Genomic DNA, 56,537 nt, shown 5'->3' on the forward strand with positions numbered 1-56,537 from the left:
CTCGCACCCCTGGCCGCGTTCCCCGCCCCCACCTGGGACGGCTTCGAGATCGGCCCGGTGAAGATCCACGCGTACGCGCTGAGCATCATCCTGGGCATCGTCCTGGCGCTGTGGCTGGCCGAGCGCCGCTGGAAGGCCCGGGGCGGCCCCGAGGGGCGCGTCCTGGACGTGGCCCTGTGGGCCATCCCGTTCGGCTTCGTCGGCGGGCGGCTCTACCACGTGTTCTCCTCGCCGGACCGGTACTTCGGCCCCGGCTTCGACGGCACGGGCGACCCGATCCAGATCCTGTACGTGTGGAACGGCGGCCTGGGCATCTGGGGCGCCATCGCGCTGGGCGCCGTGGGCGCCTGGATCGCGTGCCGCCGGTACGGGCTGCGCCTGAGCGCCTTCGGCGACGTCGTCGCCCCGGGCATCCTGCTGGCCCAGGCCGTGGGCCGCTGGGGCAACTGGTTCAACCAGGAGCTGTTCGGCGGCCCGACGACCCTGCCCTGGGGGCTCGAGGTCGACCCGGCCAGCCCGAACTTCCCGGCCGGCTACGCCCCGGACACGCTGTTCCACCCCACGTTCCTCTACGAGTGCCTGTGGAACCTGGCCGGGGTCGCGCTGCTGCTCCTCGTGGACCGCGCGCTGCACCTGCGCCACGGCCTCATGCTGTGGTCCTACGTCGCCTGGTACACCGCGGGCCGCACGTGGATCGAGATGCTGCGCATCGACGACGCCGAGATGGTCACGCTCTTCGGCGTCACCCAGCGGCTCAACGTGTGGACGTCCCTGCTGGTGTTCGTCATCGCCCTCGCGTTCATCGTCGGGATCCTGCTGCGCCATCGCGGCGCGGCCGCCGGCCCCCACGCCCACCAGAGCGTGTGGCGCGCCGGGCACGCCCCCGAGGGCGACGACGGCGTCGCCGTCGCCGCGGGCCGCTCCGGGTCCCACGCCGTGGGCGCGGCGGAGGACGACGCCGTCCGGCGCTGACCCGCTCCCCGGCGCGCCCGCGAGGGGCGCCCGGGGCCCCGGTGTCCCACATGGTGGACATTCGGCGTGTCACAGAACGTCCGGTTCCGCACAGTGGGACGTCGCGCCCGGTAGCGTCTCTTCCACCTCGGGGCCGTCGGCCCCGAGCGTCGGGGCCAGCGCCGTCCCCGTCCGAGCCCCTGCTCTCCGGAAAGGACGGCACCATGCCCGTGGCATCCTCGCCCGCCTCGGCCCCCCGCGCGGGGGGACCGGTGGATCCCTTCGTCCGCTATGCGGACGTCCCCGCCGCCCAGGGCCTCTACGACCCGTCCCGGGAGACCGAGAACTGCGGCCTCGCCGTCATCGCCACCCTGCGGGGCACCCCGGGCCACGACATCGTCCAGCACGCGCTGACCGCCCTGCGCGCGCTCGAGCACCGCGGGGCGGTGGGCGCCGACGAGGGCACCGGCGACGGCGCCGGCCTGCTGACCCAGATCCCCGACGAGCTGTTCCGTGCCGTCGTCGACGCCGAGCTGCCCCCCGTGGGCGAGTACGTCGCCGGCACCGCCTTCCTGCCGCCCGTCGACGGCGAGCGCGCCGAGGCGAAGGAGGCCGTCGAGCGGCTGGCCGAGGAGGAGGGGCTGCAGGTCCTGGCGTGGCGCGAGGTGCCCACCGACCCCTCGGCCCTGGGCGTCGGCTCCCGGGCGGCCATGCCCGCGTTCGAGCAGCTGTTCCTGTCCCTGGCGGACGGTCAGGACGGCACCGAGCCGGGGCAGTCGCTGGACGTGCGGGCGTGGCGGGTGCGCCGCCGCGCCCAGTCCCGCGCCGGCGTCTATTTCCCCTCGCTCTCGTCCCAGACGATCGTCTACAAGGGCATGCTGACGACGGCCCAGCTGGAGCCGTTCTACCCGGACCTCTCCGACGAGCGGTTCACCACCCGGCTGGGCGTGGTCCACTCGCGGTTCTCCACCAACACCTTCCCCTCGTGGCCGCTGGCCCAGCCGTTCCGCACCATCGCGCACAACGGCGAGATCAACACGGTCAAGGGCAACCGCAACTGGATGCGCGCCCGTCAGGGCCAGCTCAAGCACCCGATGCTCGGCGAGGTCCCCGAGGACCTGTTCCCGCTGATCAGCCCCATCGGCTCGGACTCGGCCTCCTTCGACGAGGTCGCGGAGCTGCTCATGCTCTCCGGGCGCCCGCTCACCCAGGCGATCATGATGATGATCCCGGAGGCGTGGGAGAACCACGCGACCATGGACCCGGCCCGCCGCGCCTTCTACCAGTACCACTCCATGCTCATGGAGCCCTGGGACGGACCGGCCGCCGTCGCCTTCTCCGACGGCACCCAGGTGGGCGCCGTGCTGGACCGCAACGGCCTGCGCCCCGCCCGCTGGTGGGTCACCGACGACGGCCTCGTCGTCCTGGCCTCCGAGGTCGGCGTCGTGCCGATCGAGCCCTCGGCGGTGGTGCGCAAGGGGCGCGTGGCCCCGGGGCGCATGTTCCTCGTGGACACCGAGCAGGGCCGGATCATCGGCGACGACGAGATCAAGGCCGAGGTCGCCTCCGCCCAGCCGTGGGAGGACTGGGTGCGCCAGAACCTCCTGGACCTGGAGTCGCTCCCCGAGCGCGAGCACGTCCGCCACACCTCCGAGTCGATCCTGCAGCGTCAGCGCATCTTCGGGTACACCTCGGAGGAGCTGCGCATCCTCGTAGGGCCGATGGCCCAGACGGGCGCCGAGCCGCTCGGTGCGATGGGCACGGACACGCCCATCGCCGTCCTCGCCAAGCGGCCCCGGCTGCTCTTCGACTACTTCGTGCAGTCCTTCGCCCAGGTGACGAACCCGCCGCTCGACGCGATCCGCGAGGAGCAGGTGACCTCGATGCGCACCGCGATCGGCCCGCAGGGCAACGTGCTCTCCCTCGAGCAGGTGCGCACCCGCCAGGTCGACGTCCCGTTCCCCGTGATCGACAACGACCAGCTGGCCCGCATCCAGCACCTGCGCGACGCCGACGGCACCCGCCTGACCCTCAAGGTGAACGGCGTGTACCGGGTGGCCGGAGGCGTCGAGGAGCTCCGCGCCCAGCTGAAGGCGATCTGCGAGCAGGTCTCGGCCGCCGTCAACCGCGGCGTGGAGTACGTGGTGCTGTCCGACCGCGGCGCCACCGCCCAGTGGGCGCCGATCCCGTCCCTGCTGCTGACCTCCGCCGTGCACCACCACCTGCTGGCCTCGGCCAACCGCACCAAGAGCTCGCTGATCGTCGAGGCGGGCGACGTGCGCGAGGTCCACCATGTGGCCGTCCTGCTCGGCTACGGGGCCTCCGCGGTCAACCCGTACCTGGCCATGGAGTCCGCCGAGGAGCTCGTGCGCACGGGAGAGGTCTCGGGCGTCACCGCCGAGCAGGCCGTGGCGAACCTGATCAAGGCGCTCGGCAAGGGCGTCCAGAAGATCATGTCCAAAATGGGCATCTCCACGGTCGCCTCCTACACCGGCGCCCAGACGTTCGAGGCGCTCGGCCTGTCCCGGCGCTTCGTGGACCGCTACTTCGTGGGCACCACGAGCCCGCTCGACGGCGTGGGCATCGACGTCGTCGCCGCCGAGATCCAGGCGCGCCACGAGTTCGCGTATCCGCCGGACGGCAACGACATCAACCCGTACCGCGAGCTCGAGGTGGGCGGCGAGTACCAGTGGCGGCGCGAGGGCGCGCCGCACCTGTTCAACCCCGAGACCGTGTTCCGCCTCCAGCACTCCACGCGGGAGCGGCGCTACGACGTCTTCAAGGACTACACGCGTCGCGTGGACGACCAGGCGGAGGAGCTCATGACCCTGCGCGGGCTCATGCGCCTGCGCACGGGCGAGCGGCCGCCGGTGCCCGTCTCCGAGGTGGAGCCCGTCGAGTCGATCGTGCGCCGCTTCTCCACCGGCGCGATGTCCTACGGCTCCATCTCGCAGGAGGCGCACGAGACCCTCGCGATCGCCATGAACCGCCTCGGCGCCCGCTCGAACTCGGGCGAGGGCGGCGAGGACCCCGAGCGCCTGCTGGACCCGGAGCGCCGCTCGAAGATCAAGCAGATCGCCTCGGGCCGGTTCGGCGTCACCAGCCTGTACCTGGCCACCGCGACCGACCTGCAGATCAAGATGGCCCAGGGCGCCAAACCCGGCGAGGGCGGCCAGCTGATGGGGACCAAGGTGTACCCGTGGGTCGCCCGCACGCGGCACTCGACCCCGGGCGTCTCCCTGGTGTCGCCGCCGCCGCACCACGACATCTACTCGATCGAGGACCTGGCGCAGCTGATCCACGACCTCAAGCGGGCCAACCCGACCGCGCGGGTCCACGTCAAGCTCGTCTCCGAGTCCGGCGTGGGCACGGTGGCCGCGGGCGTCGCCAAGGCGCGCGCCGACGTCGTGCTCATCTCCGGCCACGACGGCGGAACGGGCGCCTCCCCGCTGAACTCCCTCAAGCACGCGGGCACCCCGTGGGAGATCGGCCTGGCCGAGGCGCAGCAGACGCTCATGCTCAACGGCCTGCGCGAGCGCGTCACCGTCCAGGTGGACGGGCAGCTCAAGACCGGCCGGGACGTCGTGATCGCCGCACTGCTCGGGGCCGAGGAGTTCGGCTTCGCGACCGCCCCGCTCGTGGTCTCCGGCTGCATCATGATGCGCGTGTGCCACCTGGACACGTGCCCCGTGGGCGTGGCCACCCAGAACCCCGAGCTGCGCGCGCGCTTCACGGGCAAGCCCGAGTTCGTCGTCAACTTCTTCGAGTTCATCGCGCAGGAGGTCCGCGAGCTGCTCTCGCAGCTGGGCTTCCGCACGCTCGACGAGGCGATCGGCCACCGCGAGCTGCTCGACGTGGACGCGGCCCTGCACCACTGGAAGTCCGAGGGCCTGGACCTCTCGGGCATCCTCGCGGACCCCTCCGTCGGCCGGCGTCCGGGCCACGAGGACGCGCCCATGCGCCGCACCACCGAGCAGGACCACGACCTCGCCTCCCACATCGACCACCGGTTCATCGCCCGGCTGGGGGACACGCTCACGACGGGCACGCCCGTCGTGATGGACGAGGCCGTCGTGAACACGGACCGGTCCGTGGGCACGCTGCTGGGCTACCACGTCACGAGCACGCGGCTCGCCGACGAGCTGGACGACGACACGATCACCGTGCGCCTGACGGGCGAGGCCGGCCAGTCCCTCGGCGCCTTCCTGCCCGCCGGCGTCACCCTGCGGCTCTCGGGCGACGCCAACGACTACGTCGGCAAGGGCCTGTCGGGGGGACGCGTGATCGTCCGCCCCGACGCCGAGGCCCCGTTCGTGGCCGAGGAGAACACCGTGGCCGGCAACGTGATCGGCTACGGCGCCACCTCGGGCCAGCTGTTCCTGCGCGGCCGCGTGGGGGAGCGGTTCCTCGTGCGCAACTCCGGCGCCACCGCGGTGGCCGAGGGCATCGGCGACCACGGCTTGGAGTACATGACCGGCGGTGAGGCGCTGATCCTCGGCGAGACCGGCCGCAACCTCGCCGCCGGCATGTCCGGCGGGCGGGCCTGGGTGCTGGACCTGGACCGGGAGGACCTGAACCCACTCGCCGTCCGCGAGGACGCCCTGATCCTCGAGGCGCCGTCCGCGCAGGACCGGCTGCGGATCGCCGAGCTGCTGGAGCTGCACCGCGCGGAGACGGGCTCCGCCGTCGCCGCCGCGCTGCTCGCCGACCTGCGGGCCGGCGGGGACGCCGCCGACGCCGCGTGGGACCGCTTCACGACCGTCCTGCCCCGGCAGTACGACCTCGTGCTGCGCACCCGTCAGGCCGCGACGGCCGAGGGACTCGACCCGGACGGGGAGGCCGTCTGGGACCGACTGCTGGAGGTGACCCGTGGCTGATCCGCGCGGATTCCTGAAGAACCGGGAGCGCGTCGAGCGCCCCACGCGTCCGGTGCCGGTGCGCATCATGGACTTCAAGGACGTGTACGTCCGCCAGGACGAGGCGATCGTGCGCACCCAGGCCGGCCGGTGCATGGACTGCGGCATCCCGTTCTGCCACTCCGGGTGCCCGCTGGGCAACCTCATCCCGGAGTGGAACGACCTGGTCCGGCGGAGACGCTGGGACGAGGCCGCCGCGCGACTGCACTCGACCAACAACTTCCCCGAGGTCACCGGGCGGATCTGCCCCGCCCCGTGCGAGGACTCCTGCACCCTGGGCATCAACCAGCCCGCGGTCACCATCAAGCAGACCGAGGTGGCGATCGCGGAGCAGATCTTCGACAACGACTGGCTCGAGCCGGTCGTGCCGGCCCGCCTGAACGGCCACACCGTGGCCGTCGTCGGCTCGGGCCCGGCGGGACTGGCCGCGGCGCAGCAGCTCACCCGCGCCGGCTTCACCGTGGTGGTCTACGAGCGCGACGAGCGCCTCGGCGGCCTGCTGCGGCTGGGCATCCCGGACTTCAAGCTGGAGAAGGACGTCCTGGACCGGCGCCTGGCGCAGATGGAGGCCGAGGGCACCCGGTTCCGCACCGGCGTGGAGATCGGCGTCGACCTGCCCTGGGACCAGCTCAAGGCCCGCTTCGACGCCGTGATCGTGGCGACCGGCGCCCCCGTGGCCCGCGAGCTGCCCGTCCCCGGCCGCGGCCTCGACGGGATCCACCTCGCCATGGACTACCTCGTGCAGTCCAACCGCGCGGTCGCCGGCGACGAGGTCCCGGACCAGATCTCCGCCGAGGGGCGCCACGTGGTGATCCTCGGCGGCGGCGACACTGGCGCGGACTGCATCGGCACCGCGCACCGCCAGGGGGCGGCGTCCGTGACGACGCTGGCGATCGGCCAGCAGCTGCCGGTCGAGCGCCCCGTCCACCAGCCGTGGCCCACGATCCCCAAGGTCCACCAGCAGACCACGGCCGACGCCGAGGGCGGCGCCCGCGCGCACCTTGCCTCCACGGTCGAGTTCCTCGGCGACGAGCACGGCCGCGTGCGCGCCCTGCGCGTGGCGGAGACCGAGTACCGCGAGGACGGCACGCGCGGGCCCAAGGCGGGCACCGAGCGCGAGGTCCAGGCGGACCTGGTGCTGCTGGCGCTGGGCTTCACCGGCATCGAGGAGGGGCTGCTCACGCAGCAGCTCGGCGTGCACGTGACACGCGGGCTCGTGGCCCGGAAGGACGGGTACGAGACCGACGAGCCGGGCGTGTTCGCGTGCGGCGACGCCGGGCGCGGCGCCTCCCTGGTGGTCTGGGCCATCGCCGAGGGGCGTGCGTGCGCGCAGGAGGTCGACGAGTCGCTCGAGCGCTGGTCCCGACTGCCGCACCCCGTGGACCCGGACGACCGCGGCCTCGTCCTCGGCTGAGTCCTCCGTCTCATCTTCCGACGCCACGCGGGCCCGCCCTCCACCGAGGGCGGGCCCGCCCCCTATCGTGGGTCGCATGCGACACGCGAAGATCATCGCCACCTTTGGGCCCGCCACCGACTCCGACGAGACCACCCGCGCCATCATCCGCGCGGGGGCGGACGTCGTCCGCCTCAACATGAGCCACGGCGACCACGCGGTGCATGAGACGTCCTACGAGCGGGTGCGTCGGCTGAGCGTGGAGGAGCGGCGCCCCGTCGCGATCTTCGCCGACCTCCAGGGTCCCAAGATCCGCCTCGGCCGCTTCACCGACGGCCCGCATCTGCTCGAGAGGGGCGATCGGATCACCATCACCACCCGGGACGTACCCGGGACCCGGGAGCTGGTGGGCACCACCCACAAGGGGCTGCCCGGGGACGTCGCCCCCGGTGACGTGCTGCTGGTGGACGACGGCAAGGTGCGCCTGCGCGCCGTCGAGGTCACGGACACGGACGTGCTGGCCGAGGTCGAGGTGCCGGGCATGGTCTCGAACAACAAGGGGATCAACCTGCCCGGCGTGGCGGTGAACGTGCCGGCCCTGTCCGAGAAGGACGAGCGGGACCTGCGCTGGGCGCTGCGCACCGGCGTGGACATGGTGGCGCTGTCCTTCGTGCGGGACGCCGCGGACGTGGACCGGGTGCACGAGATCATGGACGAGGAGGAGCGCCGGGTCCCGGTCATCGCGAAGATCGAGAAGCCCCAGGCGGTGGAGAACCTCGAGGCCATCGTGGACGCGTTCGACGCCGTCATGGTGGCCCGCGGCGACCTCGGCGTGGAGCTGCCGCTCGAGGACGTGCCCGTGGTGCAGAAGCGCGCGGTGGACCTCGCCCGCCGCTGGGCGAAGCCGGTCATCGTGGCCACGCAGGTGCTCGAGTCGATGATCGACAGCCCGCGCCCGACGCGCGCCGAGGCCTCGGACTGCGCCAACGCCGTGCTCGACGGCGCGGACGCCGTCATGCTCTCGGGCGAGACCTCAGTGGGCGCGTATCCGGTCGAGACGGTCCAGACGATGGCCCGGATCATCGAGTCCACCGAGACCCACGGCCTCGAGCTCATCCACCCGCTCGGCTCGCGTCCGCGCACGCGTGGCGGCGCGATCACCCGGGCCGCCGTCGAGGTCGCGAACCAGCTCGAGATCCCGTTCCTCGCCACGTTCACCGAGTCCGGCGACTCGGCCCGTCGGCTCAGCCGCCTGCGGCCGCGTCAGCCGATCTACGCGTTCACCCACCACGAGCACACGCACAACATCCTGTGCCTGACCTGGGGCGTCTACCCGAAGATGGTCCCGTTCCAGGACTCCACGGACAAGATGACCCTCCAGGTGGAGCAGTCGCTCACATCGGAGGGCATCGCCCAGCACGGCGACCTCGTGGTCATCGCCGCCGGGTCCCCTCCCGGGGCCGTGGGCTCCACGAACACGCTGCGCGTGCACCGCGTGGGCGACGACGCCGCGGGCGGCTCGTCCGCCGCCTCGCCGCAGACGCGCGAGCCGGTCGGCTTCTGGCCGGCCCGCTCCCCGCTCTGACGAGCGCGCGGGCGCCGCTCAGCCGACCTGGTCGATGACGGCCTGCGCGACCTCCCGCATGGTCAGGCGCCGGTCCATGGAGGTCTTCTGGATCCAGCGGAAGGACTCGGCCTCGGTCAGGCGCATCCGCTCCTGGAGCAGCGCCTTGGCCCGGTCCACGATCTTGCGGGTCTCCAGGCGGTCGCCCAGGTCCCGCACCTCGGCCTCGAGGCTGCGCAGCTCGTCGAAGCGGGCCACGGCCAGTTCGATGGCGGGGACCAGGTCGGCCTCGGTGAAGGGCTTGACCACGTAGGCCATGGCCCCGGCGGTCCGGGCGCGCTCCACCAGCTCGCGCTGGCTGAAGGCGGTCAGCATGACCACGGGGGCGAGCCGTTCCCCGGCGATCTCGCCCGCGGCCGCGATGCCGTCCATCACGGGCATCTTCACGTCCATCACCACGATGTCCGGGCGGTGCTCGCGCACGGCCTCGACGGCGGCGCGGCCGTCGCCGGCCTCGGCGACCACCCGGTATCCCGCCCCGGTGAGCACCTCCACCAGGTCGAGGCGGATCAGGGTCTCGTCCTCGGCGACGACGGCCCGCAGGCCGGTCTCCTCGGGAGGCGTCAGCGTGGACACGGCAGCTCCTTCGTGCGGGCCGGGACGGCGTCGGTGTGGCGCCGCTGGTGGTCCACCAGGCTACCGTGCGCCATGGGCGCGGCGCGGGCGCGGCGGCGGGGACCCCCCGCCGGAAGGCCGGGGACGCCGGGTCGGGGCGCTGATAGGGTGATCGAGTCCCGCCTCCGGGCGGCACTGCCCGAATGGTGGAATCGGTAGACACGCCGCACTCAAAATGCGGTGCCGAGAGGCGTGTGGGTTCGAGTCCCACTTCGGGCACCGTCGGCGCGCGGCCACCCGCCGTGGGCGCCGTGTCCGTGACCGATCGACCCGAGATGAGTGGTGTCCTGTGCTCCTGACCAGCCTCCTGCTGACCCTCCTCTCGGTGGTGGCGGCCGTCCCGGCCTCCCGGGCGCTGGGCAGGGACGCGGGCTGGGTCCTGGCCGCACCCCTGCTGGCCGCGGCCGGCGTGCTGATCGCGGCGTGGACGGGCGGCGTCCGGACGGAGCACCATCCGTGGATCCCCGCGGTCGGGGTGGACCTCGACCTCCGGCTGAACGGCCTGGCCCTCGTGTTCGCCATGATCGTCCTCGTCATCGGCGCGGCGATCCTCGCCTACTCCAGCCGGTACCTCAGCCGGGACCGCGCGGAGAGCCGCCCCGGCTCCTTCTACCTGCTGATGACCGCGTTCGCGGCGTCGATGCTGCTGCTGGTGCTCGCCGACAACATCGTGGTCCTCTTCGTCGCGTGGGAGTTCACCTCCTTCACCTCCTTCTTCCTCATCGGGCGCTCGGGGGACCACGCCCGCGACCCCGCGATCCGGACCCTGCTCGTGACCGTGGGCGGCGGCCTCGCGCTGCTGGCCGCCGTCGCCCTCATGGCCGTGCGGACCGGCACTGCCTCGCTGTCCGGGGTGTTGGCCTCGGACGTGTGGTCCGAGGCGGGCTTCACCACCACGGTCGCCGTCCTGCTGGCGGTGGCCGCGTTCACCAAGTCCGCCCAGTTCCCGTTCCAGGCGTGGCTGCCGGACTCCATGGTGGCCATCTCCCCGGTCTCCGCCTACCTGCACGCCGCGGCGATGGTCAAGGCCGGCATCTTCCTGCTGCTGGTGTTCAGCCCGGTCCTGGCCGGGAACCCGGTGTGGTCCGCGCTGTTGATCGGCTCGGGCCTCATTACGGCCCTGCTGGGCGCCGTCTCCGCGATCCGTCGCCACGACCTCAAGGGTCTGCTGGCCTACTCCACGATGAGCCAGTTGGGCCTGCTGGTGACCGCCATCGGCATCGGCACCCCCGTCGCGCTTACCGCGGCGATCGTGCACACCGTGGCGCACGCGCTGTTCAAGTCGGCGCTGTTCATGCTGATCGGCGTGGTCGACCACGAGGCCGGCACCCGCGACCTGCGAGAGCTCGCGGCCCGCCACGTGCGCATGCCGGTCACCGGCACGGCGATCGCCGTCGCCGCCCTGTCGATGGCGGGCATCCCGCCGCTGTTCGGCTTCATCTCCAAGGAGGGCCTGGTCGAGGCCGCTCTCGGGACCCCCGGTCCCGCATGGCTCCCCGTCCTCGTCACCGCCGGCATCGCCCTGACCTCCGTGTTCACCGTGGCCTACTCCGGCCGTCTCGTGCTCGGCGCCCTGGGCCTCTGGGGTCCAAGCCCGGACGGGGCCGCCCATTCGTGGCCGACCGGCCGGGAGGACGAGGTCCACGAGGCTCCTGCCACCTTCTGGGGCGTGCCCGTGCTGGCCGCGGCCGCGGGCGTGGCCCTGGGCCTGCTGCCCGGTGTGCTGGACACCCCCGTCTCCTACGCGGCCGAGGCCGCCTCCGGCGCGGAGGTGCACGCGCACCTGGCGCTGTGGCACGGCGTGAACACGGCCCTGCTCGTCTCCGCCGCCATCATCGTGCTCGGTCTGCTGCTGGTGGCCTTGCGCCGCCCGGTGGAGCGCGTGGCCTCCCACGCCGCCCTGCCGTTCTCCGCCCTGGATGCGGTGGACGAGGTTCGGCACCGGCTGATCGGCGTCGGCGCGGTCGTCTCGCGCGCCTCCGGCACCCTGGCTCCCCGCCCCCACCTCCTCATCCCCGCCCTGGTCCTGGGGCTCCTCGCCGTGGCCGGTGTCGCCACGATCGAGGATTTGCCCGCCGTCGTCGGCCAGCCCTCGCGCTGGCACGACTGGGTGCTGGTCGTCTTGGTGGGTGCCGGCGTGATCGCCACCATCCGCGCCAAGACGCGCATCGCCGCCATGGTGGTGGTCGGCGTCGTAGGGTTCGGCATGACCCTGTGGTTCCTCACCCTCGGCGCCGTGGACGTGGCCCTGACCCAGCTGATGGTCGAGGTGCTCACGGTGTGCGTCATGGTGCTGCTGCTGCGCCGCCTGCCCGCCCGCTTCAGCGACGAGCCGACCCCGCGCAGGATGCAGGCGGTCCTCGCCGCCTCCGTCGCCGGCGTCGCCGCGACCCTGGGCGTGCTCGCGTTCACCGGCCGCTCCAGCATGTCGGAGATCGCCCACTTCTACCTGACCCAGAGCTATGCCCAGGCTGGGGGGACCAACGTGGTGAACGTGATCCTCGTGGACTTCCGCGCCGTGGACACGTGGGGCGAGATGACCGTGCTCGGGGCGACGGCGCTGACCATCGCGGCCCTGTTGCTCAACCGTCGGCCGACGCCTCCACAGCCCTCCGCCGTGGACATGCGCTCCCCACTCGCCCACGTGCGCGAGAACCTCGTCCACATCCGGGTGTTCGGCCGTGTCTTCGGCGTGCTGATCATCCTGCTGTCCGCGTTCCTGCTGCTGCGCGGGCACTACGAGCCCGGCGGCGGCTTCATCGCCGCACTGGTCGCCGGTGCCGGCTACGCCCTGCTCTACCTGGCCGCCGACTCGGACACGGCCCCGGAGTTGCGGTGGCCGTACCTGGCCTTCATCGGCTCGGGCATCGCCGTCGGCACCGCGACGGGGATCGTCGGTTACCTCACCGGCAAGGGCTTCCTCGGAGCCGCGGGAGTGAAGGTCCTGGACTACGGGCTCTCCACCACGCTCGCGTTCGACATGGGCGTGTACCTGGCCGTGATCGGCCTGATCGTGGCCGCGTTCTCCCTGCTCGGCCCCGAGCGGCCGGGTGAGGACCCGCTCCGCGCCTCGAGCCGTGACCCCGGCGTCGCGCCGGCGGCCCCGTCCTCCGATCCCTCGGCCCCGACCACCACGACTGCACGAGAGGAGGTCACCCGATGACCGTCGCCCTTACCGTGGGACTTCTGACCTTCGGCGCGTTCTACCTGTTCTCCAAGCGCGAGCTGCTGCGCGTGATCCTCGGCATGGTCCTGCTGGGCCACGCCGCCAACCTGGCCATCATCGCCGCGGGCGGCACCGACCGCCGCGGGCTGCCCTTCGCGGGGACCTCAGACGTCGAGGTGCAGGCCGATGCCCTGCCGCAGGCCTTCGTCCTGACCGCTATCGTGATCGCCTTCGCGATCACCGTGCTGCTGCTCGCGCTGGCCGTCACCGGGCGCGCGGACGACGCGGTGGCCTCGCCGGGGGAGACCCGCGACTCCCTGGAGCAGGCCGCCGCCGACGCACGCTTCCCGCGCGAGGAGCGGCACGCCGCGGCCGGCCGGATCGCGCAGCACTACGCCGGCCAGGGCCCGGAGGTGCGTCGATGAGCGCCGTCCCGCTGGGCCAGCTGCTGCCCCTCTTCGCCGCCGTCCCGCTGCTGTCCGCCGGTCTGCTCGTGCTGGCGGGGGAGCGTCCCCGCCTCCACCGGGCAGTCCTGTTCGCGGTGCTCGGACTCGTCACCACCGGCGGGCTGGCCCTGGGCGTCCACGCCCTCGACGGGTCCGTGCTCGCCACCTCGCTGGGCGGCTGGCCCGGGGGCATCGGGATCGGCTTCGCAGCGGACATGCTGTCCGCCCTGATGCTCGTGCTCACGAGCGCCCTCACGATCGTGGGCGCGGCGTTCGCCTACGGCTCCCGCGTCGCTAACTCCCAGTTCTTCGCCCCGCTGCTCCTGATCCTCATCGGCGGAGTCAACGGCGCCCTGCTGACGGCGGACCTGTTCAACCTGTTCGTGTTCATCGAGGTCATGTTGGTGCCCAGCTACGGCCTCTACGTCCTCTCCGCCAACCGCCGTGAGCCCCTGCGCCGAGTGGACGGGGCGCGGCTGTACGTCACCCTCAACCTGCTAACCTCCACGATCCTCCTGGTCGGCGTCGGCTTCGTCTACGGGCTGACCGGCTCGGTGAACCTCGCGATGCTCGCCGGGTCCGCCGCGGCGGACCCACGCATCGCGATCGCCGCGGGCATGGTGCTGTTCGCACTGTCCATCAAGGCCTCGGTGGCCCCGCTGCACGGCTGGCTGGCCTGGGCGTACTCCTCGACCTCCCCGGCGGTGACGGCCCTCTTCGCCGCCCTGCACACCAAGGTCGCCGTGTACGGGCTCTACCGGATCTACTCCGTCATGTACGACGGCGATGCGCGTCTGCTGCCGCTCATCCTGGTCCTGTCCCTCGCCACCCTCGTGGTGGGTGCGCTCGCCTCGGTCGGTGAGCACGGTGTGCGCGCCGTGTTGTCGTGGCAGATGGTGAGCGGCATCGGCGGCATCCTCGTCGGACTCGGGCTCTCCACGCGCCTGGGTCTCGCGGCGGGCCTGTTCTACCTCGTGCACCACATGGTGGCGATGGGCTGCCTCCTGATGGCGGCCGGCGCGATCGAGGTGCGCTACGGCACCGGCCGTCTCGCGGACCTGCAGGGCCTGGCCCGGCGCGAGCCGCTGATCGCCGTCGCCTTCTTCGTGGGCCTGCTCTCCCTGGTCGGCATCCCGCCCTTCTCCGGGTTCGTGGGCAAGCTCATGCTCGTCAGCGCCGGCCTGGACGCCGGCCGCGGTGTCACCGCTGCGCTGGTGCTGGGCGCCTCCCTGGTGAGCCTGTGGGCTCTGCTGCGGGTGTGGGACGCCTGGTTCTGGGGCGCTCCGACGGCCCCACACGGGCACCGCGAGCGCCTGGCCACCGCGGCCATGCCCATCGTGGGCCGGGCGGGCTCCGTGCCGTCGCCCTCCGGCCGCGGCTCGAGCACCGACCACGAGCGCACCGAGTCGTGGGCCTCGCAGGAAACCCTCGATCCGCCCACGGGCGTGCTGCCGGTGACCGTGGATCCGGACGAGGACGTCACGCGCTCCCGCATCCCAGGCCGGCTGGCCGCCCCCGCCGTCGTCCTAGCTATGGCCACCCTCGCCCTCGGGCTCGGCGGTCAGGCCCTGTGGACCGTCACCGACCTCGCGGCTCAGGGCCTGATGGACCCCAGCAGGTACATCGAGGCGGTGCTCAACCCATGAGCACCGCACTCCCGCAGCCTCCGGAAGGAGACGCCCCCATGCACACCGTCGCCCCCGCCGACGGGACCGTCGACCTGGCGCCCGGCACGGCCTCCGCCGTGTCCTGGCCTTGGCGGTGGCTCGTGTTCTGGTGCTGGTACGCGTGGGCCCTGGTGACCTCTTCGAAGGCGGTCATCAAGGACCTCGTCACCCCCGGCGTCCAGGCGCGCTCGGGCATCGCCCGCGTGCGCAGCAACTGCCGCACGGACGCCGAGGTCACCCTGCTCTCGGCGCTGATCACCCTGACGCCCGGCACGTTGACGCTGGGCACCCGGCGTGCCGGCGCCGTCGGTGACGAGGACGGTGACCCGGACGCGCGGCGCCTGCTCTACGTGCACGGCCTGTACGCTGACGACGCCGACGCCCTGCGCGCGGAGATCCACGACATGGAGGCGCGCATGCTCCACGCGATGCGGAAGACGGGGGTGGCATGATGCCCTTCGCCTACGACTGGTCCCTGGTGGGGATCGACCTGGCCATCGCGCTGCTGACCGTGTCGGCGCTCGTGTCCGCGTACCGGATCGTGGTGGGCCCGCTCGACGCGGACCGCGCGGTCTCGGGCGACCTGCTCACGTTCAGCGTGCTCGGGATGCTCGTGCTGTTCGGCGTCCGGGCGGACAACCCGTGGACGTTCGACTTGGTCCTGATCGCCGCGGTCGTGGCCTTCCTGTCCGGCATGTCCCTGGCCCGCGCGCTCACGCGCGGCAAGCGTTGAGGAGGTCGCACCCGTGGACGTCGTCCTGACCGCCGCCGGCTCCGTGCTCGTGGTGATCGGAGCCCTTGCGTTCGTCACCGCGGGACTCGGTCTGATCCGGTTCCCCGACCCCTACACCCGCGTCTCCGCCGTGGGCACCGCCGGCGGCGTCGGGATGATCCTGATCGTGGTGGGCGCCCTGCTACTGGCCCCGGGGGTGGCCGCGTTCGTGAAGGTGGCCCTGATCGTGGTGCTGCAGCTGGGCTCGGCCTCGGTGGCCACGATGGCCCTGGCCCGTTCGGCCTATCTCACGGGGGTGCCCATGAACCCCGGGCACTACGACGAGCTCGCCGAGGACACCCCGGGGCGCGAGCACGGCGAGCCCGCTCCCCGCGCGCCGGACGAGGTCTGAGACCGCCCGCACGCGGCGTCGGCCCGGCCCGTCCCGTCTCCCGGGGCGGGCCGTGCCGCCTCAGGGGCGCGGCGCCAGGACCAGGTTGGTGATGCGGGCGGTCGAGAGCCGCCGGCCCTGCTCGTCCGTCATCACCACCTCATGGGTGACGAGGGTGCCGCCCAGGTGGACGGCGGTCGCGGTGCCGGTCACGAGGCCCGAGCGGACGGCCCGGTGGTGCGTGGCGCTGATCTCGACCCCGACGACGTTGCGGTCCGGCCCGGCGTGGATCTTCGCGGCCATCGAGCCCAGGGACTCGGCGAGCACGAGGTGGGCGCCGCCGTGCAGCAGCCCGACGGGCTGCTCGTTGCCCGCCACGGGCAGGGTGGCGACGGCTCGCTCGGCCGTGAGCTCGAGGAAGCGCAGACCCATCTTCTGGGCGAGGGGGCTGATCGCCGCGCCGCCGAGGGCGGTGACAAGCTCGGGCGTCAGACCGGCCTCGGCGCAGGCCGCCTCCAGCTCGGCGGGGCTCAGCTCGGGGGTGACGCCGGGGCGGTACACGCGCTCGGAGGCGGCGGGGGTGGTCTCGGTGTGCTCACTCATGAGCACTAGGCTGGCACACGCGACCGGCGCGCCCCGCGCCGCGCGCCGAGAGGAGACGTGAGCACCCATGGCGGCAGATCCGACCCCAGAGGCCCCGCAGCGGCTGCTGGTCCTGGACGGGCACTCGATGGCGTTCCGCGCGTTCTACGCGCTGCCCGCCGAGAACTTCGCCACGGACACGGGCCAGCACACGAACGCCGTGTACGGCTTCACCGCCATGCTCCTGACCATGATCCGGCAGCAGCGGCCCACGCACGTGGCCGTGGCGTTCGACCTCTCCGGGCCCACGTTCCGCTCCGAGGAGTACGGTGAGTACAAGGCCGGCCGCTCCGAGACGCCCGCGGAGTTCGCGGGCCAGATCGAGCTGACCGTGAAGGTCATGGAGGCCCTGGGCATCCCCACGCTCACGCTGGAGGGCTACGAGGCCGACGACATCGTGGCCACTCTGTCCGCGCGCGCCGAGGAGGCGGGGTGGGAGGCCGTCGTCGTCTCCGGTGACCGGGACGCGTTCCAGCTCATCTCCGAGCGCACCACCGTGCTCTACCCCAAGAAGGGCGTCTCCGACATCCCGCCGATGGATGCGGACGCCGTCATGGCCAAGTACGGGGTCGCCCCCGCCCAGTACCCCGAGCTCGCGGCCCTCGTCGGCGAGGCCGCGGACAACCTGCCCGGCGTGCCCGGCGTCGGTCCCGGGTTCGCCGCGAAATGGCTGAAGCAGTACGGGGACCTCGACGGCGTGCTCGCACACGCGCACGAGATCACGGGCAAGAAGGGGGAGGCGCTGCGCGAGCATCTCGAGGACGTGCGCCGCAACCGCCGCCTCAACGCCCTCGTGCGCGACCTCGACCTGCCGATCGGGCTCGAGGCAATGCGGCTCGAGATGCCCGAGCGCGAGCCCGTGGAGGAGCTGTTCGACGCGCTGCAGTTCAACCGCATCCGGGAGCGCGTGTTCGAGGTGTTCGGCGAGCGGGTGGGCGAGGACGCGCCGCCCCCCGAGGTCGAGGCCGCCCCGGAGTTCACCGAGGCGACGACGGCCGAGGACGTGCGATCCTTCCTCGCCGCCGAGGCCGGCAACCTGCTCGGCGTCCACGTGGACGTCGAGGGCCCGGCCCTGCTGCCCCGCCGCAAGGTGCCCGTGCCCGGCACGTTCGGCACGCCCGTCGGCGTCGCGCTGGTGGGCGAGCACGCGGGCCTGCACGTCACCCTCGACGGCGACGCCCCGGACCCGGCGCTGGTGGCCGCCGTGCGCGAGGCCCTGGGCGAGGGCGGACTGGCCAAGGCCGTGCACGACCTCAAGCGCACGCTCAAGGCGCTGGCCGCGCCCACCGAGGGCGACGGGCTCGGCCCGGACGCGGCCCTGGACGGCGTGGTGGACGACGTGCTGCTCTCGGCCTACCTGATCCAGCCGGACCGGCGGGACACCTCGCTCGAGGCGCTGGCGGAGGCGCATCTGCACACCCCCCTCACCGCCCCGCGCGAGTCCGCTCAGCAGCGGGCGCAGGGGTCGTTCGACCTCGACGGAGGTCAAGCCGCCGCCGAACGGGCGGACCGCGCCGCGGACGCCGTGCGGGCCGCCTGGGTGGTGCGCCGTCTCTCGACCCAGTTCACGCCCCAGGTGCTCGACCGCGGGGCCCAGCGGCTGCTGCAGGAGCTCGAGATCCCGCTCTCGCGGCTGCTCGCCCGGATGGAGCTGACCGGCATCGCCGTCGACGTCGACGCCCTGACCGGCCTGCGCGAGGACTTCACCGACGCCGCCGACGCCGCCAAGGAGTCCGCGTGGGCGTCCGTCGCGGAGGAGACCGGCGGGATGCAGGTCAACCTCGGCTCGCCCAAGCAGCTGCAGGAGGTGCTGTTCGAGCGGCTCAACATGCCGCGCACGCGCAAGACGAAGACCGGCTACTCCACGGACGTGGACTCGCTGCAGGACCTGCTCGAGCAGACCCGGCACCCGTTCCTCGAGAACCTGATGGCCCACCGTGACGCCACGAAGCTCCGGCAGACCGTGGAGGGGCTGCTCGAGACCGTCGCCCCGGACGGCCGCATCCACACCACCTACTCGCAGACCGCCGCCGCCACGGGCCGGCTGTCTTCGCTGCACCCGAACCTCCAGAACATCCCGGTGCGCACCGAGGCGGGCCGCCGCATCCGTGAGGTGTTCGTGGCGGACGAGGTGGCCGGCGAGCAGGCCGTGCTGCTCTCGGCCGACTACTCCCAGATCGAGATGCGCATCATGGCGCACCTGTCCGAGGACGAGGGGCTGATCCAGGCCTTCCGCGAGGGCGAGGACCTGCACTCGTTCGTCGGCTCGCAGGTGTTCGGCGTGGACCCGGACGACGTCACCGCCGAGCAGCGCGCCAAGGTGAAGGCGATGAGCTACGGCCTGGCCTACGGGCTGTCCTCCTTCGGGCTGTCCAAGCAGCTGAAGATCTCGGTGGACGAGGCGCGCGGCCTCATGAAGGGCTACTTCGACCGCTTCGGCGGCGTGCGCGACTACCTGCGCGACGTCGTCGCGCAGGCCCGACAGGACGGGTACACCTCGACGATCGAGGGGCGCCGCCGCTACCTCCCGGACCTCAGCTCGGACAACCGTCAGCTGCGGGACATGGCCGAGCGCGCCGCGCTCAACGCCCCCATCCAGGGCTCGGCCGCGGACATCATCAAGCGCGCGATGCTCGACGTGCAGGCCGGCCTCGAGGAGCACGGGCTGGCCTCGCGCCTGCTGCTGCAGGTCCACGACGAGCTCATCCTCGAGGTCCCGGCCGCCGAGCTCGAGAAGGCCACGGCGCTCCTGAAGGAGCGGATGGGCCGGGCCGCCGAGCTCTCCGTGCCGCTCGACGTGCACGTCGGCCAGGGAAGGAGCTGGCATGACGCCGCACACTGACGCGCCGGAGGGTCCGTCGCTGCGGCGGCTGGCCGACGCCGCCGAGGACCGGCTCGGCGAGCACGGCCTCGCGCTGCGTGACCTCGGGGTCCTCGGCCCCGAGGACCCCGCCGCATCGCACTTCGCGGCCGCGGTCGAACGGGGCTTCTACGAGACGGTGCCCACGGGCGCCGCGCTCCGCCAGCAGCTCGAGGCCCACGCGGCCGACGGACGGCGCCGGCTCGGCGTCTACGCGCCGGGGGACGACCCGGCGGCCCGCCGCCCCGCCGCCACCTTCGAGGACTTCGTGCAGCCGCTGACCACGTCGCCCGGCCGCACCGTCGACGCCTGGCTGATCACCGACGTGACCGTCTCGCCGGACGCCCGCCGGCGCGGCGTGCTGCGGGCCATGATGCTCAGGTCCCTCGCGGACGCCCGCGACGCCGGCCTGTGCGCGGCCGCCCTGACCGCGACCGAGGCCGCCATCTACGGCCGCTTCGGCTTCGGGGCCGCCACCCGGTGGCACGCCGTGCGGATCGACGTCTCGGGCGCCCCCGCGTTCACGGGCGCCCCGGCCGGCGGGCGGGTCACGGTCGAGGAGCCGCGGGAGATCCCCGGCCTCGTGGACGAGCTGTACGGGCGGGTGCTGCCGGCCACCCCGGGCTCGGTCCAGCGGACCTCGTTCAGCGTGCCTCGCTGGGAGGACCGCGAGGCGAGTCGGAACGAGGGGCGCGGCTCGGGGCTGTACGCGGCGGTCCACCGCGACGACGACGGGCGGGTCCAGGGCGTCGCGCTGTATCGGTTCGAGGGCTGGGAGAAGGAGCCGCCCACGATCACCGTCACCGCGTTCCTCGCGGCGACCGCCGACGCGCGGCGCGGGCTCGTCCACCACCTGGCCCGGCTGGACCTGGTCGAGCGGATCGAGTGGGGCCGCGCACCCGAGCCCGGTTGGCTCGAGGCGCTCTTCGTCGACGAGCGGCGGGTGAGCCGGCACCGCGGCTCCGACGACCTGTACCTGCGGGTCCTGAACCTGCCCGCCGCCATGGCGGCCCGTGGCTGGGCGGGCGACGGGGAGGTCGTCGTCGCCGTCGAGGACGCGCTCGGCGCGATCGACGGGACGTGGCGGCTCACCGTCCGCCAGGGGCGCGGCGCCGCCGAGCGGCTGGGCCCCGCGGCCGACGCCGTCCGCATGGGCGCGGGGCTCCGGCTCGACGCGGCCCGGTTCTCCGCGCTCTGGCTCGGCGGGCACTCCCGCGGGGCCGGCGCCGCGGTGCTGGCGGAGGCCGGTGTCGTGGCGGAGCTGCGGGCCGGCGCGGCGGAGGCGTTCGACGGGCTTGTGCGACCCAGCCGACCCCTGCACACCCTCGTCGGCTTCTGATACGCTGGACGAGCACATTCGTGCGCGTTTGATACATGTCCATCACGACCCACGCCGGGTGGGGCCCCTCTGGTGCCCGGATGCCGCCCACCGGCGGCATCGATCCCGACGTGACCCCCGATCCCAACGGAGTCCCTCCTACATGACCACCACTTCCAACGCCCCGCAGGTCGCCATCAACGACATCGGCTCTGCCGAGGACCTGCTCGCCGCCATCGACGCGACCATCAAGTACTTCAACGATGGCGACCTCGTCGAGGGCACCGTCGTCAAGGTGGACCGCGACGAGGTCCTGCTCGACATCGGCTACAAGACCGAGGGCGTCATCCCGTCCCGCGAGCTGTCCATCAAGCACGACGTGGACCCGGACGAGGTCGTGGCCGTGGGCGACACCGTCGAGGCCCTGGTCCTCACCAAGGAGGACAAGGAGGGTCGCCTGATCCTCTCGAAGAAGCGCGCCCAGTACGAGCGCGCCTGGGGCGACATCGAGAAGATCAAGGAGGAGGACGGCGTCGTCGAGGGCACCGTCATCGAGGTGGTCAAGGGCGGCCTCATCCTCGACATCGGCCTGCGCGGCTTCCTCCCGGCCTCCCTCGTGGAGATGCGCCGCGTGCGCGACCTGGCCCCCTACATCGGCCAGAAGCTCGAGGCGAAGATCATCGAGCTGGACAAGAACCGCAACAACGTGGTCCTGTCCCGCCGCGCCTGGCTCGAGCAGACCCAGTCCGAGGTCCGCTCCAACTTCCTCCACAAGCTGGAGAAGGGCCAGGTCCGCAACGGCACCGTGTCCTCCATCGTCAACTTCGGCGCCTTCGTGGACCTGGGCGGCGTGGACGGCCTCGTGCACGTCTCCGAGCTGTCCTGGAAGCACATCGACCACCCGTCCGAGGTCGTCGAGGTGGGCCAGGAGGTCACCGTCGAGGTCCTCGAGGTGGACATGGACCGCGAGCGTGTCTCCCTGTCGCTGAAGGCGACCCAGGAGGACCCGTGGCAGCTCTTCGCCCGCACCCACGCCCTCGGCCAGGTCGTGCCGGGCAAGGTCACCAAGCTCGTGCCGTTCGGTGCGTTCGTCCGCGTGGAGGACGGCATCGAGGGCCTCGTGCACATCTCGGAGCTGGCCTCGCGCCACATCGACACCGCCGAGCAGGTCGTGTCGGTCAACGACGAGCTGTTCGTCAAGGTCATCGACATCGACCTCGAGCGTCGCCGCATCTCCCTGTCCCTCAAGCAGGCCAACGAGGGCGTGGACCCCGAGGGCACCGAGTTCGACCCGGCGCTCTACGGCATGGCCGCGGAGTACGACGAGGAGGGCAACTACAAGTACCCCGAGGGCTTCGACGTCGAGACCAACGAGTGGATGGAGGGCTTCGAGACCGAGCGCGCCGCCTGGGAGCAGCAGTACGCCGACGCTCAGGCCCGCTGGGAGGCCCACAAGGAGCAGGTGCGCCGCTCCCTCCAGGAGGAGGCCACCGCCGGCGCCGACGCCGGTGCGGGCCTGGGCGGCTCGTCCTACTCCTCCGAGGCCCCGTCCTCGGACGGAGGCACCCTGGCCTCCGACGAGGCCCTCGCCGCCCTGCGCGAGAAGCTCACCGGCAACTGATCGCCGCGGTGCGTGACCGTCCCTGACGGCCCGCGCCGAGCACCCGACGCCCCGTCCCTCCCTCCGGAGGGGCGGGGCGTCGTCGCGTCCCGGGGGGCTGGCCGTGGGGGAGCGGACGGGACCCGACGGCCGCGCTCAGCGGCGCTCGGAGACCGTCACGGTGAACGTGCGGTCGCGCGCCGTCTGCCGGGTCGGCCCGACGAGGTCCTCCAGCACCGGCCGGTACCGCAGGTGCGAGTTCCAGACGCACCACAGCCGGCCGCCCGGCTCCAGCACCCGCGCCGCGGCCGCCACCAGCCGGTGGGCCACGGAGGGGTCCACGGCGTTGCCGTCGTGGAACGGGGGATTCAGGAGCACGCACTCCTCCGTCCCGTCCGGCCACGTGGTCAGGGCGTCGTCGCGCACGGCCCGGACGCGGTCCGCCACGCGGTTCGCGCGGGCCGTGGCGAGCGTCGAGGCGACCGCCACGGCGGACTGGTCGGTGGCCAGCACGGTGACGTGCGGCCACAGCCGCGCCGCCCCGACCGAGAGCAGCCCGTTGCCGCACCCCAGGTCCACGGCGCGCCCCGGCGGGCGCGGGTCGTCGGCGAGCGAGGTGAGCAGCAGACGGGTGCCCGGGTCGGCGGCGGCTCCGCCGAAGGTGCCGGCGTGGGCCACCAGGTGCAGGCGCCCCACGCCGGGGACGTCGCGGTCGGCCTCCTCCGGCGGCCGGGGGGTCACGCCGGGACGTGGGCCCCGGGCCGTGAGCACGCGCGCCTTGCGGCGTCCCCGTCCGGCGACGACGTCCTCGAACGCCGCGCCGAGCACCGCGTTCATGCGCGGACTCATGTGCTTGTCGCGGCCGCCGGCCAGCAGGACCACGCCGGGGTCGGCCACGGCTGCGACGATCCGGGACAGCCGGTCGAGCTCGTCGAGCGAGCGGGGCAGCGGCAGCAGGACCGTCCGGGCGCCCCGGGCCGCCTCCTCAGGCGTGGCCGTTCGCTCGAGCTCGCCCGTCTCCCCGCCGAGGCGACCGGCGGCGCGCCACGCGGCGAGGTTCGCGTCCAGCGAGCGCTCGGCGGAGGCGTCGTCCTGGTGGATCCGGACGTCGTGGCCGGCCGTGAGCAGGGGCAGGGTCAGCGCGCCGTGCCGGTCCTCCAGGACGGCCACCGGGCCGGGGACGTGCCCGCTCGCGATCCACCCGGCCAGGGTGTCGAGCAGGAGCAGGTCCGCCGCGTCGTGGGCCTGGCGGTCGGGCTCGGTCGGCAGCGGCCACCGATCCAGCGCCGCGAAGTCCACGCCCGCGGTGAGGTCGTCCGGCAGCCCGCCACGGGCGACATCGGGGGTGACCCCCCGGGGCAACGGCTCACTCATGGTCCACCCAGTCCTCTCCGATCCGCTCCGCATGCCCCGCGCCGGCCGTGACGTCCGCGAGCCGCGCCGCGAACGCCGCGCGGGCCTCCTCGGTGTCCGGCACGCCGACCGTCAGGCGGACCCCCGCGGCGCCGTAGCTCGCCTCCAGCACGGACACGCCCGCCGCGCGCAGCTCGTTCTCCCACCGGCCGGCGTCGGTGTGGGGCGCCTCCACCGCGAGCAGGGCCAGCCGGGAGCGGGTGCGCAGCGGGGCGGCGTCGAGTGCCCCGGACACCGAGTCCGAGTAGGCGCGCACCAGGCCCCCGGCGCCCAGCTTGATCCCCCCGAACCAGCGCACGACGACGGCGCACACGTCCGTCAGGTCGGTCCGGCCCGGCGCGGTCTCGCGCTGGAGGACGGCCTCGAGCATGGGGACGCCGGCCGTGCCGGCGGGCTCGCCGTCGTCGCTGGAGCGCATCCGGTCCCGGGCGGGGCCGAGGACGAACGCGCTGCACACGTGCCGCGCGTCGTGGTGCCGGCGCCGCAGGACGGCGACCATCTCGCGCGCCTGCGCCTCGTCCTCGACGCGCCCGAGGTAGGTGAGGAAGCGGCTGCGGCGGATCTCCACCTCCCGTTCCAGCCAGCCGTCGGGGTCGCGGGCGGACGCCGGCAGGACCGTGCAGCGCGCGGTCGGGGCGGGGGCGGGATCGGGCATGACCCCACCCTAGGGGCTGGCCGAGGACGGGCACGCCGTCGAGCCCCGACGTGAGCTTCGGTACAGTGGAAGACCGTGCCACCCGGCACCGGCCCACCGGTGAGCGAGCACGCGTGCCGCCGCGGGCCTCCCATGACCCTGTCCCGGGAGACTCATGACTTCCCCGCTCACTCGCCTGCACGACACGTTGGGGCTCCGCACGAGTCCGGCGATCTTCTTCGGCTCGGCCGCCGCGGTCGTGCTCTTCACCGCCGCGATGGGCCTGTTCCCTGGCCCGGTCCAGGCGGCCTTCGGCGTGGTCTCGAGCTGGCTGCGCTACGACGTCGGCTGGATCTACACCCTCAGCCTGACCCTGCTGGTGGCGTTCCTGTTCATCCTCGCCGTGACCCGGTACGGCCGGGTCAAGCTCGGCGACGACGACGCGGTGCCGGAGTACTCCGGCCTGACCTGGTTCGGCATGATGTTCGCCGCCGGCGTCGGCGCGGTGCTGATGTTCTGGGGCATCGCGGAGCCGATGAACCACTACGCCAACCCGCCCATGGCGGGGACGGAGCCGTTCTCCGACCGCGCGGCCTCGGAGGCCATGGCGATCGCGAACTTCCACTTCGGCATCCACATGTGGGCGATCCTGCTCGTCCCGGGCCTGTGCTTCGGCTACTTCACGTACAAGCGCAAGCTGCCCCCGCGCGTGTCCTCCGCCTTCCAGCCCCTCCTCGGCGATCGCATCCACGGCCCCATCGGCAAGACGATCGACATCATCGCCGTGGTCTCCACCGTGTTCGGCCTCGGCGTGTCCGTGGGCCTGGGCGCCCTGCAGATCAACGCGGGCATGAACTACGTGCTGGGCACCCCCGTGGCCGGCTGGGTCCAGGCGCTCATCCTGGCCGTCGTCACCGCCGTGGGCACGGCCTCCGTGCTGGTCGGCATGGACAAGGGCGTCAAGCGGCTGTCCTACGCCAACATCCTGCTGGCGATCGCCCTGCTCGTGTACGTCCTGATGTGGGCCGTCTCCAGCATGGACGTCATCCGCGGCACCGTGCAGGCGATCGGCGAGTACGCCTCCATGCTGCCCGTGCTCTCCACCTACAACGACACGTACAACTCGGGCCAGTGGTCCGGTGACTGGACCGTTTTCTACTGGGCCTGGACCGTGACGTGGGCGCCCTTCGTGGGGATGTTCTTCGCCCGCATCTCACGCGGCCGCACCATCCGCTCCTTCATCATGGCCGGCCTCGGCCTGCCCACGGCGTTCGTCATCATCTGGATGGGCATCTACGGCTACTCCGCGTTCCAGTCGGACCGCGCCACCGCGCCGGCGCCGGGCCAGGGCGGTGACCTCACGCAGACGATCGTCACCGACGGCAACGTCCAGGCCGCCCTGTTCCAGCACCTGCAGGGCACGCCGCTCTACACGGTGGCCGCGGTCGTGGCGCTCGTGGTCATCACGCTGTTCTTCATCACCTCGATCGACTCGGGCGCGCTCGTGATGGACGCGATGGCCAATGGCCACGAGGATGCCGCGCCCCGCCGCCAGTCCGTGTTCTGGGCCGTGTCCATCGGCGCGGTCTGCGCGGCCATCATCCTCACCGCGGGCGAGAACGGCCTGGCGGCGCTGCAGGAGGTCATCATCGTGATCGGCCTGCCCATCCTGCTCATCACCGTCACGCAGGCCGCACTGCTGCTGCAGGCCCTGCGCGAGGACGCGGGTGCCGCGCGGCCCATGCGGACCCGCCAGTGGAAGCAGGTGCTGCCGGTCGAGGAGTACCGCCGCCGCGCCACCGAGGACGGCGTGGACGTCTCGGACTTCGTGATCCGCCCCGAGTTCGAGGTCGGCACCGAGCCGGAGAACGACACGCACACCCCGAAGACGTGGCACCAGCAGCGCATCGACGCGGCCAAGGCCCTCGTCACCGTCGGCCTGACCGGCGGCATCGCCGCGGGCCGCACCGAGGTCGGCGCGGAGCTCGAGCGGCTGGGCGCCGTCGTCGTGGAGTTCGACGACCTGATGGGGGAGATCCTCGTGCCCGGCAACCCCGTGCTCGAGGAGCTCCGCTCGGTCTTCGGCGAGGACATCGTCCGCGCGGACGGCACCCTGGACGCGCGCACCCTCAACCGGCTCACCACCGAGAGCTCGACCGCCCGGACGCGCATGTACGAGATCGTCTCCCCGGCGGTGCGCGACGAGGCGAACCGCCGGGCCCGCGAGATCGGCGAGGACTCCGTGCTGGTGGTCGACCTGGCCCTGCTGGCCGAGACCGGCTCCGGACAGGACTTCGACCAGGTGCTGGCCGTCTCCGCTCCCGCCGAGGTGCGCGTCGCCCGGCTCATGGAGTCCCACGACATGACCCGCGAGCGGGCCTGGGCCTTCATCGACGAGGAGGCGGCGGACGAGGAGCGGGCCGAGATCGCGGACACCGTGATCGAGAACGACGGCTCGCTCGAGGACCTGCAGGAGGCCGTCCGGGCATACTGGGAGGCCAAGATCCAGCCTCAGCTCGAGGCCGCCCGAGGAGAGCGCGTATGACCGAGACCGACCCGGTGGCCGAACGGCCGCGCGTCCATGTGGGCCTGACCGGCGGGATCGCCGCCGGCAAGTCCGCGGTGGCCCGTGTCCTGCAGGAGCGTGGCGCGCTCCTGGTGGACTCGGACGCCCTCGCCCGGCTGGTCCTCGAGAAGGGCACCGACGGGCTGGCCGCCGTCCAGGACGAGTTCGGGGACCGCGTCATCACCGCGGACGGTGAGCTCGACCGCGTCGAGATGGCCCGCATCGTCTTCGGGGACGAGGGCGCCCGACAGCGCCTGAACCGCATCGTGCACCCCCGGATCCGGGCTGCGGCCCGGCGCATCGTCGCCGAGGCCGGGCCGGACGCCGTCGTGGTCCAGGACGTGCCGCTGCTGGTGGAGACCGGGCAGGCGGACGCGTTCGACCTCGTGATCGTGGTGGAGGCCCCGCTCGAGGAGCGCCTGCGCCGGATGGTGGAGGACCGCGGCATGAGCCGCGCGGACGCCGAGGCGCGGATCGCGGCCCAGGCCACGGACGAGCAGCGGCGCGCCGTCGCGGACGTGGTCATCGTCAACGACGCCGACCTCGAGCGGCTCGCGTCCGTGGCGAACCAGGTGTGGGACCGGTTCCTCGCCCCCGGCGCGGCTGAGCCCTCGGCGGACTGACCGCCGGGGTGTCCGGGGCGCGACGTAGGGTTCTGCCATGAGCCTGGCCCAGAAGATCAACCGCGTCGTCGCCCCGTTCGAGGTCATCTCCCCCTACCAGCCCTCCGGTGACCAGCCGAAGGCCATCGCCGAGCTCGCCGAGCGCGTGGAGGCGGGGGAGAAGGACGTCGTCCTGATGGGCGCCACCGGCACGGGCAAGTCGGCGACGACGGCGTGGCTCGTCGAGCGCCTCCAGCGGCCCACGCTGGTGATGGTGCAGAACAAGACGCTCGCGGCGCAGCTGGCCAACGAGTTCCGGGAGCTGCTGCCCAACAACGCGGTCGAGTACTTCGTCTCCTACTACGACTACTACCAGCCCGAGGCGTACGTCCCGCAGACGGACACCTTCATCGAGAAGGACTCCTCCATCAACGAGGAGGTCGAGCGGCTGCGCCACTCGGCCACGAACGCGCTGCTGACCCGGCGGGACGTGATCGTGGTGGCCACCGTCTCCTGCATCTACGGCCTCGGCACGCCCGAGGAGTACATCGAGCAGATGGTCACCCTGCGCCGCGGTGCGGAGATGGACCGGGACGTGCTCCTGCGGCGGTTCGTGCAGATGCAGTACGTGCGCAACGACGTCGACTTCCACCGCGGCACCTTCCGGGTGCGGGGGGACACCGTGGAGATCATCCCCATGTACGAGGAGCTCGCGGTGCGCATCGAGTTCTTCGGGGACGAGATCGAGTCCATCCAGACCCTGCACCCGCTCACCGGCCAGGTGGTGCGCGAGGAGGAGGAGATGTACATCTTCCCGGCCTCGCACTACGTGGCCGGCGACGAGCGCATGGGCCGGGCGATCACCACCATCGAGGACGAGCTGCGGGAGCGGCTGCAGGAGCTGGAGTCCCAGGACAGGCTCCTCGAGGCGCAGCGGCTGCGCATGCGCACCACGTACGACCTCGAGATGATGCAGCAGATGGGCTACTGCAACGGCATCGAGAACTACTCGCGCCACATCGACGGCCGTCCCGCCGGCTCCGCCCCGCACTGCCTGCTGGACTACTTCCCGGACGACTTCCTGCTCGTGGTGGACGAGTCCCACGTGACCATCCCGCAGATCGGCGCGATGTACGAGGGGGACATGTCCCGCAAGCGCACCCTCGTGGAGCACGGCTTCCGCCTGCCCTCGGCCATGGACAACCGCCCGCTGAAGTGGGATGAGTTCCTCGAACGGATCGGGCAGACCGTGTACCTCTCCGCGACGCCGGGCGCCTACGAGCTCGGCCAGGCGGACGGCTACGTCGAGCAGATCATCCGGCCCACCGGGCTGGTGGACCCGCAGGTGGTGGTCAAGCCGACCGAGGGCCAGATCGACGACCTGCTCGAGCAGATCCGGGTGCGCACGGCCAAGGACGAGCGCGTCCTGGTGACCACGCTGACCAAGCGCATGGCCGAGGACCTCACGGACTACCTGCTCGAGGCGGGGGTGAAGGTCGAGTACCTCCACTCGGATGTGGACACGCTGCGCCGCGTGGAGCTGCTGCGGGAGCTGCGCAAGGGCACCTTCGACGTGCTGGTGGGCATCAACCTGCTGCGCGAGGGCCTGGACCTGCCCGAGGTCTCGCTCGTGGCGATCCTGGACGCGGACAAGGAGGGCTTCCTGCGCTCCACCACCTCCCTCATCCAGACCATCGGCCGCGCCGCCCGCAACGTCTCCGGCGAGGTCCACATGTACGCCGACAACGTCACGGACTCCATGCGGCGGGCGATCGACGAGACCGAGCGGCGCCGGGCCGTGCAGATCGCGTACAACGAGGAGCACGGGATCGACCCCCAGCCGCTGCGCAAGCGCATCGCGGACATCACGGACCAGCTGGCCCGGGAGGACGCGGACACCGCCGACTTCCTCAAGGGCATGGGGGGCGTGAAGTCCGGGTTCGACTTCGGCATGGGCCACCGCGGCCTCAGCTCACTGGACCGGGCCCCGGCCACGGGGGAGGGTGCCGAGGCCCCGGCGGTGGACCCGGCGTCGCTGCCCGCCAAGGACCTGGCCGATCTGATCGAGCAGATGTCGCAGCAGATGCACCAGGCGGCGGCGGACCTGCAGTTCGAGCTCGCGGCCCGCCTGCGCGATGAGGTCGGCGAGCTCAAGAAGGAGCTGCGGCAGATGAAGCGGGAGCAGTGACCGCCCGGCGCGTTCCGCGCCCCGGGGTGTTATGAAAACACTGATGAATATCTTCATATCAGTGATAGTGTGACGCCATGAGCGCAGCACCCCCGGTCGCGGCCGTGATCGCGGACATCGTCGGCTCCCGCGCCCTCCCGGACCGGGACCGCGCGCAGGAGCAGATCCTGGCCGCCTTCGCGGCCGCGGAACAGGACGTCCCGCCGCTGCGTCCCGCCTGGGCCAGCGTCGGCGACGAGTTCCAGGCGCTGCACCGCACCTGGCCGGACGCGCTCCGGCTGACCGTCCGCGTCACGCTCGCCCTGCCCCCGGGCCTGGACCTGCGCTTCGGGATCGGCCTGGGGCAGCGGCGGGCCCTGGACGCCGGCGGAGACGGCATCGAGGACGGACCGGCCTGGTATCGGGCCCGCGAGGCCGTCGAGCGCGCGCATGAGCGGGCTGTCGGAGCCGCGACCGCCTTCCGCGCCGCGGACCCGTCCCTCACCGCCGCCGTGGACGGGCTCGTCCTGCTGCGCGACCATGTCCTCGGCCGACTCAAGGCCCGCGAACGCCGAATCGCCGCCGCCCTGCTGGGCGGGGCGACCCAGGCGGAGGCGGCACGGGCGGAGCGGATCACGCAGTCCGCGGTGTCACAGGCCGTCGCGCGGTCCGGGATCGACCGGCTGCTCGAGCTGGACGCCGAGCTCGCCGCCGCGGCGACGGAGGTCGCGCCGTGACCGCCCTCGCCCTGCTCGCGCTGGGGCTGCACGACCTGCTCGACGCCGTCCTGCCCGGCGCCTGGCCCACCCCCCGGCGGCGGTGGCTGGCCCGGGCCGGCGCGGCGGTGGCCGCCGTCCTCGCCGCGGTGCTGGTGGCCGTCCTGGCGCCGACCGGCATCTCCGTCGCGGTGGGCGGCGGCCTGGTGGCCCTCGGCCTGCTGATGGGCTGGACGTGGCTGCACCCGGACCGGCCGCTCGGGGTGGTCGCGGTGGCGGCCGCGGTCGGCCTGGTGGCCGTGCTCGAGTCGACCCTGGCGCCCGCGGGTCTGCGCTCCGCGCCCCCGGCACTCACGCTGCTGGCGGTGACGGTGGCGCTGACCGAGACCGGCAACCGGGTCACCCGCGCGGTCCTCGCCCTGGCGGGCCGGTCCGCCGACGGGGGCGACGAGGAGGCGGAGGACCCCGCGGCGGAGCCCACGACCGTGCCGTCCGCCGCGCCCACGGACCCCGCGGCCGACGGCCTGCGCGGCGGTCGCTACATCGGGCCCATGGAGCGACTGCTCATGGTCGTCCTGGGGCTCGCGCAGGCCTATCCGGTGATCGCGGCCCTGATGGCGGCCAAGGGCATCGTGCGCTTCCCGGAGATCTCGGCGGACCGCGGAGCCGGCTCGCGCGCGGAGGAGTTCCTCATCGGCTCCCTCGCCAGCTGGGGCCTGGCCGCCGCCGGCGCCGTCGTCGTCTGGCTCGCCCTCGGCTTGACCGCCCCCGGCGCAGCCTGAGACCGGGCCCACCCGCATCCGCGCGCGGGACCGCACCCGTCTAGACTGGCGCGGCCCCCACGAGCCCTCCATGAAGGAGGCCGGCCTGTGGATCGGGTTCTACGTGGCGCTGGCGCTGGTCTTCGCGGGGCTGCTCTTCGCCCTGGGCGATGCGCAGCACGGCACCGAGTTCCTCGCCGGCTGGGTCACCGAGTACAGCCTCAGCGTGGACAACCTGTTCGTGTTCCTCATCATCATGGCCAAGTTCCAGGTGCCCCGCCGCTACCAGCAGGAGGTGCTGATGGTGGGCATCATCATCGCGCTGATCGCCCGCGCGGTGTTCATCGCGGTCGGCGCCGTCGCCATCGAGCACCTGACGTGGGAGTTCTACATCTTCGGCGCCTTCCTGCTCTGGACCGCCTGGCAGCAGCTCAAGGACGACGGCGGGGACGAGGAGTCCGAGCCGGGCGTCGTGGCCCGCCTGACCCGCCGCCTCAACGTGGCGCCGGACTACGACGGCAACCGACTGCGCACCACCGTGGACGGCCGGCGCATGTTCACCCCCATGGTGGTCGTGTTCATCACGATCGGCCTGACGGACGTGATGTTCGCGGTGGACTCCATCCCGGCGATCTTCGGCCTCACCCAGAACTGGTTCATCGTCCTGACCGCCAATATCTTCGCCCTCATGGGCCCGCACCAGCGGGCCCGACGACGCCCCGCTCCGCCCGCCGCGGGTCGGGGCGTCGTCGTGCGACCGGGTAGACTGACCGGCGACGTAGGGGAGTATCCCGAACACTGTGGACGTCAGCACGCCGCGGCCGCCGAGAGCGCGCCGCCGGCCGGACACAGGGGCCCGGGCCGCGGCCGCGGCGGGCGGAGAGACTTGCGGCACCGTCCTGACCCCTGACGCCGAGAGGTGACCCGTGGAAATCAACGGCCTGACCTGGGGCCTGACGATCGCGCTGATCGTCGGGCTCCTCGCGTTCGACTACTTCGCCCATGTCCGCAAGGCGCACACGCCGTCGATCCGGGAGGCCGCGATCTGGTCCGGCGTCTACGTCGGCCTCGCGCTCGTCTTCGGCCTCGTGTTCTTCGCCTTCGGCGACACCCAGCACGCGGTCGAGTACTACACCGGCTACCTGCTGGAGAAGGCGCTCAGCGTCGACAACCTGTTCGTCTTCCTGGTCATCATGGCCAGCTTTCGGGTGCCGCGCGAGTACCAGCAGAAGGTGCTGCTGTTCGGCATCACGTTCGCGCTGATCTCGCGCACCCTGTTCATCCTGCTGGGCGCCGCCGTCATCGCCGCGTGGTCGGACGTGTTCTACCTCTTCGGCCTGTTCCTGCTGATCATCGCCGGCGGCCAGCTCAAGGGCGAGATGTCCGGCGACGCCGAGGGCGCCCAGGACGAGGCGGACAACGTGATGGTCCGCCTCGTCAAGCGGTTCCTGCCCGCCTCCGAGCAGTTCGACGGCGACCGCCTCTTCACGACGGTGGACGGCAAGCGCCTCATGACGCCGATGCTCCTCGTGATGATCGCGATCGGCGCCACGGACATCCTCTTCGCCTTCGACTCCATCCCCGCGATCTTCGGCGTGACCCAGGAGGCGTACATCGTCTTCACCGCCACGGCGTTCTCGCTCATGGGCCTGCGCCAGCTGTACTTCCTGATCGACGGCCTGCTCGACCGCCTCGTCTACCTGGCCTACGGGCTCTCCGCGCTGCTGGCGTTCATCGGCGTGAAGCTGATCCTGCACGCCCTGCACGAGAACAACCTGCCGTTCATCAACGGCGGCGAGAACGTGCCCGTCGTCGAGATCCCCACGACGCTGTCCCTCGTGGTCGTCGTCGTGATCCTGGCGATCACCGTGGCGATCTCCCTGGCCTCGCCGAAGGGCCAGGCCCTGCGGGCGCTGCAGAACGCCGAGAAGTACTCGTATCGGTACTCGAAGCTGGCCGAGGACGCCGACCCGGCCGAGCGCGAGCGCGCCGCCGCCCTGATGGACCGCTGGACGGCCCGGGCCGAGGCCCTGGACCAGCGCTGGCGCGACCAGCTGCTCGAGCACAAGGACGCGTGGTCGGCCATCATCCGCACGGCCCACGAGACCCGGCTCGCCGATCCCCGTGACGACGACGCGCGCGGGGTCTCCGAGCAGATCGTGCGACAGGACGGGCCCACCGTCTGAGCCGATCACGGCACCGGGGGAGTGCTCCGCCGGCGCCCGGGCCCCCGGGCCGGTCAGTCGACCGGGTCGGGGGCCGTCGTCGTCCCGGCGCCGTCCGCCGCGGTCATCGCCAGGAGCCGGTCGAGGATCGCCGGCCCGTCGTCGGCGATGCCGTCGTGGTGGAAGGCGTCGGTCTCCCACACCTGCAGGCCGCGGACGCGCCGCGCCGTCTCGAGCGAGAGGTCCCGGTCCACGTACACGTCGTCGGCGTAGACCGCGGCGGCCACGGGGACGGTGTTCTGCGCCAGGGCAGCCACGTCGTAGAGCGGGCCCCACTGCGTGCGCTCGGCGAGCAGCCGCGCCGTGCCGGCCAGGGGCCGCAGCCGGGGGTCGACCTCGACGGACCAGGGCATGACGTGTTCGCCCGTGGGCAGCGGGACCGTGGTCGCCTCCGGGTCGAAGTCCGGGTGCTCGGCGAGCATCCGGGACGCCGACCAGCCGGTGTCCGCCCGGCCGCCGGCCAGGTCCGCCGGCTGCGCGTAGATCGCCTCGTGCAGCACGGTGTAGAGCGGGTTGACGAGGCGGTCGTCCTGGTCGGCGACGGCGGCCAGGAACGTCTCGGACAGGCGCGGCGCGGGTCCGGTGCGGTCCACGGCCTCGGCGAGGACCCAGTGCAGGCGGTCCACGCGGGTGTTGCCGCCCAGCAGCATGCCCAGACCCTGGGCCCGTCCCACGGTGAGCGGCCCGCCGCCGGGCAGGGGGATCGGGGCGCCCGCGGCCTCGGCGGCGCGGATCAGCCCCACGGCCTCCGACCACGCGTCGCGGTCGGCCGGGTGCCGGTCGAAGAACTCCTCGGTGCGGGCGCGCATCCGGGCGTAGGTGGCCCGGTAGACCCGGTCGGCGTGGCCGGTGAGCGGGGCGAGGCCGCCGGTCACCAGGCTGCGCTGCAGGCCCTCCGGGTGGAAGGAGAGATAGCTCAGCGTGCAGAACCCGCCGAAGCTCTGGCCCAGTGTGGTCCACGGCCCGGCGCCGAGGGCGAGGCGCAGCATCTCGGCGTCCCGCACGATCGAGGGCGCCCGCAGGTGCACCAGGTGCTCGGCGCGCGCCTCGTCCGTGGCGAAGGCGCCCGGGGCGGTCAGGGTCGCCACAGTGGCCGGGGTCGAACGCCCCGTGCCGCGCTGGTCCAGCAGCAGCACGCGGTGGCTCTCGGCCAGCGCGCCGAGCCAGCCGCTCAGGCGCGCCGGGCGGGGCCCGGCACTGCCGGGGCCACCCTGGAGGTACAGGGCCCAGGGGCGCTCGCCCTCGGGGTCGTCCTTCGCCCGGATCTCGCGGGCGAAGACGGTCAGCGTGCCGCGCCCGTGCGGCCCGACGCCGGTGCCCGCCGCGTCCTGCGCCTCGGCCTCGGCGAGGCCCAGCGCGTGGTCGATCGGCACCGAGAACCAGTGGTCCACCGTGACGGTGCCGTCGTAGAGCTCGGTGCGCTCGCCCACGCGGTGGCGGGCCGGCTCGAGGGGAGCGAAGCCGCGCGGGTCGCCCGCCACGGGCCGTCCTGCCGCCCGAGCGTCCCCGGCGCTCACAGGCCCCACCCGGACTCGGGCGCGCCCACGGAGACCACCCGGATCACGGGATGGCCCGCCTCGTCGGAGGCGTCCAGGTCGACCACGGCGTTGATCCCGTGGTCCAGGTCCCCGTCCGGGTCCTTCAGGACCTGCCGCACCGCCCACCAGCGCGGGCCGGCCAGCTCCAGCGGGGCGGCGACGTCGGGGGCCGCGGCCACGCGGAACAGCTCGGGGCCGCGCGCGGCGGGGCCGTCGTCGATGTCCTCGTGGTCGTCGAAGTAGGCGTCGAGGGCGTCGGCCCAGTCGTCGGCGGACAGCTCGCCGGACAGGCGCGCGAGCGCCTCGTCCCGCTCGTCGCCGAACAGGCGCACCCGCTGGAACATCGCGTTGCGGACCATCACCCGGAACACGGGCTCGTTGTCCGTCAGGCGAGGCGGGGCCGGCGGCTCGAGCGCCTCCATGTCCCGGCGCAGCTCGTCGATGTCCCCGGCCACCAGGTCCTCCCACTCCTCCAGGAGGGACGAGTCGGTCTGCTTCACCATCTCGTCGAGCCAGTCCAGCAGCACCTGGAGCTCCTCGGTGCGGGCCGCCTCGGGGACGGTGTGGCGCAGTGCCTTGACCGCGTCCGTGAGGTAGCGCAGCAGCACGCCCTCGGACCGGGCGATCCCGTAGAACCGCACGTAGTCGCCGAAGCCCATGGCCCGCTCGAACATGTCGCGCACCACGGACTTGGGGGTCAGCTCGAACTCCGCGAGCCACGGGGCGTCCTGCCGGTAGAGCTCGAACTGCTGCTCGAGGAGCTCGGCCAGCGGCCGCGGGTGGGTGATCTCGTCGAGGGCCCGCATGCGGTCGTTGTAGTCCATGCCCTCGGCCTTCATGGCGGCCACGGCCTCGCCCTTGGCGTGCTTGACCTGGGCGGAGAGCACCTGGCGCGGCGGGTCGAGGGTCGCCTCGATCACGGAGACGACGTCGAGCGCGTGGTCGGGATCGGCCGGGTCCAGCAGGTCGAGCGCGGCGAGGGCGAAGGGGGAGAGCGGCTGGTTGAGCGCGAAGTCCGGCTGCAGGTCCACCGTGAGGTCCACGGTGCGGCCCTCGGCGTCCGGCTCGGGCAGACGCTCGACGACGCCCGTGGCCAGCAGCTCCCGGAAGATCCCGAGCGCGCGGCGCATGAGCACCGCCTGGCGGGCCGGGGTCTCGTGGGTGCCGCGCAGCAGGCGCCGGACCGCGATGACCGGGTCGCCGGGCCGGTCGAGGATGTTCAGCAGCATGGAGTGCGTGATCCGCATGCGGGAGACCAGCGGCTCCGGCTCGGCGGAGACGAGGCGCTCGAACGTCGCCGGCCCCCACGAGACGAAGCCGGCCGGCGGGGTCTTGCGCTTGCCGGACTTCACGGACTGCTTCATGCGCTTGGCCCGCTCGGCCTCGTCCTTGACGTTCGCGAACTTCGCCGCGGCCTTGCGCTCGGCCGCCTTGTTCTCGATCACGTGCTCGGGGGCCTGGACCACCACGGTGCCGGAGGTGTCGAAGCCGGCCCGGCCCGCCCGGCCGGCGATCTGGTGGAACTCGCGGGCCTGGAGCAGGCGGGTCTTCTCGCCGTCGAACTTGGAGAGCGCGGTGAGCAGCACGGTGCGGATCGGCACGTTGATCCCGACGCCCAGCGTGTCCGTGCCGCAGATGACCTTGAGCAGCCCGTCCTGGGCCAGCTTCTCCACGAGGCGGCGGTACTTGGGCAGCATGCCCGCGTGGTGCACGCCGATGCCCGCCCGGACGAGGCGGTTCAGGGTGTGCCCGAAGCCCGCGGAGAAGCGGAAGCCGGCGATCCGCGCGGCGATCGCCTCCTTCTCCTCCCTGGACGTCACCGAGATCGAGGACAGACCCTGGGCCGTCTCCACGGCGTCCAGCTGCGAGAAGTGCACGATGTACACCGGTGCCTGGTGGGTGCCCACGAGCTCCTCGACCTTCTCCTGCAGCGGCACCTCGGACCACTCGAACGTCAGCGGGATGGGGCGCTGCGCGTGGGCGACGACGGCGACCTCGCGCCCGGTGCGCTCGGTCAGGTCCGCCTCGAGGCGGGTCGTGTCGCCGAGGGTGGCCGACATCAGCAGGAACCGGGCCTGCGGCAGCTCGAGGAGGGGCACCTGCCAGGCCCAGCCGCGGGAGGGGTCCGCGTAGTAGTGGAACTCGTCCATCACCACGGTGCCGATCTCCATGCCCGAGCCCTCGCGCAGCGCGCGGTTGGCGAGGATCTCGGCCGTGCAGCAGATGATCGGCGCGTCACCGTTGACGGTGGAGTCACCCGTGACCATGCCCACGTTCTCCGCGCCGAACACGTCCACCAGCGCGAAGAACTTCTCCGAGACGAGCGCCTTGATCGGCGCCGTGTAGTAGGAGACGGCGTCGTGGGCGAGCGCGTCGGCGTGCGCGGCCAGCGCCACCAGGGACTTGCCGGAGCCGGTGGGCGTCGCCAGGATCACGTGCCGGCCCTGGACCAGCTCGAGGGCGGCCTCCTCCTGGGCGGGGTAGAGCGAGATCCCGCGGTCCTCGGTCCAGGCCGCGAAGGCCCCGAAGACGTCGTCGGCGTCCGGGGCCGGCGGGAGCGCGTCGATGCGGTCGGTCAGCGAGGGCGGGTTCGTGGCGGCAGAAGTCATCGCCCCCAGGGTATCGGCCGCTCCGCGCGATACGGTGCCGCCATGAGTCAGATCGCGCCCGAGAGCCCGCACCCGGACACCGACGCCGTCGTGGGGGACGTGACCGGCCGACAGGGCGGGGGGTTCACCTGGGATCCCGCGCAGTACGAGGGCTTCGCCGAACACCGCGCCCGCCCCTTCCACGACCTGGTGGGGCGCGTGCGCGCCGAGGCCCCGCGCGTCGTGGTGGACCTGGGCTGCGGCCCGGGGACCCTGACCCGGACGCTGGCCGAGCGCTGGCCGGACGCCGAGGTGATCGGTCTGGACGACTCGCCCGCCATGCTGGAGCGGGCCCGGGAGCAGGCGGCCCGCACGGGCGCCCCCGCCAACCTGCGCTTCGAGGCGGTCGACGCCTCGCAGTGGCGCCCGTCGGGGGCGACGGACGTCGTGGTGTCCAACGCGATGCTCCAGTGGATCCCGACGCACCGTCGCCTGATCCGGCGCTGGCTCGGGGACCTCACGCCGGGGGCGTGGTTCGCGGCGCAGATCCCGCGGCCCTACGAGCAGCCCTCCCACGCGGCGATCGTGGCGCTGGCGGAGGACCCGGCCTTCTCCGAGCCGCTGCACGGGGTGGCGACGACCCGCACCGTGGCGCCGCCCGAGGAGTACACGCGGCTGTTCCTCGAGGCGGGGTGGTCCCCGGTCGTCTGGGAGACGGAGTACCAGCAGGTGCTGACGGGCGAGGACCCGGTGTTCCGGTGGACCTCCGGCGCGGCCCTGCGACCGAGCCTGCAGGCCCTGGCCCGCTGGGACGCCGAGGAGGGCGCCGCCGAGGGCGCCGGGCTGCTCGAGGCGTTCGTGGACCGGTACCGCGCCGCCATGCGCGAGGCGTACCCGCCGGTGCCCGGTGTCACGGCCGACGACGGCGGCCCGGTCACGATCTTCCCGGCCCGGCGCCTGTTCATGGCGGGGCAGAAGCCGGCCTGACGCTGGGCCCGGGACCGCCCGGGCGCACCGTCACCAGCCGCGCTCGGCCCACTCCGGCAGGTGGGGGCGCTCGGCGCCCAGGGTCGTGGAGGCGCCGTGGCCGGGGTGGACCACCACGTCGTCGTCGAACGCGTCGAAGATCCGATCGCTCACGTCCGTGAACAGCTGACGGAACCGGCCGTCGTCGCCCTCGGTGTTGCCCACCCCGCCCGGGAAGAGGGAGTCGCCGGTGAAGAGCACGGCCGGCTCGTCCGCCTCGGGGCGGCACACCAGCGCGATGGACCCGGGCGTGTGGCCGCGCAGGGCCACCACCTCGAGCCGGAGCCCGTCCGCCCCCACGGTGTCCCCGTGGCGCAGGCGCACGTCGGGGGCGACCCCCGTGGCCTCGGCGATCGCGTCGGCGTCGTCCTCGCCGGCCGCCGTGCGGGCCCCGGTCAGGGAGGCCAGCGCCGGCAACGCGCGCACGTGGTCCCAGTGTCGATGCGTGGTGACGATCATCTCGAGGCGCGGCTCGCACGGGGTGTCGTCCGCGGCCGAGGCGATGAGGTCGCGGATGGCCTCGGCCTCGGCGGCGGCGTCGATCAGCACCTGCGCCCCCGTGGTCTTGGAGGTGAGCAGGTACACGTTGTTGTCCATCTCCGACACGGAGCAGGTGCGCACCGTGACGGCGGGCAGATCGTGCAGGAGGCGGTTCCGGGCGGTCTCGGGCATGCGCAACAGTGTACGGACGGGGCGGTGAGGCGCCAGGGCGGGCCCGGCCCGCGGTGGGTTCGCCCACAGGCGAGACCCCGGTGTCGTGTCCGTACCCGCCCCTATGCTGGCCGCGTGCCCAAGAACTCCTCCACCACCGTCTCCTCCGCCGTCGAGGCCCACCCCGGCGGCCTCGCCTCCGGCCCCGGCGGCGCGCGCTCGGGCGAGCGGGACCGCATCGTCGTCCAGGGCGCCCGCGAGCACAACCTGAAGGACGTGGACGTCAGCTTCCCGCGGGACGCCATGGTCGTGTTCACGGGTCTGTCCGGCTCGGGCAAGTCCTCCCTGGCCTTCGACACGATCTTCGCCGAGGGCCAGCGACGCTACGTCGAGTCGCTCTCCTCCTACGCCCGCATGTTCCTGGGCCGGGTGGACAAGCCGGACGTGGACTTCATCGAGGGCCTGTCCCCGGCCGTGTCCATCGACCAGAAGTCGACCAACCGCAACCCGCGCTCCACGGTGGGGACCATCACCGAGATCTACGACTACATGCGCCTGCTCTGGGCGCGTGTCGGGGTGCCGCACTGCCCGCAGTGCGGCGAGCCGGTGAGCCGGCAGACCCCGCAGCAGATCGTGGACCAGCTCGAGGAGCTGCCCGAGCGCACCCGCTTCCAGGTGCTCGCGCCCGTGGTCCGCGGCCGCAAGGGCGAGTTCGTGGACCTGTTCAAGGACCTGTCCACGCAGGGCTTCGCCCGCGCCGTCGTGGACGGGGAGACCGTCCAGCTCTCGGACCCGCCCGTGCTGAAGAAGCAGGTCAAGCACACCATCGCCGTCGTCGTGGACCGCCTCGCCATGAAGGAGGGCATCCGCCAGCGCCTCACCGACTCGGTGGAGACCGCCCTGAAGCTGGCGGACGGCCTCGTCGTGGCCGAGTTCGTGGACGTGGAGCCGGTCGCCGAGAAGGGCAGGAAGAACACCGCGGAGTTCGGCGGGCGGGACGCCGAGGGCAACCCCCGGTACCGCTCGTTCTCCGAGAAGCTCTCCTGCCCCAACGGGCACGAGCAGACCGTGGACGAGATCGAGCCGCGCTCGTTCTCCTTCAACAACCCGTTCGGCGCGTGCCCCGAGTGCACCGGCATCGGCTCCCGTCTGCAGGTGGACCCGGACCTCGTCGTCGCCAACGACGAGCTGTCCCTGCGCGAGGGCGCCGTCGTGCCGTGGTCGCTCGGCAAGTCCACCTCGGACTACTGGCTGCGCGTGCTCGGCGGGCTGGGCAAGGAGATGGGCTTCTCCCTGGACACCCCGTGGAAGGACCTGACGGAGGCGGAGCGCGACGCCGTCCTGCACGGCAAGGACTTCAAGGTGGAGGTGACGTTCCGCAACCGGTTCGGCCGCGAGCGCCGCTACACCACGGGCTTCGAGGGCGTCATCCCCTACGTGATGCGCAAGCACGGGGAGACCGAGTCGGACGGCGCCCGCGAGCGCTACGAGTCGTTCATGCGGGAGATCCCGTGCCCGGCGTGCCACGGGGCCCGCCTCAACCCCACGGTCCTGAACGTGCTCGTGGGCGGCCTGTCCATCGCGGACGCCACCCGCCTGCCCATGCGGGAGGCCATGGAGTTCTTCTCGGGGCTGCGGCTGACGGACCGGGAGCGGCAGATCGCGGACCAGGTGCTCAAGGAGATCCTGGCCCGGCTGGCGTTCCTGCTGGACGTCGGCCTGGAGTACCTCAACCTGGAGCGGCCGGCCGGCACCCTCTCTGGAGGCGAGGCCCAGCGCATCCGCCTGGCCACGCAGATCGGCTCCGGGCTGGTCGGCGTCCTCTACGTGCTCGACGAGCCGTCCATCGGCCTGCACCAGCGGGACAACCGCCGCCTCATCGAGACCCTCCTGCGCCTGCGGGACCTCGGCAACACCCTCATCGTCGTCGAGCACGACGAGGACACGATCGCCGAGGCGGACTGGATCGTGGACATCGGTCCTCGCGCGGGCGAGCACGGGGGCGAGGTCGTGCACTCGGGCTCCCTGGCGGATCTCAAGGCGAACACGCGGTCCGTCACCGGCGACTACCTCTCCGGGCGCCGCTCCATCGCGGTGCCGGAGCGGCGTCGCGTCCCGGAGAAGGGGCGCGTGCTGACGGTCCGCGGCGCCCAGGAGAACAACCTGAAGGACGTCTCGGTGGAGGTCCCGCTCGGGGTCCTCACGGCCGTGACGGGTGTGTCCGGCTCGGGCAAGTCCACGCTGATCAACGAGATCCTCTACAAGGTCCTGGCCAACCGGCTCAACGGCGCCAAGCTCGTGCCCGGCCGGCACCGGTCCGTGGAGGGGCTCGAGCACCTGGACAAGGTGGTCCACGTGGACCAGAGCCCCATCGGGCGCACGCCGCGCTCCAACCCCGCCACCTACACCGGCGTGTTCGACGCGATCCGCAAGCTCTTCGCAGAGACCCCCGAGGCGAAGGTCCGGGGCTACCAGCAGGGCCGGTTCTCCTTCAACATCAAGGGCGGGCGCTGCGAGGCGTGCGCGGGGGACGGCACGCTGAAGATCGAGATGAACTTCCTGCCGGACGTCTACGTGCCGTGCGAGGTGTGCCACGGGGCCCGGTACAACCGGGAGACGCTCGAGGTCACCTACAAGGGCAAGAACATCGCCGAGGTCCTCGACATGCCGATCGAGGAGGCCGCGGACTTCTTCAGCGCGTACACCCGCATCTCGCGGTACCTGGACACGCTCGTCGACGTCGGTCTGGGCTACGTCCGCCTGGGCCAGCCCGCCACCACGCTCTCGGGCGGCGAGGCCCAGCGCGTGAAGCTGGCGGCCGAGCTCCAGAAGCGCTCCAACGGCCGCACCATCTACGTGCTGGACGAGCCGACCACGGGGCTGCACTTCGACGACATCCGCAAGCTCCTGCACGTGCTCCAGTCCCTCGTGGACAAGGGCAACACGGTGCTCACCATCGAGCACAACCTCGACGTGATCAAGAGTGCCGACCACGTGATCGACCTCGGCCCCGAGGGCGGCTCCGGGGGCGGCACGATCGTGGCCGCGGGCACGCCGGAGGAGGTCGCACACGTCGCGGAGAGCCACACGGGCCGGTTCCTCGCGGAACTGCTCGCGTAGCATGGACCCCGCCCACGCAGGACGCGGACGAAGGAGAGCCATGGCGACGTCGGAGCCCGTGCGCAGGAGCGCCGCCGCGCTCCTGCGGCTCACCTGCCGCCCCGAGGTCGTCGGCATGGAGCACGTCCCTGCGCGGGGCCCCTTCGTCATGGCCTCCAACCACCTGTCCTTCGTCGACTCGGTGATCCTCCAGGCCCTCGCCCCCCGCCCGGTCCACTTCTTCGCCAAGGAGGAGTACTTCACGGGCACGGGCCTGCGGGGCCGCGTCCGGCGGCGGTTCTTCGAGTCCGTGGGCTCCGTCCCCGTCCGCCGGGGCGAGCAGGCCGCCTCCGTGGCCGCGCTCGAGTCCCTCGTGGGCCTGCTCGAGTCCGGCCAGGGCGTCGGCATCTACCCGGAGGGCACCCGCAGCCGCGACGGCCGCCTCTACCGCGGCCGCACCGGTGCGGCCTGGCTGGCCCTGGCCACCGGCGCACCCGTGGTGCCCGTGGGCCTCGTCGGCACGCAGCACCTCCAGCCGCCGGACACGAACGGCTTCCGTCCCCACCGGTTCTCCGTGCGCGTGGGCGCGCCCCTGGACTTCGGCCACCCCGGGCGTCGACACACCCTGCCGCAGCGCCGCGACGCGACGGCGGCGATCATGGACGCCATCGGCGCGCTCTCGGGGCAGGAGCGGGTGGACGCCTACAACGCCGCCCCGGGTGCCCGTGGCTGATCCGGCCTCCTACCGCCCGGCTCCGGGCGAGATCTCCACGTCGCCCGGCGTCTACCGCTTCCGCGACGCGGACGGACGCGTCGTCTACGTCGGCAAGGCGAAGAACCTGCGCGCCCGCCTGAGCTCCTATTTCCAGGACCCCGCCCGGCTGGCCACCAAGACCCGGACCATGGTGTTCACGGCGGCCGCGGTCGAGTGGACCGTCGTCGGCTCCGAGCTGGAGGCGCTCCAGCTCGAGTACACGTGGATCAAGGAGTACCGCCCCCGGTTCAACATCATGTACCGGGACGACAAGTCGTACCCGTACCTGGCCGTGACCATGAACGAGCAGTTCCCGCGCGTCCAGGTGATGCGCGGCGACCGGAAGCCCGGCGTGAAGTACTTCGGCCCGTTCCACCCGGCCAAGGCGATCCGCGAGACCGTGGACCTGATGCTGCGCGTCTTCCCGGTCCGCACGTGCTCGGCCGGCGTGTTCAAGCGGGCCCGCGCCCAGGACCGGCCGTGCCTGCTCGGCTACATCGGCAAGTGCTCGGCGCCCTGCGTGGGCCGGATCAGCCCGGCGGACCATCGCGCGCTGGCCCAGGACTTCTGCGACTTCATGGCCGGGGACGCGAACCGGTTCATCCGCGAGCTGGAGAAGGCCATGGCCCGTGCCGTCGAGGAGCTGCGCTACGAGGACGCGGCCCGGCTGCGGGACGACATCGCCGCGCTGCGCCGCGTGTTCGAGCGCAACGCCGTGGTGCTGCCGGAGAACACGGAGGCGGACATCTTCGCCCTGCACGCGGACGAGCTGGAGGTCGCGGTGCAGGTGTTCCACGTCCGGCAGGGACGCATCCGCGGCCAGCGCGGCTGGGTCATGGAGCGCGTGGAGGACGTCGCCGAGCCGGAGATGGTCGCGCACCTGCTCCAGCAGGTCTACGGCGACCTCGAGGGGCCGGAGCGCATCCCGCACGAGATCCTCGTCCCGGTCGAGCCCGACGACGCCGCACAGCTCACCGAGTGGCTCTCGGGCCTGCGCGGGTCCCGGGTCGCCGTGCGCGTGCCCCGGCGGGGCTCGAAGGCGGACCTCATGGAGACCGTCCGGGAGAACGCGGAGATGGCCCTCAAGCTGCACAAGTCGCGGCGGTCCGGGGACCTCACCACCCGCTCCGCCGCCCTGCGGGAGCTGCAGGAGGCCCTGGAGATCACCGAGCCCCTGCTGCGCATCGAGTGCTACGACATCTCCCACTCCCAGGGCACCAACGTGGTCGGCTCGATGGTCGTCATGGAGGACGGGCTGCCGAAGAAGAAGGACTACCGCCGCTTCAACGTCACGGGGGAGGCCGCCCGGGACGACACGGCGTCCCTGCGCGACGTCCTGCGGCGTCGTTTCGCCCGCCTGGCCAAGGAGCGCGCGGAGGGCGCCCCGCTCTCCGGTCAGGTCGAGGGGGACGATCAGGAGGCGGGGCGCCGCTTCGCGTACCCGCCCTCGCTCGTGGTGGTCGACGGCGGCCCGCCCCAGGTGGCCGCGGCCGCGGCGGTCCTCGAGGAGCTGGGCCTGGACGACCTGCCCGTGGTCGGGCTGGCCAAGCGGCTCGAGGAGGTGTGGCTGCCGGGCGACGAGTTCCCGGTGGTCCTGCCGCGCACCTCGGAGGGCCTGTACCTGCTCCAGCGCATCCGTGACGAGTCGCACCGGTTCGCGATCGCGGGCCACCGCAGCCGGCGGTCCAAGGCGATGACCGTCTCCGCCCTGGACGGGATCCCGGGCCTGGGCCCGGCCAAGCGCACCGCGCTGCTGAACCACTTCGGCTCCGTCGCCGAGATCCGGGCCGCCGGCGTGGACCGGCTGACCGAGGTCGCCGGCATCGGGCCGCGGCTGGCCGAGGCCGTCCACACGGCGCTCACGGCCGACACGCCCGCGGATACAGTGGAGTCATGACCGAGGAGACCCTCCAGCCGGAGAAGCCGCCGACATCCGAGGTGCTCGTGATCGCCGGGATGTCCGGCGCCGGACGGACCACCGCCGCGCACGCGCTCGAGGACCACGGCTGGGACGTGGTGGAGAACATGCCGCCGGCCCTGTTCGGCACGCTGGCCGAGCTCATCGCCCGCTCGCCGGAGGCGTTCCCGCGCCTGGCGATCGTGGTGGACGTGCGCTCGCGCTCCTACTTCGAGGAGCTGTACGCCGCCCTGCAGCACCTGGCCAACAGCGGAGTGGAGTATCGCACCGTGTTCCTCGATGCGGAGGACCACGTCCTCCTGCAACGCTTCGAGGCCGGCCGCCGCCCCCACCCGATGCAGGGCAACGCCCGGCTGCTGGACGGCATCCGCGCGGAGCGGGACGTCGTCGAGCCGCTCAAGGCGCGTGCCGACGTCGTGGTGGACACCACCGAGCTGAACGTGCACGGCCTGGCCACGGAGATCACCGAGCTGTTCTCGGAGTCCGGCCCCGTCACGCTGCGCCTGACCATCATGAGCTTCGGGTTCAAGTACGGCGTCCCGGCGGACGCGAACTTCGTGGCGGACATGCGCTTCATCCCCAACCCCCACTGGGTGCCGGCGCTGCGTCCGCACACGGGCACGGAGGCCGCGGTCGCGGACTACGTGCTCTCCCGCCCCGGTGTCGAGGACTTCCTGCGCACGTACGTCGCCATGCTGGGGCCGGTGTTCGAGGGCTACCGGCGGGAGAACAAGCACTACGCTACGCTCGCCATCGGCTGCACGGGCGGCAAGCACCGCTCCGTGGCCGTCGCCGAGGAGCTGGCCCGGCGCCTGGCCCAGGTGCCCCACGTCACGGTGCACGTCCAGCACCGGGACATGGGGCGCGAATGACGTCCCCGCTCACCGGCCAACTGCCCCTGCCGCCCGGGATGGGTTCGGAAGGGCGCGGGGTGGGTGCGGGCATGTCCCGCCCCACGGCCCGCGTCACCGCCCTCGGCGGCGGCCACGGCCTCTCCGCGTCCCTCGCGGCCCTGCGGCACGTGGCCGGGCACCTCACGGCCATCGTCACGGTGGCGGACGACGGTGGCTCCTCCGGCACCATCCGCCGGGAGATGGCGGTGCTGCCGCCCGGCGACCTCCGCATGGCGCTGGCCGCCCTGTGCGACGACACCGACTGGGGTCGGACCTGGGCCCACGTCATGCAGCACCGCTTCCGCTCCACCGAGGTGCCCGCCGACCAGGCCACCCTGGACAACCACGCGCTCGGGAACCTCCTGATCGTCGCCCTCTGGGAGCTGCTGGGCGACCCGGTGGACGGGCTGCGCTGGGCCGGCGCCCTGCTGCGGGCGCACGGTGAGGTCCTGCCGGTCTCGCGGGTGCCGCTGACCATCGGCGGGGACGTGCTCAGCGCCGGCCCGGACGGCCGCCTGCGCACCCGATGCGTGGAGGGCCAGGTGGCCCTCGCGGTCGCCGCGTTCGAGGGGCGCGTCACCGACGTCCGCCTGAGCCCGTCCGACGCCCCCGCCACCCCGGAGGCGCTCTCGGCGATCGAGCTGGCCGACTGGGTGGTGCTCGGACCCGGCTCGCTGTACACGTCGGTGCTGCCGCACCTGCTGATGCCGGACGTGCGCGCGGCCCTCGCCGCCACCACCGCCCGGCGCCTCATGGTGCTGAACCTGCGCACGGGAGACCAGGAGACCACCGGCCTCACCCACGCCGACCACCTCAAGGTGCTGCGCTCCTATGCGCCGGACCTCCGGCTGGACGTGGTGATCGCCGACGTGGACGCGGTCACCGACCGGGCGGCGGTGGAGGCCGAGGCGGCCCGGATGGGCGCGCGCGTGGCGTTCAGTAGAGTGAGCAGTGCCCAGGATCCCCAGGTCCACGACCCGCTGCGCCTGGCCGTCGCGATCGACGAGGCGATGACCCACTGACGCGCGCACCTCGCCGAGAAGGAGCACGAGCATGGCGCTGACCATGACCCTCAAGGAGGAGCTGGCCCGTGTGCCGGTCGCCGCGACCCCGGAGCGGCGGGCGGAGACCGCGGCGATGCTGCGGTTCGCCGGGGGGTTGCACCTCGTGGCCGGCCGCGTCGTCGTGGAGGTTGAACTGGACCACGGCGCCAGTGCGCGCCGCCTGCGCGCCGCCATCACCGAGCTGTACGGCCTGGCCCCGGAGATCGTGGTGGTCTCCGGCGGCAACCTGCGCCGTGGTCAGCGGTACGTGCTCCGGGTCGTGCGCGGGGGAGAGGACCTCGCCCGGCAGACCGGGCTCATCGACCAGCGGGGACGGCCCGTGCGTGGCCTCGCGCCGGTCCTCGTCAGCGGGACGACGGCGGCCACCGCCGCCGTGTGGCGCGGGGCCCTGCTGGCCCACGGCTCCCTCACCGAGCCCGGCCGCTCGGCGGCCCTCGAGGTGACCACGCCGGGCCCGGAGGCCGCGCTCGCGCTGGTGGGGGCCGCGCGTCGGCTCCGCGTGGCGGCGAAGGCGCGCGAGGTGCGTCAGTCGGACCGCGTCGTGGTCCGCGACGGCGAGGCGATCGCCACGCTGCTCGCCGCCGTCGGCGCGGAGCAGACCGCGACCCTCTGGCGCGAGCGGCGCGAGCGCAAAGAGGTCCGGGCCACCGCCAACCGCCTGGCGAACTTCGACGACGCCAACCTGCGCCGTTCCGCCCAGGCCGCTGTCACGGCCGGGGCGAAGGTGGAGCGGGCCCTCGAGATCCTCGGGGACGAGGTGCCCGACCACCTTCGCTACGCGGGACGGCTGCGCCTCGAGCACAAGCAGGCCTCCCTCGACGAGCTCGGCCGCCTCGCGGACCCGCCGATGACCAAGGACGCCGTCGCCGGGCGCATCCGCCGGCTACTGGCCATGGCGGACAAGCGGGCCGCCGAGCGGGGCATCCCCGGGACGGACGCGGCCTCCGAAGGCTGAGCGCGGGATCACCGTCGACGGGATCTGGCCCCGGCGCTCCGCCCCCGATCACAATGGAGACGGATGGAATACGCCGCCGAGACGCGAGGTTGCCCGAGGTGGAGGCCGAGGGCGTCCTGCCCGCAGCCTCGCCTGACCAAGGAGGAAGCATGACCGAATACACCCTTCCGGAGCTGGACTACGACTACGCCGCGCTGGAGCCGCACATCTCGGCCCGCATCATGGAGCTGCACCACTCCAAGCACCACGCCACGTACGTCAAGGGCGCGAACACCGCCCTGGAGAAGCTGGCCGCCGCGCGTGAGGCCGGCGACTTCGGCTCCGTGAACCAGCTGTCGAAGGACCTCGCCTTCAACCTGGGCGGGCACACGAACCACTCGATCTTCTGGAAGAACCTCTCGCCGGAGGGCGGCGACAAGCCGACCGGCGAGCTGGCCGCCGCCATCGACGAGTACTTCGGCTCGTTCGACCAGTTCCAGGCCCACTTCACCGCCGCCGCCCTCGGCATCCAGGGCTCCGGCTGGGCCGTGCTGGCCTACGAGCCCATCGGCGGCAACCTGGTGATCGAGCAGTTCTACGACCAGCAGAACGGCGTGCCGGTCGCCACCATCCCGCTGTTCCAGCTGGACATGTGGGAGCACGCCTTCTACCTCGACTACCAGAACGTCAAGGCGGACTACGTCAAGGCGATCTGGAACATCGTGAACTGGGCCGACGTGCAGGCCCGCTTCGAGGCCGCCCGCGCCGGCGCCTCCGGCCTGATCCTCCCGGCCTGATCCACACCGCGCACCGGGGCGCTGACGTCGTGGCCCCACGACGTCAGCGCCCCGATGCGGGGAGGGGCTCGGCGCTCCGGCCCTGTCCCCACCGCGCGCCCGGACCGGGCGCGACCGCTCGACCGTACCGCCCCGGACCCACCGCCACGGGGACCACGCAACGCGAACTAACGAGAGAGACCACCATGACCAAGATCGCCATCAACGGCTACGGCCGCATCGGACGCAACATCGTGCGCGTGCTCAGGGACCGCGGCCACGAGAACCTCGAGCTGGTCGCGGTGAACGACCTCGCCGACCCCGAGGACCTGTTCTGGCTGACCCAGTACGACACCATCCTGGGCCGCTACCCGGGCGAGCTGGAGCGGACCGAGAAGGGGTTCCGCATCGACGGCCGCGACGTCGCGTTCTTCCAGGAGGCCGACCCGACGAAGCTGCCGTGGGGTGAGCTCGGCGTGGACCTGGTCATCGAGTGCACCGGCATCTTCACGACCGGCCCCAAGGCGCAGGCCCACCTCGACGCCGGGGCCAAGAAGGTCCTCATCTCCGCTCCCGCCAAGGAGGTCGACGGCACCTTCGTGATGGGTGTGAACGAGCACACCTACGACGCGGAGACGATGCACATCGTCTCGAACGCCTCGTGCACCACGAACTGCCTGGCCCCGATGGCGAAGGTCCTCAACGACGAGTTCGGCATCGTGGACGGCATCATGACCACGATCCACGCGTACACCGGCGACCAGAACCTGCACGACAACGTGCACAAGAAGGATCGCCGTCGGGCGCGCGCCGCCGCCCAGAACATGGTGCCCACCTCCACGGGCGCGGCCAAGGCCATCGGCGAGGTCATCCCGGAGCTGAAGGGCAAGCTCGACGGCTTCGCCATGCGGGTGCCCACCATCACCGGCTCGGCCACCGACCTGACCGTGGAGCTGACGCGCCACGTGGAGGTCGAGGAGATCAACGCGGCGTTCAAGAAGGCCGCGGAGTCCGGTCCGCTGCAGGGCCGCCTGGTCTACTCGGAGGACCCGATCGTGTCCTCGGACATCATCACCTCCCCGGCGGCGTGCACCTTCGACGCCCCGCTGACCAAGTCCATCGGCCAGACCGTGAAGATCATCGGCTGGTACGACAACGAGTACGGCTACACCTCCCAGCTCATGGACTTCGCAGACCTCATCGGCTCGAAGCTCTGAGCCCGCACGGCGCCCGACGGCCCGGGCCGACGGTTCCTCCGTCGGCCCGGGCCGTCCGCCTAGACTGCACCGTGAACCGACCCCGCTCCGGCACCCCAGGAGGCATCATGCCCGCACCGACCCTCACCGATCTGCTCGAGGCCGGCGTCGCCGGCCGCACCGTGCTCATCCGGTCCGACCTGAACGTCCCGCTGGACGGGGACACCGTCACCGACGACGGCCGCATCCGGGCCTCGCTGCCCGCGATCCGGGACCTGGCCGAGGCCGGTGCGCGCGTGATCGTCATGGCCCACCTGGGCCGCCCCAAGGGTGAGCCGGACCCCGCGTACTCCCTCCGTCCGGTCGCCGCGCGCATGGCCGAGCTGCTGGGCGCCGACGTCGCCCTGGCCGCGGACGTGACCGGGGACGACGCGCGCGCGAAGGCCGCCGCCCTGCAGGACGGCCAGGTGCTGTTGCTGGAGAACGTGCGCTTCGACGCCCGCGAGACCTCCAAGGACGATGCCGAGCGCGCCGCGCTGGCCGGCGAGATGGCGGCGCTGGCCGGCGACGACGGCGCCTACGTGGGCGACGCCTTCGGCGCGGTCCACCGCAAGCACGCCTCCGTGTTCGACGTCGCGGCACAGCTGCCGGCCCACCAGGGCCCGCTGGTCGCCGCCGAGCTCGAGGTGCTCACCCGTCTGACCGAGTCCCCGGAGCGGCCTTACGTCGTCGTGCTGGGCGGGTCGAAGGTCTCGGACAAGCTGGCCGTGATCGACAACCTGCTGGACAAGGCCGACACGCTGCTGATCGGCGGCGGCATGCTCTTCACGTTCCTCAAGGCGCAGGGCCACGAGGTGGGCGCCTCCCTGCTCGAGGAGGACCAGCTCGACACCGTCCGCGAGTACCTGCGCCGCTCCGAGGCCGGGGCCGCCCGCATCGTGCTCCCCACGGACATCGTCATGGCCTCCGGCTTCGCGGCCGACGCCGAGCACGAGGTCCTGGCCGTGGACGCCCTCACCTCGGGCGCGCACGGCGCGTCCGCCATGGGCTTGGACATCGGCCCCGAGACGGCCCGGGCGTTCGCGGAGCAGATCCGCGGCGCCCAGACCGTGTTCTGGAACGGCCCCATGGGCGTGTTCGAGTTCCCGGCCTTCGCGGAGGGCACCCGGGCGGTGGCCCGGGCCCTCACCGAGGCCTCCGCGGCCGGCGGCCTGTCGGTGGTCGGCGGCGGCGACTCCGCGGCGGCCGTGCGCACGCTCGGCTTCGCCGACGACGCGTTCGGCCACATCTCCACCGGCGGCGGCGCCTCCCTCGAATACCTCGAGGGCAAGGAGCTCCCGGGCGTCACCGCCCTGGCCGGCGAGGGGCGGGCGTGAGCATGGCGGAGCAGACCACACGCGTGCCGCTGATCGCGGGCAACTGGAAGATGAACCTGGACCACCTCGAGGCCGTCACCCTGGTGCAGCGCCTCACGTGGCTCCTCACGGACGCGGACCATGACCAGGAGGCCGTGGAGGTCGCGGTGTTCCCGCCCTTCACGGGCCTGCGGGCCGTGCAGACGCTCGTCACCGGCGACCGCCTGGACCTCGCCTACGGCGCGCAGGACCTCTCGCCCGAGGACGCCGGCGCCTACACGGGCGACGTCTCCGGCGCGTTCCTGGCCGCGCTGGGGTGCCGCTACGCGATCGTGGGCCACTCCGAGCGTCGCACCCTCCACGGGGAGGACGACGCGCTCGTCGCGCGCAAGGCCGCCGCGGCCCTGCGCCACGGCCTCACCCCGGTGATCTGCGTGGGCGAGGGCCTGGAGGTGCGCCAGGCCGGCCGGCACGTCGAGCACACGCTCGCCCAGCTGGAGGGCTCGATCGCGGGCCTGTCGGCGCAGGACGTGGCCGGCGTCGTCGTCGCCTACGAGCCCGTGTGGGCGATCGGCACGGGCGAGGTCGCCGGCCCCGAGGACGCGCAGCAGATGTGCGCGGCCCTGCGCGCCCGCGTGGCCGCACTGCACGGCGACGACGTCGCCGCCGGACTGCGGATCCTCTACGGCGGCTCCGTGAAGTCCTCCAGCGCGCCGGCGCTGCTGGCGCAGCCAGACGTGGACGGCGCCCTCGTGGGCGGCGCCAGCCTCGACGCGGACGAGTTTGCTAAGATCGTCCGGTTCGACCAGGCCTGATCCGTCCGGCCCGACCGACCGCATTCTCCGTGACGGCCCCGGCGCGCGCCGGGGCCGCACCTCGACCCGAGGAGCCCTCCCGTGGACGTCCTGACCCTGGCCCTGCAGATCCTCGTGGTCGTGCTCAGCGTGGTCATCGTGCTGCTCATCCTGCTGCACAAGGGCCGCGGCGGCGGCGTCTCGGACATGTTCGGCGGCGGCGTGACCAGCTCGATGAGCTCCTCGGGCTCCGCCCAGCGTCTGCTCACCCGCCTGACCGTCGGCTCCGTGGTCGCCTGGGGTGTCGTGATCGCCCTGCTCGGCGTCCTGCCGCGTCTGACCATGGAGTCCTGAGGCCGCCCCGCCGGGCCCCGACGCGAACGCCCCGCACGGAAGATCCGTGCGGGGCGTTCGCGCGTCCCGGACCGGTGGGGCGCCGGGGGCCCCTCAGCGTTCGGAGGCCTGCACGGGGGAGAGGTCCGTGCGCGGCAGGCCCTGGTGGAGCACGGCGCCGAAGACCTCGTCCGGGTCCAGGCGGCGCAGCTCCTCGGCCAGGCAGTCCTGGATCGTCCGGCGTGGCAGGGAGATGCGCTGCACCGGCCGGCCCTGCTGATAGAGCCGGGCCACCTGCGACTGCGAGCGGGAGAGCACCACGTCCCCGTCCGTGCACCGCAGGCGCACCGCACGGATCCCGTGGCCGACCTTCGAGTGCGCGATCGTCACGGGCACCTTCAGGGTCAGGGTGAGCCACGCCGCGAGCAGCATGGTGCTGGGGGAGTCCGGCGCCCCGTCCACCGTCACCGAGCGCAGGGTGGCCACGTCGAGCGTGTCGAAGATCCCGGCCACCTGGATCCGCCACAGCGTCAGGCGCGTCCAGGCCAGGTCGGTGTCCCCCTCATGGTGGCCCGCGCGCAGAGCCCACAGGGCGGGCTCGGCCGCGGACGCCGAGGCCGTGTCCGTGATCCGGCGGTGGGCCAGGCGACCGAGCGCCGTCGCCGAGGGGACCCCGGGTGGCACCCCGGGCCACCACACGACGATGGGCGCATCGGGCAGGAGCAGCCCGGAGACGAGCGACTCGTCGGCGTGGGCGTTCTCCCCGGCGCACCACAGCACCACGACGTCGGAGGCGCCGGCGTCGCCCCCGACCCGGATCTCGGCGTCCAGGCGGGTGGGGGCCGCGGGGTCGCCCAGGGCCAGGACGACGATGCGGCACGGGTGTTCGAGCGAGGCCGCGTTGGCGGCCTGGACGGCGGACTCGATGCCGGCGTCGTCCGTGCTGATCACGAGCGTGAGGACGCGGCCGAGGGCCACGACCCCGCTCTTCTCGCGCAGCTGCGTGATGCGCTTGGCCACCTGGGAGGTGGTGGTGTCGTGCATGCGGATCTTCACGGGCGCCTCCAGCTTCGTCCGTCGCGGGCCATGAGGGCGTCGGCCGAGGGCGGTCCCCACGTGCCCGGGGCGTAGGGCTCGGGCTGGGTGCCCAGGCTCGCCCAGTGCTCCTCGAACGGGTCCACGATCCGCCAGGACAGCTCCACCTCGGCCTGGCGCGGGAACAGCGGCGGCTCCCCGAGGAGCACGTCGAGGATGAGACGCTCGTACGCCTCGGGGGAGTCCTCGGTGAAGGCGTGGCCGTAGCCGAAGTCCATCGTGACGTCGCGGATCTCGGTCTGCGTGCCGGGCACCTTGGACGCGAAGCGGATGGTGACGCCCTCGTCCGGCTGCACCCGGATGACGATGATGTTCTGCCCGAACTCGTCCCCGTCGTGGACGGGGAACAGCAGGTGCGGGGGCTTCTTGAAGACGACGGCGATCTCCGTCACCCGCCGGCCGAGGCGTTTGCCGGCCCGCAGGTAGAACGGCACGCCCTGCCAGCGCCGCGTGCGGATGCCCACCTTGAGCGCGGCGTACGTCTCCGTGACGGACGCCGGGTTGAAGCCCTCCTCGTCGAGGAATCCCGTGACCCGCTCGCCGCCCTGCCAGCCGGAGGTGTACTGGCCGCGGGCGGAGGCCGCCGCGAGTCCCTCGGGCGTGTCCGGGACGGTCACGGCCTCGAGGACCTTCTCCTTCTCCGCGCGCAGATGGTCCGCGTCGAACGAGATCGGCTCCTCCATCGCGGTGAACGCGAGCAGCTGCAGGAGGTGGTTCTGGATGACGTCGCGCGCCGCGCCCACGCCGTCGTAGTAGCTCGCCCGTCCACCGATGCCGATGTCCTCGGCCATCGTGATCTGGACGTGGTCCACGTGCTCCGCGTTCCAGAGCGGCTCGAACATCCGGTTGGCGAACCGGAACGCGAGGATGTTCTGCACCGTCTCCTTGCCGAGGTAGTGGTCGATGCGGAACACCGCGTCCGAGGGGAAGACGCGCTCGATCACAGCATTGAGCTCCTGCGCGCTGGCCAGGTCGTGGCCGAAGGGCTTCTCGATGACCACGCGGCGCCACGGGCCCTCGGCCGGCTGCGACCGGTCGGCCAGGCCCTGGTCGGCCAGGTGGCGGGAGACGGCCTCGAACCAGTCCGGCGGGATGGAGAGGTAGAACGCGGTGTTCCCCCGCGTGCCGCGTGAGGTCTCGAGCTCGGCGAGCACCTCGTCGAGACGGACGTAGGCAGCCTCGTCGTCGAACGCGCCGGAGACGAAGCGCAGACCGCCCTGGAACTGGTCCCACACGGTCTCGTCGAACGTGGTCCGGGAGGAGGCCTCGACGGCGGCGCGCACGTAGTCGGCGAACTCCTCGTCGGACCAGCTGCGGCGACCGAAGCCGACGAGGGAGAACGCCGGCGGCAGCAGGCCGCGTTGGGCCAGGTCGTACATGGCCGGCAGGAGCTTCTTCTTCGCCAGGTCGCCCGTCACGCCGAACAGCACGAGCGCCGACGGGCCCGCGATGCGGGTCAGGCGCCGGTCACGGGGGTCGCGCAGCGGGTTGCGGGGGGCGGTCCGGGACTCACCGGCCACGGACGGCGCTCCTCAGGGCCTCGATGCCCGCGTCGCGGCGGCGCAGGTGCAGGGTGACCACGGGGCGGCCGAGATCGCCCAGCACCCGGGCGTCGCCCGCTGCCTGCGCGGCGATGAGCCTGCCCAGGGAGAACGGGCGGCCGGGCACCTCGAGGTCCAGGCCGGCGTCGCCGGTGATCTGCAGGAACACGCCGACGGCCGGGCCGCCCTTGTGGAACTGTCCGGTGGAGTGCAGGAACCGCGGACCCCAGCCGAACGTGACCGGGCGGCCGACCAGGTCCGCCAGGTCCGCGCGCAGCTCCTCGAGCTCGGCGTCGTCATGACGGGAGAGGTAGGCGTGGACCGCCAGGTAGCCGCCCTCGGGCACCAGTGCCGCCGTGGCGCGCAGCACGCCGGCCAGGTCCGGGGCAGAGGTCACGGACGCCGGGCCGGAGACCTCGACACCCTCCACCTCGCCGTCGGCCGGCCGCTCGGCGGCGGGGCCGTCCAGCAGGGTGCGGGCGGCGGCCTTGGCGGCCTCCACGTCCGGCTGGTCGAAGGGGTTGATCCCGAGCAGGCGGCCGGCCACCGCGGTGGCCACCTCCCACAGCAGCAGCTGGGCGCCGAGCGAGCCGGCGACCTGCACGCCGTGGCCCGGGGCCGCGACGTCGTCCTCGCCGACGAGCTGCACCTGCAGCAGGTCGGGGGCGTCCCACACGGTCTCGGGGTCGCCGGGGGCGACGACGACGGGCAGCAGCCCGGTGCCGTCCTTGCCCGTGGACTCGGCGATCAGCTGCTCGATCCAGGCCGGCAGTCCGGCGATGCCGGACCCGTGGTCGGCGAAGACGAGCTTGTCGCGCAGCGGGCGGGTGCCGCCCAGGGCCGCGCCGAGCTGCAGGCCCGGGTTGTCCTCGTCGTCGGCGATCAGCAGGTCGAGCACGGCCTCCGCGTCGTCCAGCAGGGCCGCGACGTCCACGCCGGCCAGGCCGGTGGGGACCAGGCCGAACGCGGTGAGGGCCGAGAAACGCCCGCCCACGGTCGGGTCCGCGGTGAAGACGGCGCGCCAGCCGGCGGACTCGCACGCGGCGTGCAGCGGTGAGCCCGGGTCCGTGACGGCGACCAGGCGGGTGCGGGGGTCGATCCCAGCGTCGCGGAACGCGGCCTCGACGACGCGGCGCTGCGAGTCGGTCTCCACGGTGGAGCCGGACTTGGAGGAGACCACCAGCACGGTTCGCTCGAGGTCGCGCTCGAGGGCGCGGGAGACCTGGAGCGGGTCCGTGGAGTCCAGGACCTCGAGCTCGACGCCGGCCGTCGCCGCGATCACCTCGGGGGCCAGGGACGAGCCGCCCATGCCCGCCAGGACCACGCGGTCCACGCCCTCGGCGCGCAGCTCCCGGGTCAGCTGGGCGATGTGCGGGACGAGGGCGCGGGAGTCCTCGAACAGGTCGATCCAGCCGAGCCGCTTGGCGGCCTCGTCGCGGGCCGGCGCCCCCCACAGGTCGGCGTCCTGCGCCCCGAGGCGGGAGGCGACGCGGTCCTGGAGGAGGGCGGGCAGATGGCGGTCGATCGCCTCGAGGGCGGCTCCGGTGGCGGTGAGGCCGAGGGTGCTCATGGGGGGTCCTTCCGTGCGCGTGGCGAG

41 protein-coding genes, 1 tRNA gene and 1 pseudogene are annotated in these 56,537 nt (G+C 72.9%); 33 read left to right on the forward strand and 10 right to left on the reverse strand.

The annotated features are described in order from the left end of the window. The 4 genes from lgt to pyk all read left to right on the forward strand — a co-directional run. A partial coding sequence (gene lgt, locus J1M38_RS02335; protein WP_241246417.1) for a prolipoprotein diacylglyceryl transferase occupies window positions 1-972 on the forward strand: 972 nt, incomplete at its 5' end. Window positions 973-1,175: 203 nt separating this feature from the next. Then, window positions 1,176-5,828 carry a glutamate synthase large subunit gene (gltB, locus tag J1M38_RS02340; RefSeq protein WP_049147614.1) on the forward strand — a complete coding sequence of 1,551 codons (4,653 nt, stop codon included), beginning with the start codon at window positions 1,176-1,178 and terminating at the stop codon, window positions 5,826-5,828. After that, window positions 5,821-7,281 (forward strand): glutamate synthase subunit beta, encoded by a 1,461-nt coding sequence (locus tag J1M38_RS02345; protein ID WP_020624213.1) that lies wholly within the window; start codon window positions 5,821-5,823, stop codon window positions 7,279-7,281. Before gltB ends, J1M38_RS02345 begins: the two co-directional genes overlap by 8 nt. A 76-nt stretch (window positions 7,282-7,357) precedes the next feature. After that, the gene (gene pyk, locus J1M38_RS02350) at window positions 7,358-8,845 is read left to right on the forward strand and encodes a pyruvate kinase (RefSeq protein ID WP_060973954.1); all 1,488 of its coding nucleotides are present in this window, start codon (window positions 7,358-7,360) and stop codon (window positions 8,843-8,845) included. Between the two features lie 18 nt (window positions 8,846-8,863). On the opposite strand, the gene J1M38_RS02355 is transcribed toward pyk, so the two are convergent. Next, window positions 8,864-9,460 (reverse strand): ANTAR domain-containing response regulator, encoded by a 597-nt coding sequence (locus tag J1M38_RS02355; protein ID WP_010078752.1) that lies wholly within the window; start codon window positions 9,458-9,460, stop codon window positions 8,864-8,866. A gap of 176 nt (window positions 9,461-9,636) precedes the next feature. Here J1M38_RS02355 and J1M38_RS02360 point away from each other — a divergent pair. From J1M38_RS02360 to J1M38_RS02390, 7 genes are all read left to right on the forward strand, one after another. Next, window positions 9,637-9,718, forward strand: a tRNA-Leu gene (locus J1M38_RS02360). 70 nt (window positions 9,719-9,788) lie between these two features. Continuing rightward, window positions 9,789-12,662, forward strand: a complete 2,874-nt coding sequence (locus J1M38_RS02365) for a DUF4040 family protein (RefSeq protein ID WP_060973953.1) — start codon at window positions 9,789-9,791, stop codon at window positions 12,660-12,662. Then, window positions 12,659-13,090, forward strand: coding sequence for a cation:proton antiporter subunit C (locus J1M38_RS02370; protein ID WP_010078750.1), 432 nt, complete (start codon window positions 12,659-12,661; stop codon window positions 13,088-13,090). Before J1M38_RS02365 ends, J1M38_RS02370 begins: the two co-directional genes overlap by 4 nt. Beyond that, window positions 13,087-14,757, forward strand: coding sequence for a monovalent cation/H+ antiporter subunit D family protein (locus tag J1M38_RS02375; RefSeq protein ID WP_010078749.1), 1,671 nt, complete (start codon window positions 13,087-13,089; stop codon window positions 14,755-14,757). Before J1M38_RS02370 ends, J1M38_RS02375 begins: the two co-directional genes overlap by 4 nt. A gap of 38 nt (window positions 14,758-14,795) precedes the next feature. Continuing rightward, on the forward strand, window positions 14,796-15,230 hold the full coding sequence (locus J1M38_RS02380; protein ID WP_010078748.1) for a Na+/H+ antiporter subunit E: 435 nt from the start codon (window positions 14,796-14,798) through the stop codon (window positions 15,228-15,230). Then, complete coding sequence (locus J1M38_RS02385; RefSeq protein ID WP_010078747.1) at window positions 15,227-15,511, forward strand: monovalent cation/H+ antiporter complex subunit F; 285 nt, start codon at window positions 15,227-15,229, stop codon at window positions 15,509-15,511. Before J1M38_RS02380 ends, J1M38_RS02385 begins: the two co-directional genes overlap by 4 nt. Window positions 15,512-15,524: 13 nt before the next feature. Next, on the forward strand, window positions 15,525-15,902 hold the full coding sequence (locus tag J1M38_RS02390) for a monovalent cation/H(+) antiporter subunit G (RefSeq protein ID WP_123243863.1): 378 nt from the start codon (window positions 15,525-15,527) through the stop codon (window positions 15,900-15,902). A gap of 60 nt (window positions 15,903-15,962) precedes the next feature. On the opposite strand, the gene J1M38_RS02395 is transcribed toward J1M38_RS02390, so the two are convergent. Next, complete coding sequence (locus tag J1M38_RS02395) at window positions 15,963-16,484, reverse strand: PaaI family thioesterase (RefSeq protein ID WP_036382804.1); 522 nt, start codon at window positions 16,482-16,484, stop codon at window positions 15,963-15,965. Window positions 16,485-16,551: 67 nt separating this feature from the next. Here J1M38_RS02395 and polA point away from each other — a divergent pair, with 67 nt between their 5' ends. The 3 genes from polA to rpsA all read left to right on the forward strand — a co-directional run bounded on the left by polA (window position 16,552) and on the right by rpsA (window position 22,322). Beyond that, window positions 16,552-19,365 (forward strand): DNA polymerase I, encoded by a 2,814-nt coding sequence (gene polA / locus J1M38_RS02400; protein WP_123243862.1) that lies wholly within the window; start codon window positions 16,552-16,554, stop codon window positions 19,363-19,365. After that, on the forward strand, window positions 19,349-20,722 hold the full coding sequence (locus J1M38_RS02405; RefSeq protein WP_123243861.1) for a GNAT family N-acetyltransferase: 1,374 nt from the start codon (window positions 19,349-19,351) through the stop codon (window positions 20,720-20,722). Before polA ends, J1M38_RS02405 begins: the two co-directional genes overlap by 17 nt. A gap of 142 nt (window positions 20,723-20,864) precedes the next feature. Continuing rightward, window positions 20,865-22,322, forward strand: a complete 1,458-nt coding sequence (gene rpsA / locus J1M38_RS02410; RefSeq protein WP_036315338.1) for a 30S ribosomal protein S1 — start codon at window positions 20,865-20,867, stop codon at window positions 22,320-22,322. 135 nt (window positions 22,323-22,457) lie between these two features. Here the strand turns inward: rpsA and J1M38_RS02415 are convergent, their stop codons facing one another. Together J1M38_RS02415 and J1M38_RS02420 are read right to left on the reverse strand one after the other, a co-directional pair. Next, on the reverse strand, window positions 22,458-23,675 hold the full coding sequence (locus J1M38_RS02415) for a class I SAM-dependent methyltransferase (protein ID WP_233569897.1): 1,218 nt from the start codon (window positions 23,673-23,675) through the stop codon (window positions 22,458-22,460). Further along, entirely contained in the window at window positions 23,668-24,369 is a 702-nt protein-coding gene (locus tag J1M38_RS02420) for a YigZ family protein (RefSeq protein ID WP_036315334.1), read from the reverse strand. The genes J1M38_RS02415 and J1M38_RS02420 overlap by 8 nt, the downstream gene beginning before the upstream one ends. Before the next feature lie 154 nt (window positions 24,370-24,523). Between J1M38_RS02420 and coaE (J1M38_RS02425) the strand changes: the two genes are divergently transcribed. From coaE (J1M38_RS02425) to J1M38_RS02455, 7 genes and pseudogenes are all read left to right on the forward strand, one after another. Further along, the gene (gene coaE, locus J1M38_RS02425; RefSeq protein WP_041102705.1) at window positions 24,524-26,893 is read left to right on the forward strand and encodes a dephospho-CoA kinase; all 2,370 of its coding nucleotides are present in this window, start codon (window positions 24,524-24,526) and stop codon (window positions 26,891-26,893) included. After that, window positions 26,890-27,537, forward strand: coding sequence for a dephospho-CoA kinase (gene coaE, locus J1M38_RS02430; protein WP_036315330.1), 648 nt, complete (start codon window positions 26,890-26,892; stop codon window positions 27,535-27,537). Before coaE (J1M38_RS02425) ends, coaE (J1M38_RS02430) begins: the two co-directional genes overlap by 4 nt. A gap of 37 nt (window positions 27,538-27,574) precedes the next feature. Next, window positions 27,575-29,704, forward strand: a complete 2,130-nt coding sequence (gene uvrB, locus J1M38_RS02435; protein WP_036315328.1) for an excinuclease ABC subunit UvrB — start codon at window positions 27,575-27,577, stop codon at window positions 29,702-29,704. A 77-nt stretch (window positions 29,705-29,781) separates the two neighbouring features. Next, a complete protein-coding gene (locus J1M38_RS02440; RefSeq protein WP_036315325.1) occupies window positions 29,782-30,420 on the forward strand; it encodes a SatD family protein in 639 nt (212 codons plus the stop codon). Beyond that, window positions 30,417-31,181, forward strand: coding sequence for a hypothetical protein (locus tag J1M38_RS02445; RefSeq protein WP_036315322.1), 765 nt, complete (start codon window positions 30,417-30,419; stop codon window positions 31,179-31,181). Before J1M38_RS02440 ends, J1M38_RS02445 begins: the two co-directional genes overlap by 4 nt. Window positions 31,182-31,230: 49 nt before the next feature. Then, a pseudogene (locus J1M38_RS02450) lies at window positions 31,231-32,070 on the forward strand (TerC/Alx family metal homeostasis membrane protein); the annotation flags it as partial. Window positions 32,071-32,086: 16 nt separating this feature from the next. Continuing rightward, complete coding sequence (locus J1M38_RS02455) at window positions 32,087-33,346, forward strand: TerC family protein (RefSeq protein WP_036315319.1); 1,260 nt, start codon at window positions 32,087-32,089, stop codon at window positions 33,344-33,346. 53 nt (window positions 33,347-33,399) lie between these two features. Here J1M38_RS02455 and J1M38_RS02460 read toward each other — a convergent pair whose 3' ends face one another. Both J1M38_RS02460 and J1M38_RS02465 read right to left on the reverse strand, forming a co-directional pair. Further along, on the reverse strand, window positions 33,400-34,866 hold the full coding sequence (locus J1M38_RS02460; RefSeq protein ID WP_036315316.1) for an alpha/beta fold hydrolase: 1,467 nt from the start codon (window positions 34,864-34,866) through the stop codon (window positions 33,400-33,402). Window positions 34,867-34,898: 32 nt separating this feature from the next. After that, window positions 34,899-37,532, reverse strand: coding sequence for an RNA helicase (locus J1M38_RS02465; RefSeq protein ID WP_036315313.1), 2,634 nt, complete (start codon window positions 37,530-37,532; stop codon window positions 34,899-34,901). A 42-nt stretch (window positions 37,533-37,574) separates the two neighbouring features. Between J1M38_RS02465 and J1M38_RS02470 the strand changes: the two genes are divergently transcribed. Then, window positions 37,575-38,498, forward strand: a complete 924-nt coding sequence (locus J1M38_RS02470) for a methyltransferase domain-containing protein (RefSeq protein ID WP_036382741.1) — start codon at window positions 37,575-37,577, stop codon at window positions 38,496-38,498. Between the two features lie 30 nt (window positions 38,499-38,528). Here J1M38_RS02470 and J1M38_RS02475 read toward each other — a convergent pair whose 3' ends face one another. After that, window positions 38,529-39,209, reverse strand: coding sequence for an MBL fold metallo-hydrolase (locus J1M38_RS02475; RefSeq protein ID WP_036315309.1), 681 nt, complete (start codon window positions 39,207-39,209; stop codon window positions 38,529-38,531). Between the two features lie 114 nt (window positions 39,210-39,323). Between J1M38_RS02475 and uvrA the strand changes: the two genes are divergently transcribed. The 11 genes from uvrA (at window position 39,324) to secG (ending at window position 52,325) form a co-directional block, all read left to right on the forward strand. Beyond that, window positions 39,324-42,308, forward strand: a complete 2,985-nt coding sequence (uvrA, locus tag J1M38_RS02480; protein ID WP_036315307.1) for an excinuclease ABC subunit UvrA — start codon at window positions 39,324-39,326, stop codon at window positions 42,306-42,308. Between the two features lie 40 nt (window positions 42,309-42,348). Further along, the gene (locus J1M38_RS02485; RefSeq protein ID WP_036315306.1) at window positions 42,349-43,020 is read left to right on the forward strand and encodes a 1-acyl-sn-glycerol-3-phosphate acyltransferase; all 672 of its coding nucleotides are present in this window, start codon (window positions 42,349-42,351) and stop codon (window positions 43,018-43,020) included. Beyond that, window positions 43,013-44,938, forward strand: a complete 1,926-nt coding sequence (gene uvrC, locus J1M38_RS02490; RefSeq protein ID WP_036315391.1) for an excinuclease ABC subunit UvrC — start codon at window positions 43,013-43,015, stop codon at window positions 44,936-44,938. Before J1M38_RS02485 ends, uvrC begins: the two co-directional genes overlap by 8 nt. Then, window positions 44,935-45,831, forward strand: coding sequence for an RNase adapter RapZ (gene rapZ, locus J1M38_RS02495; protein ID WP_036315303.1), 897 nt, complete (start codon window positions 44,935-44,937; stop codon window positions 45,829-45,831). The genes uvrC and rapZ overlap by 4 nt, the downstream gene beginning before the upstream one ends. Continuing rightward, window positions 45,828-46,874: a uridine diphosphate-N-acetylglucosamine-binding protein YvcK gene (gene yvcK / locus J1M38_RS02500; protein ID WP_036315301.1), complete on the forward strand. Its 1,047-nt coding sequence runs from the start codon at window positions 45,828-45,830 to the stop codon at window positions 46,872-46,874. Before rapZ ends, yvcK begins: the two co-directional genes overlap by 4 nt. Window positions 46,875-46,905: 31 nt before the next feature. Then, window positions 46,906-47,871, forward strand: coding sequence for a DNA-binding protein WhiA (whiA, locus tag J1M38_RS02505; protein ID WP_036315298.1), 966 nt, complete (start codon window positions 46,906-46,908; stop codon window positions 47,869-47,871). A 149-nt stretch (window positions 47,872-48,020) separates the two neighbouring features. Continuing rightward, complete coding sequence (locus J1M38_RS02510) at window positions 48,021-48,647, forward strand: superoxide dismutase (protein ID WP_036315296.1); 627 nt, start codon at window positions 48,021-48,023, stop codon at window positions 48,645-48,647. A gap of 185 nt (window positions 48,648-48,832) precedes the next feature. Continuing rightward, a complete protein-coding gene (gap, locus tag J1M38_RS02515) occupies window positions 48,833-49,843 on the forward strand; it encodes a type I glyceraldehyde-3-phosphate dehydrogenase (RefSeq protein ID WP_041105191.1) in 1,011 nt (336 codons plus the stop codon). A gap of 107 nt (window positions 49,844-49,950) precedes the next feature. Continuing rightward, on the forward strand, window positions 49,951-51,198 hold the full coding sequence (gene pgk, locus J1M38_RS02520; protein ID WP_049147874.1) for a phosphoglycerate kinase: 1,248 nt from the start codon (window positions 49,951-49,953) through the stop codon (window positions 51,196-51,198). 2 nt (window positions 51,199-51,200) lie between these two features. Continuing rightward, window positions 51,201-51,992 (forward strand): triose-phosphate isomerase, encoded by a 792-nt coding sequence (tpiA, locus tag J1M38_RS02525; protein WP_036315288.1) that lies wholly within the window; start codon window positions 51,201-51,203, stop codon window positions 51,990-51,992. Window positions 51,993-52,073: 81 nt separating this feature from the next. Then, on the forward strand, window positions 52,074-52,325 hold the full coding sequence (gene secG / locus J1M38_RS02530; RefSeq protein WP_036315286.1) for a preprotein translocase subunit SecG: 252 nt from the start codon (window positions 52,074-52,076) through the stop codon (window positions 52,323-52,325). Between the two features lie 93 nt (window positions 52,326-52,418). Here secG and J1M38_RS02535 read toward each other — a convergent pair whose 3' ends face one another. From J1M38_RS02535 to J1M38_RS02545, 3 genes are read right to left on the reverse strand one after another with little or no spacing between them, the layout of a single operon-like run. Further along, window positions 52,419-53,360, reverse strand: a complete 942-nt coding sequence (locus J1M38_RS02535; protein WP_036315284.1) for a glucose-6-phosphate dehydrogenase assembly protein OpcA — start codon at window positions 53,358-53,360, stop codon at window positions 52,419-52,421. Further along, window positions 53,357-54,919, reverse strand: coding sequence for a glucose-6-phosphate dehydrogenase (zwf, locus tag J1M38_RS02540; RefSeq protein WP_036315281.1), 1,563 nt, complete (start codon window positions 54,917-54,919; stop codon window positions 53,357-53,359). Before zwf ends, J1M38_RS02535 begins: the two co-directional genes overlap by 4 nt. Next, window positions 54,909-56,510, reverse strand: coding sequence for a glucose-6-phosphate isomerase (locus J1M38_RS02545; protein WP_036315278.1), 1,602 nt, complete (start codon window positions 56,508-56,510; stop codon window positions 54,909-54,911). Before J1M38_RS02545 ends, zwf begins: the two co-directional genes overlap by 11 nt. Window positions 56,511-56,537 lie beyond the last annotated feature (27 nt).

It is taken from the genome of Micrococcus sp. KRD070, assembly GCF_017168435.1.
In the GTDB taxonomy this organism is placed as follows: Bacteria; Actinomycetota; Actinomycetes; order Actinomycetales; family Micrococcaceae; genus Micrococcus; species Micrococcus luteus.

What these genes read in the sequence shown, in the direction of transcription:
- gltB (WP_049147614.1), top strand. Translation starts at nt 1,176, where the DNA reads ATGCCCGTGGCATCCTCGCCCGCCTCGGCCCCCCGCGCGGGGGGACCG.
- pyk (WP_060973954.1), top strand. Translation starts at nt 7,358, where the DNA reads ATGCGACACGCGAAGATCATCGCCACCTTTGGGCCCGCCACCGACTCC.
- J1M38_RS02370 (WP_010078750.1), top strand. Translation starts at nt 12,659, where the DNA reads ATGACCGTCGCCCTTACCGTGGGACTTCTGACCTTCGGCGCGTTCTAC.
- J1M38_RS02375 (WP_010078749.1), top strand. Translation starts at nt 13,087, where the DNA reads ATGAGCGCCGTCCCGCTGGGCCAGCTGCTGCCCCTCTTCGCCGCCGTC.
- J1M38_RS02380 (WP_010078748.1), top strand. Translation starts at nt 14,796, where the DNA reads ATGCACACCGTCGCCCCCGCCGACGGGACCGTCGACCTGGCGCCCGGC.
- J1M38_RS02385 (WP_010078747.1), top strand. Translation starts at nt 15,227, where the DNA reads ATGATGCCCTTCGCCTACGACTGGTCCCTGGTGGGGATCGACCTGGCC.
- J1M38_RS02395 (WP_036382804.1), bottom strand. Translation starts at nt 16,484, where the DNA reads ATGAGTGAGCACACCGAGACCACCCCCGCCGCCTCCGAGCGCGTGTAC.
- polA (WP_123243862.1), top strand. Translation starts at nt 16,552, where the DNA reads ATGGCGGCAGATCCGACCCCAGAGGCCCCGCAGCGGCTGCTGGTCCTG.
- J1M38_RS02405 (WP_123243861.1), top strand. Translation starts at nt 19,349, where the DNA reads ATGACGCCGCACACTGACGCGCCGGAGGGTCCGTCGCTGCGGCGGCTG.
- rpsA (WP_036315338.1), top strand. Translation starts at nt 20,865, where the DNA reads ATGACCACCACTTCCAACGCCCCGCAGGTCGCCATCAACGACATCGGC.
- J1M38_RS02415 (WP_233569897.1), bottom strand. Translation starts at nt 23,675, where the DNA reads ATGAGTGAGCCGTTGCCCCGGGGGGTCACCCCCGATGTCGCCCGTGGC.
- J1M38_RS02420 (WP_036315334.1), bottom strand. Translation starts at nt 24,369, where the DNA reads ATGCCCGATCCCGCCCCCGCCCCGACCGCGCGCTGCACGGTCCTGCCG.
- coaE (WP_041102705.1), top strand. Translation starts at nt 24,524, where the DNA reads ATGACTTCCCCGCTCACTCGCCTGCACGACACGTTGGGGCTCCGCACG.
- coaE (WP_036315330.1), top strand. Translation starts at nt 26,890, where the DNA reads ATGACCGAGACCGACCCGGTGGCCGAACGGCCGCGCGTCCATGTGGGC.
- uvrB (WP_036315328.1), top strand. Translation starts at nt 27,575, where the DNA reads ATGAGCCTGGCCCAGAAGATCAACCGCGTCGTCGCCCCGTTCGAGGTC.
- J1M38_RS02440 (WP_036315325.1), top strand. Translation starts at nt 29,782, where the DNA reads ATGAGCGCAGCACCCCCGGTCGCGGCCGTGATCGCGGACATCGTCGGC.
- J1M38_RS02465 (WP_036315313.1), bottom strand. Translation starts at nt 37,532, where the DNA reads ATGACTTCTGCCGCCACGAACCCGCCCTCGCTGACCGACCGCATCGAC.
- J1M38_RS02470 (WP_036382741.1), top strand. Translation starts at nt 37,575, where the DNA reads ATGAGTCAGATCGCGCCCGAGAGCCCGCACCCGGACACCGACGCCGTC.
- J1M38_RS02475 (WP_036315309.1), bottom strand. Translation starts at nt 39,209, where the DNA reads ATGCCCGAGACCGCCCGGAACCGCCTCCTGCACGATCTGCCCGCCGTC.
- J1M38_RS02485 (WP_036315306.1), top strand. Translation starts at nt 42,349, where the DNA reads ATGGCGACGTCGGAGCCCGTGCGCAGGAGCGCCGCCGCGCTCCTGCGG.
- rapZ (WP_036315303.1), top strand. Translation starts at nt 44,935, where the DNA reads ATGACCGAGGAGACCCTCCAGCCGGAGAAGCCGCCGACATCCGAGGTG.
- yvcK (WP_036315301.1), top strand. Translation starts at nt 45,828, where the DNA reads ATGACGTCCCCGCTCACCGGCCAACTGCCCCTGCCGCCCGGGATGGGT.
- whiA (WP_036315298.1), top strand. Translation starts at nt 46,906, where the DNA reads ATGGCGCTGACCATGACCCTCAAGGAGGAGCTGGCCCGTGTGCCGGTC.
- J1M38_RS02510 (WP_036315296.1), top strand. Translation starts at nt 48,021, where the DNA reads ATGACCGAATACACCCTTCCGGAGCTGGACTACGACTACGCCGCGCTG.
- gap (WP_041105191.1), top strand. Translation starts at nt 48,833, where the DNA reads ATGACCAAGATCGCCATCAACGGCTACGGCCGCATCGGACGCAACATC.
- pgk (WP_049147874.1), top strand. Translation starts at nt 49,951, where the DNA reads ATGCCCGCACCGACCCTCACCGATCTGCTCGAGGCCGGCGTCGCCGGC.
- tpiA (WP_036315288.1), top strand. Translation starts at nt 51,201, where the DNA reads ATGGCGGAGCAGACCACACGCGTGCCGCTGATCGCGGGCAACTGGAAG.
- J1M38_RS02545 (WP_036315278.1), bottom strand. Translation starts at nt 56,510, where the DNA reads ATGAGCACCCTCGGCCTCACCGCCACCGGAGCCGCCCTCGAGGCGATC.